This window comes from Polynucleobacter sp. AP-Nickl1-40-C4, from assembly GCF_035012665.1.
Classification (GTDB): domain Bacteria; phylum Pseudomonadota; class Gammaproteobacteria; order Burkholderiales; family Burkholderiaceae; genus Polynucleobacter.
The window spans coordinates 1-57,671 of the sequence record NZ_JAYGQR010000002.1 but is presented as its reverse complement, the minus strand read 5'-3'; the positions used below and the strand labels follow the sequence as shown (position 1 = coordinate 57,671).

The window sequence follows — 57,671 nt, the reverse complement described above, 5'->3', positions numbered from 1 at the left end:
AGAGCTATAGTATTTAGGATACTCGCCGAAGGGGCCTTCCAGCTCACGCACTTTAGGCGGAATATGCCCCTCAATCACAATTTCTGCATTTGCTGGCACCAGAACATCATTGCTTAAGCATTTCACTACATCTAAAGGCTGTCCATGTAGGGCACCGGCAATTTCTAGCTCATCTGAATCAATCGGCGCAATCGCCTGAGAGGCAAGAAGTGTCAATGGATCTACGCCAATAACCACCGCAACAGGCAATGGCTGATTCAACTCTTCAGCAGCCTGTTGAAAGGCATGCAGATGTCTAGGCAAAATTAGCACTGCCATGCGATCTTTTGAATTTACCTGAATACGGTTGATTGAGACATTTTGGACGCCAGTCTTGGGGTTTTTTGCAATTACCAAACCGGCAGTGATGTACGGCCCACTATCATGCTCGCTGTGTGTAGGAACCGGCAATAAAGTTCTCACATCAAAATCACGATGCACAACCTCCTGGCAAGGGCCCTCTTTAACTAAATTACAAGGCAAGGGGTTATCGGCCGCCAAACGATATGCATTTAGCAAATCAGCCTCACTCACACCCATTGCCTCGGCAATCCATGAACGCGAAGACATAAAACCGGAAACTACTGGCATTGAGTGCCCATCTGGGCCCGGGAAAAAAACGCTACTTTTTCCATCTAGCTTTTTAGCAATGGCTGCTAGCTCGTGCTTGAGCAAGACATTCTTCTTGGTAACAACCAAACGATTGGTATCGGCAAGGTGGGATAGCCATGTTCGAAGTTGGGTAAATTTTTTCATCAATGCAACCTATAAGATATAGAGAATAAATATCACTCTGGAATAATTCCTGCCTGGGCAACAACTTTTTTCCAGATTTCCATTTGTTTTCGAATAAACACATCAAATTGGTTGGCTGTTCCACCATCAGGCACTACCCCCTGCTCATTAAACGTCTTTTTAATATCTTCTTGAGTCAAGATACTATTAATCTGCTTATTTAACTTATCAATAATTACAGGTGGAGTACCTGAGGGAACCATAAACCCATGCCATGAAGATACCTCGTACCCCTTTAATCCAGCCTCAGTAACAGTAGGAACCTGAGGTAAAAGCGGAGACCGCATATCCGTGGCAATAGCGATAGGCCTAATTTTTCCAGATTGAATAAATGGACGAACCATTGGAAATACATCGAATGCAACCTCTACTTGACCACCAGCTAAATCCGTTAACAATGGAGTGCTTCCCTTATAAGGAATTTGATTGAGACTAACATTGGCCATATTCTCAAATAGGGCCATTGCTAAATGCTCCGAAGATCCTGACCCCGAGGAACCATAGTCGATCTTGCCAGGACTTTTCTTGGCAGCAGCCAATAAGTCACCAAGCGATTTAATCTTGGAGTTTTCATTCACAACTAAAACCATAGGGGCTCTACCTGCCAGCACAACCGGTGAAAATGCCTTGCTGGTGTCATACGGAAGCGACTTGTATATAAATGGATTGGCAGCAAATGGGAATTGAGCAACTAATATTGTGTAACCATCTGGCGCAGATCTGGCGACAAAGTTAGTACCAATAGTAGTGCCTGCACCCGGCTTATTTTCTATGATTACATTTACGCCCCAAGCATCGCTCAATTTTTTCCCAACAATCCTACCAAGGGTATCGTTAAAACCGCCAGGCGGGTAAGGGACGATGATGGTGATCGGTTTTTCTGGGTACGCGGCAGAGCCTTGCGCAAATAATTGGCTTGAAGTAAACCCAAACATGCCAACTACTAATGCAAGACAATAAGCCACTGTTTTTAATCTCATAAGTATCTCCAATATTGTTTTAAACACTAACGCGCCTAATTAATTCTTTACGCTGATCCAAATCTTGGGAGTTACCCTCAAGCACAACTTGTCCTCGCTCAACTACATAATGTCTATCACACAAATGAATAGCCTTATGAATATTCTGTTCAATTAATAGAATTGATATCCCCTGTGCTTTAAGCTCTTCCATCAAGCGAAAGATATCAGCCACCACCATTGGCGCAAGACCCTCTGTAGGCTCATCAATTAACAGTAACTTTGGATTACCCACCAATACGCGAGCCATTGCTAACATTTGCTGCTCGCCACCAGATAAGGTGATACCCGATTGATTTCGCCTTTCCCGCAAACGTGGAAACCTTTCAAAGACCATCTGTATTCTTTGTTCAGCTTCCTTACGCTCGCCTGCTTGGACTTGCATCAATCCAAGCTTCAGATTTCCTTCAACGCTTAAACCGGGAAATATTCTGCGATCTTCAGGAACTAAGCCCACGCCCAAGCGGGTAATTTCATTTGGAGGTAAAGCTCCAATGGATTGATCTCGGAATAGTATTTCTCCCCGAGAAGGTCTATGCCAGCCGGCAATAGTTTTGACAATGGTCGTTTTCCCAACGCCGTTTCTACCAAACAAGCCCACAGTCTCACCAGGGTGAATGGATAAATTCACACCCTGTAAAACATGAGACAAGCCAAGATTGACATGTACATCATGCATCTCCAATATCATGCCAACTCCTCACCAAAGTATGCTGTTTGAACAAGTGGATTAGCACGAACCTCGCTCGGAATACCTTCCGCTAATTTTTTACCCTGCGCCATGACAATCACTATTTTGGATAAATCCATTACAAGGTCTACATCATGCTCAATCAGTAGCACTGTTATTTTTGATCCAAGGCGCTTAATGAGCTCAGCGGTATCCTGAGTATCGCCCTGAGACATCCCTTGGGTTGGCTCATCTAATAACAAAAGTTTTGGCCGGGTTGCCAATGTCACCGCAATCTCTAGGCGTCTTTGCTGACCATGCGATAGGGCTCCCACAAGCTGATTACGACTCTCAAGCAATCCAAATTCCGTCAATAATTCGTTAGCCCTATCAATTGCGACAGTACTTTTGCTCAAAGGAAAAAACAAATTGGAATGTGGCTCTAATGCCTGGCTTGCAATTCTTAAGTTCTCAATTACTGTTAGATCGAAAAATAAATTAGTAATTTGAAATGATCTAGCCATTCCAGATGACAGACGTCCCTCGGGACTCATGCGCGTAACATTTTGACCGTCAAGCTCAACCAATCCCGAATCAGCCATAAAAGTTCCACTAAGCAAGTTAAATAGCGTACTCTTACCCGCTCCGTTTGGACCAATAATTGAAGTAACGCCTAAACGAGTTACTTCAAAACTAACATCATCGACCGCTTTGAGGCCTCCAAATCGCTTGCTGAGGCTCCTTGCCTTCAGAATGATCTCACTATTGCTCATCATTCCCCTCCCTTACCAGAGTGAGCTTTTCCGAAATATTTAGCCAGTAGTCCCGCTATTCCTTTAGGTGCAGAAACAACTACAACTACAAAGATAAGTCCAATAACAATATGGTGATGAACTGTCCAAGTTCCAATAATGGATTTAAAGGAAGTTAACAGAACGCTTCCTAGTATGGGTCCAATCAAAGTGCCGACACCACCTAAGACAACTGTTACAACAGCATTCCCTGAAACACTAAAAAACATCAGCTCTGGAGAAACAAAACCTCTTAGCATCGGATAGAGAGCGCCAGACACAGCCGCTACTACTGCAGCCAAAATAAATGCCACTTGTTTTGGACCTTTAGACTTATACCCAACATAAGCTAGACGATCCTCATTGGATCGAATTGCATGCCAAATGGAACCCATAGGGGTCGTCAAAAAATATTTTAGGACTGCATATAGTGCACCGATAGTAATCATGGTGATAACAAAAAATATGCCGGGTTGGCCGGCATCCACAATGCCAAATGGAGTCCAGATTTGCAAAATAGGAACGCCCATCATGCCGTCAGACGCTCCGAGACTTCTCGTGTTGTAAACAACCTTAGCAGCTACTTGTGCCAGTCCGAAGGTAATTAACGCAAAGTAGACGCCCTTTGATCTAAGCGCCACAAAACTTGCCACCCACCCTAGTGCGATAGACGACAAAGTTACAACGCCTATTGCCAAGAAAAATGATGGGGAAATTTCTTTTAAAACTAAGGCGGATAAATAAGCACCAAAACCAAAATACAGAGCCTGCCCAAGAGAGAGTAACCCAACTATTCCAAGCAATAAATCAACGGACATCGCTAATCCGCCAAAGATTAATGATTCGGTGGCTAACCTCAGAAAGAAGGTATCGCCCAAAATACTACCAATGACAAATAAGGCTACCGCAGAGACTAATAACAGTATCTCAATTAGTCGGATAGCCTTGGCCTGTGGATTATGCATTTTTCATGCCCCCATACAAACCCGTTGGCTTAAACATCAACACCAAAACCATTACTGTAAATACCAGAGGATCTGACCAAACCGGCGAAATGAATAAAGAGGATATTGACTGTAATTGTGTCAATAAAATTCCGGCAATGACTGCACCCTTAATGCTTCCAAGACCACCAACAATGACAACACTAAAAGCCATCAAAATAAAATCTCGTCCCATCGTGGGGAAAACGGAATAGATTGGAGCAAGCAAGACTCCTGCTATGCCAGCCAAAGCAACGCCGAATGCAAAAGTCAGCGCATAAACTCGCTTCACCGGTATGCCTAGTGAAGAGCTCATATCTTTGTCATATGCTGAAGCCCTCACAATTGCTCCCAGCTGAGTTTTATAAATCAACGCCCATACAGAGAAAATAATTAAGGCACCAAACCCCATCAGAAATAGTCGGTAATTTGGGAACATCACTCCTAATAACTCGCTGGCACCTGAGATTGGGGCGCTAGGCTTAATTGGATTTGCACCCCAAATAATCTTGTATCCATCTTCCAAAACCATCGCAACACCAAAAGTCAGCAGCAGAGTCAAAATATGTCGGTCTTTATAGTGAAATACTTTTTGAATCAAAAGCCTTTCCATTGCAAAACCAATTGGAATCAAGAACAAGGGAACTAACAATAGACATAACCAGAATGAAACGCCCATTGCCATCAGACTCACACTAATGAACGCTCCAGCTGCGTAGAATTCGCCATGCGACATATTAATTACGTCTAGCAAACCAAAAATAATAGTCAACCCCAAAGCCATGAGGACCACAGCAACGCCAATTGAAAGCCCATTGACTATCTGTGGTGCATAAATATATTGCAAGCTCTCTAGCATTGAAAATCCAATCCCTTAGTGAAATTCAAAAGCCAAAAACTCCACACCCGCATAGGGTGGATGTGGAGTAATTTACTAATTAATTAAAAACGAGTACATGTATCAGGGCCAATTGCCTGATCAGAAGGTACTCTTCCAACAATATTGAACTCGCCGTTCTCTACTCGAACTGCAAACATATCTTGCATAGCCTGGTGATCGCCAGCGCGCATCTTCTTAGTGCCCTGAGGGGTTTGCCAGCTTAAATCATTCATGGCATTGCGAACTTTGTCTGTTTCTGTAGACTTCGCTTTTTCAACCGCCGCCTTATAAAAATATAAGAGGCCATAGGAATCAGCACCATAGAGATCTGGAAGCTTGTTGTAGGCCTTTTGGAAATCTGCTACAAACTTTTTATTAGCCGGGTTATCTAATTTAGGGGAGTAACCTACACCCGTAACAAATCCATTTGCAGATTTTCCGATTGCGCCCATATTTTGAGAGGTGACGGTACCAGAGGCCCCAACAATTGTTACGCCTTTATTGACGCCATATTCATCCATTTGAGTAAATAAGCGCACTGTATCGTTACCAGCCACAGAGGTGTAAATAACATTAGGCTTGGCAGCTCTTACTTGGCCAAAATATGGTGAATAATCTTTGTTGTCGAGCGGTGCGAAAACCTCGCCAACATCCTTAGCGCCTTTTTCTGTAGATGCCTTCTTAAAAGCTGAGACCGTACTACGCCCCATCTCATAGTCAGGGCCAATAAAGAAAATATTAGCCTTAGGAATCTCTTTATCTACCCATGCTGCCAATGCAGCAGACTGCATACCAGCGCGAGCATTTACGCGAAATACGTTCGGCGAACATTTATCGGCTGTAATTGAATCGGCGAATGAAACCGTTGTCGCTATTAGCTTATTGTTTCTCTCAGCCAGCTGGCCTACAGCCAAGGTTGAACCTGAATTAACCGTTCCAGTTAAAAAGTCTACCTTTTCTACCTGGAATAACTTCTCAGCCTTTTGGGTAGCAACCGCTGGGTTTGCCTCTTCATCCTCATAAATTAAATCGATTTTTTTTCCATTAATACCGCCTGCTGCATTAATTTCCTTTGCCGCTAGGTCTAAACCCATTTTTACTTGCTCACCAATTGGCGTGTAAGTGCCAGATAAAGGCGTTACCACACCAATCTTAATTGGGCCTGATTGTGCCAAAACCAACGAAGCACCAAAACTTAAAGCAACAGCTAGAGCGATTTTCTTTGTTTGAAATTTCTTTTTCACGATGTACGTCTCCTTTAAAAAAATTAACGACCGACAAAATTGGGTTGCCGCTTTCCATGGAATGCCTCAACCCCTTCTTTAAAATCTTCAGAATTACGCAAACGGCTATAACAGTGACCCTCAACTTCTATTGCTGTAGTTAATAAACAATCCTCCGTTTCATTAAGCATCTTTTTGGCAGTTCTTTGAGCCATTGGTGAGAATGCGCGCAGCTCATCCACTAACTTAGATACAGCACTAGCAAGCTCTGAGTCTGGAACGCATTCAGTTGCAACGCCCCATTCGTATGCTTGCTGACCCTTAATGCGTCGGGAGCGCATCACAATATCCTTAGTTCTGGTGATGCCCACCATTTTTTGCAATCGCGCTGATCCGCCTGAACCAGGAATTTGACCTAACTTTTGCTCTGGCAGGGCATACAAGGTTGATTCAGCGGCAATACGAAAATCGCACGCTAGAGAAATTTCAAAACCCACCCCAAAGCAATAGCCGTGATTTGCAGCAATGACAGGTTTAGTACAACGCGTAGGTGCTGCAATATTCCAAGCAAGCTTGGAGACGTGCTCTGGCGTTGCTTCCAAGAAGCCTTTAATATCTCCTCCGCTGGAAAAATGCTCACCTTCCGCTCTTAATACAATAATGCGGACACGATCGTTAGCATCCAAAGACTCAAATGCAGCTCTTAATTGATCACGCTGAGGCATTTGTATGACATTGAATGGAGGTCTCTTTAAAACAATGTCGGCCCTTTGATGGGCTTCATCAATTTCCACATAGAAACCATCAAGGTTATCGAGGATATTGCTAAAAGGGTGTTTCAAAATAGTAGTCATATGGTCTTCCTAGTAAAAAAATTAAGCTCTTTCGTATTCGCCGGCAACTAACATGCGTCGCAGCACTTTTCCTACTGGCGACTTGGGAATTTCTTTAACAAATACATACTCTCGAGGGCGTTTAAAGTTAATCAAATCGGATCCTCGGCAATATTCATCTAAGACATCAGAATCTACACTCCCCGAAGCTCTAATGAAGGCAACTACTTTTTGCCCAAGGCGATCATCTTTTAATCCTGCAACGGCCACTTCACTCACAGAAGGATGCAAAGACAAAATAGATTCAATTTCAACGGGAGAAATATTTTCTCCCCCAGAAATAATCATGTCATCGACCCTACCAGTAACAAATAAGTCACCAGACTCGTCAAAGTAGCCCGTATCTCCTGTGAAATACCATCCGTCACGAATAGACTTTTGATCAGCATCAGGTCGCTTCCAATAACCCTCAAATGCCTCATCACCCGAGAGATCGCAAATGATCTGCCCCTCTTCATGAGAAGCTGCTACTTGACTTGGTGATGTTTGCACGGAACCTTGATCCAGTTGCACCACTCTAATACGCGCATTGATACCGGCCTTTCCAGCGCAGCCTGGCTTTAATGCCGCCATCTGATTGATGGTGTATGTGTAAATCTCACTTGAACCATAGTGATTTACAAATAATTCAGGAGAAAAGGCTTCGTTTAATTTAAGTAATAAAGCATCATGCATAGGGGCCCCAGCAAACCCAAGCTTCTTAACAGTCTTCACTCGAGCCGAATTAAAATGACTTGACTGAATCATGTCGTGATATAGCGTTGGCACCAAATAAAGGTGAGTTACAGCCTCACTCTCGATTGCCTCTATCGCTTTATTCACATCCCAACGTGGTACTGCAACATAGGTACCATTCACAATACATAAAGACAACAGCGTTCTTACCCCCATAGTGTGATAGAGCGGCATTACCCCTAAAGTCACCTCACCCATTGCATACTGATTTTGTGCAACGTGTGCAATTCCTGCCGCGCGTTCTGCTCGCTGCTTTCTTGGGACCCCTTTTGGTTTCCCTGTAGTGCCAGAAGTAAAAAGCATGACAGATATATCCTCAACATGGCCGCATGCCTCAGGCTCGAATCCATCCTGAATTAACTGATCAAAATAGGTATATCCATCTAAGGCAGCTTTCTCCATACAAAGAATTACAGAGATAGAGTTACTTGTTTCGGATTCAAGGTAATTGTTGAGAGATATCTCCTCAAGAAATGCTAATTTCACATCAGCATTTTGCGCACAATAATCAATTTCATCTGGCTTGGAACGCCAATTTAAAGGAACAATAGCTATGCCTGCCATCTGGCATGCCCAATGAATTGTTGCCGCCTCGTATCGATTTTGCAAAACAGTCAAAATACGATCGCCACGTTTTAGGCCTTGCTTGTAAAAAAACTGTTGAATAGCGCCAATATGAAGTGCCCACTCAGCATATGTATGGCGCCTGTCTCCATCTACAATCGCTAGTCTATTGGGCTCACGCTCAACAGCCTGCAAAAAAGTTCGACCTAAATCAAGCATGCTCTCCTCCATTTTTGTGCGCTCTGGATGCGGCAACCTCTAAAACTGCCTCGACAATTCCAACGTATCCAGTGCAGCGACATAAATTTCCCGATAAACCTTCTCGCACCTCTAGCTCAGTTGGATGGGGATTCTTTTTGAGAAAATCCTCTGCCGATAGTAAAAATCCAGAAGTACAAAATCCACACTGCAATGCATGATGCTTCTTAAAGGCATTTTGCAAATCAGACATCTCCCCTGACTTTGCAAGGCCTTCTACAGTTTTTACTATGGCGCCATCAGCCTGACATGCAAAGATGAGACAAGAACGTACGATCTGCCCATCAACCTCAACCGTACATGCGCCACATACGCCATGCTCACAACCTGCATGAGTACCCGTTGCCCCCAAATCATGGCGAATAAAATCTAGCAATGTTGTGCGTGATTCACAGGAACCTTCACGCTCTACCCCATTTAAATTCAGCTTTATCAAGTGGCTCTTCATTTCATTTCTTCACTTTTAAAATCTATGGCTTGTTGACACGCGCGCATTCCAAGTGAGCGCATCAAATGTCTACGTAATCCTGCGGTGGCCGTGGGATCTTCTCTCGCCTCAGTTTTGGCCGCTAAATCATCAATAAATTGATAGACCCCATCTAATGAACTTGCAATACATTTATAAACCCTCACAACATCATCAATGCCGCCAAATCCTATAGTCCAGCGATCATCTTCCTTAATAACTGCTACGGCAACTACTGCAAAGTCTCCGTGGCGATAACCATATTCAGCAAACCCAAAACCAGCATTTGGCCCACGAATAGGAAACTCGACAAACTCAATGAATTCCGTTGGCTGACGACTGGTTTGAAGGGCTCCCAGGAAAAAGTCTTTGGCATGAACTACTCGCTTCTTCTTCTTACTTACGAGAGAGACCGAACCCTCTAGTACTGACAATCCAAGGACCAGCTCGGCACTAGGATCAGCATGCGCAATCGACCCACATACAGTTCCACGATTTCGAATAGGGGCGTGAGCAATCCAAGGAAACATCATGCTTAATAATGGCTGGGTTTTACCAAGATCACTCCAATGCTCTAATTCAGACTGCCTTACGCCCGCCCCAACCCGAAGCGCATGGCCCAATACACTGAAGGTTTTAAGCTCTTCAACCTTATTAATATCAATTAAGTGATCAGGACTAGCCACCCGCATTGCCAAGACAGGAATAAGGGTTTGCCCTCCGGCAATAATGCGGGCATCTTCGCCATACTTATCCAGCAACTCCAAAACATTTTCTTTAGAGCTGGCTTGGTGCATCACGAAAGGAGCAGATTTCATTTGCTTGCTCCTAATAAAGCAAATAGTCTGCCAATCAGAGCTTTAAATATGCCTTCTTGTTTTGCTCCAGCTTCTTTTGCAAGGGCTCTAAATAGCTGATCCAATACCAATCGAATGGCGCCCTCCAATAACCTACTTCCAATTGCCGCAAGCTTTCCCGATACTTGCGCTTGGTAGTCGTACTTCAGCACAGTCACACTGCCATCTTTTGTAAGGTCAACTTGTCCCATTCCGAGAGCCATACCTAGGGGGCCCCGACCCTCACCGCCTAGGGTGAAACTATTAGGGCTTTGTACATTCGTTAATTCAACCTTAGCCGCAAATCGGGCCTTTGCAATACCAATGCGCACAACTGCAATGCAGTCAAACTGAATACCATTTGCAATTGTTTTTTTATGAATAGACTCACAACCTGGTATGACATTCTTTAATCTTTCTGGATCAAGCAATACAGCAAAAATATCCTCAGGTAGTACTTGCAATCTAACCGCGCCCTGAGCTTTCAAAGGATAGTCGGTATTTATAGCCATTGATGAAACTTGACTAGAAGGTTTATCAAGCTTTAACAAACCTTTCCCCACAAGAAGCGTATGAATTCGACTGGGGGTTGCAGGCAGAACAATTTCTTCAACATCTAAAGCATCTGCAATTGCATTTGCAATACAAACAGGGGTACTCATGCTATTACCCTCGCCAATGCCTTTGGCACCTAATGGTGTAAATGGGCTTGGAGATTCTTGATGATAAATTTTTGGAGTGCCAATATCACTTGCAGTAGGCAAACGATAGTCAGCAAAAGTACCTGAGAGAAAATTGCCATCACTACTATAAACAAACTCTTCAAAAAGGGCTGCGCCCACTGCTTGGGCATACGCGCCATATATCTGCCCATCCGCTAAGGCTGGGTTTAATATCCTGCCTGCATCATGCACGGTAATGTACTGGTCTATCTTTGCAGAACAGGTTTCGGTATCTATTTCTATGCCGCAAGCATCAAGAGCAAATCCATATGCCGCAGAAGTATTAATTCGATCAGCCTCATCGGGAGCCTCTAAAACATCTGCGCTCCAAAACTGTGTTTCCTGTAGCGCAAGAATTGTCTCTCTACCGAGAGCGTCCTGAATTAATCCAGGTGACCAGTGAAAGTTTCCACAAACTCTGGAGAAAGGTATGCCATTGTCCTCAGAACCAATCACGGCTATATTGCCATTTGAAAAAATTAATTGATCCGGCTTGACCTTAAGTAGGTGGGCAGCATAATCCGCAATTCGAGCCTTCAACTTTTCCGCAGCCAAAAATACTGTTCCTGCTACTGCACCAGCAAAACGACTCGAATAATTCCCAGCTGCAATAGACCATGCATCCTTTGCAGTATCAAAATCGACATTGACTTGGATCTGGGATGGCGCGACTCCAAAAACATCTGCCAATAATTGACTAATGACCGTTTGATGACCCTGTCCAGCAGGGGCTGAAGCAATATTTGCGGCAATATTTCCAGAGGGATCCACACTGACTGTCGCAGAGGTAATGGCGCCATTTTTAGGGCCCGCTTTTGCTCTTTGCTCTTTTGTAAGGACGGTAGTGATATAGCCCATATTGGACACTGAAGGCTCAACAATCGACGCAATGCCAATTCCGTAGTGACGCCCTTCTTTCCTTGCCTGATCCCTACGATCTAATAATTTTCTAAATTCTGGTGAGCTCTCCAGTGTTTTTAAGGCTTTTTGATAGTCGCCTGAGTCTAGCAATGCTCCTGCAGCCGCCCGGTAAGGGAACTGCTCTTTTTGAACATAATTTAATGCCGCGATTTCTTGATGCGTTTTACCTAAAGTTTTTGCGATTTTTTGAATTAAACGCTCAAGTGCGTAATAGACCTGAGGACCGCCAAACCCCCTAACCAATCCAGTTGGAGTTTTATTAATTAATACGACACGATTGCGAATTTTTAAATTCTGAATTTGGTAAGGGCCAGTAACACACCCATGCATACGATATAGGGTTGCCGGTTCAGGCGCCCTTAAATAAGCCCCACAATCTTCAATTTGATCGTAGTCTAATGCCAATATTTTTCCATCCCCATCCACAGCTGCACGTAAATGAGTATGGCGGGAGGTCGCAGAAGTGGCTGCTTGAAGATGCTCTAAGCGATCTTCGATAAATTTCACTGGGGCGCCTGCCTTACGCGATGCCAAGCAAGACATGATGACGTATGGCAAGACAGATTGCTTAACTCCGAAGCTACCACCTGAATCAGGGGCAACGTGATGACGCAACTTTGTTCCCGGGACCTTCAAAGCAGCAGCCATCACTACATGCAGTGAAAATGGCCCCATAAAATTTGACGTTACTTCATACGAGGAGTCTGCACCTCGCCATTGAGCAACAACTCCACCAGTCTCTAAAGGTGTGCAGGAGTTACGGGGATAACGAATATCAACTTCAACGACGCTGGCAGCTTTTTTAAATGCCCCCTCAGGGTCGCCGTATTGATGTGATCGATCTAAAACACAGTTACTACCAATGTCTTTATGAAGAATAATCGACGTATCTGATAGTGCAATATCTACATCGACAACCGCAGGAAGTGGCTGAATGTTTAATTCAACCTTCTCAACCCCATCCTCTGCCAAAGCTCTTGATTCAGCGATGACTACTGCTATAGGCTCGCCCACATAGCGCACATACTCATTGGCCAGCACCCACTGACGCATTGGAGTTTTAACGGCAACGACCAATGGATTGGACCAGGCCTGAACATCATCGATTGTCAGGATTGCCCTGACCCCCTTTATCTGCAATGCTGGTTCTATATCTACAGAAATAATTTTTCCATGCGCAATTGGTGAACGAACCACAGCAGCATATAAGGTTCCAACTGGCAACGGAAGATCATCCAGATAGCGACCCCCACCCGTCAGAAGAGCAATATCTTCTACACGCTCACATGCCTTGCCTAAATAGTTTGAACTTGTTTTCAATGCAATCTTTTCAGCTAAATTAAGAATAATTAATGCTGAAAGAAGCTTAATGATCAGACTAAGAGGACGCTTACCTTAAAGTCCGATTACTTACCCTAGAGTCCGATTATGTGTATCAGGGAAACCCTAAGAGTCTAGCTTGGGCGCCTTTTCTACCTGCTGACGATAGAGGCTCGGGGTGACCCCTTGATGCTGCTTAAAGAATCGGGTGAAATGGCTTTGAGCAGAAAAACCGAGCTCATCACCAATATGAATCAGGCTCTCCCCTTTATCGGCGAGCGCATCAAATGCAAACTCCATTCTGAGTACATTCGCAAATACAACGGGTGAAAGTCCAGTGCAGCGCCTAAAGAGCTCAAAAAAGTGAGAGCGCGAAAGATCGACACTTTGAGCAACCATTGAAATATCACTAAACCCTTGAGGAGATGTGCGCATGATATGGATTGCTTTTCGTATTCTTGGATCCATAAATGCCAATGAATTGCCTGAATTACGCAAATCACCTTGGGTTAGAAGGTCGGCATCATCCATAAAACTCAGCACGAGCTCAAGCAAGATGGATTCAAGATAGTCATGGGTAATCTGATCGGCCCACCAAAGCTCCATTGAAATCTTTTCCAATACCTGCTTTTGGTGGGCGCCTAAGCCAGATAGATTATTGATAAAGAAACGAGGATGACTACTTGCTAAGAATTTTTTGCTAAACGATGCCAACCACTTTGGTTCCAGGTACAACGCAAGCAAAATGGGATTTTCACCATTCACTGGTAAATGAAGGTAGGAATGTTCTTCCCAGGCATTGATGAGAACTGCATTGTCATCTGTCAGGGGGCATAGCTGTCCCCTAACCTGAAAAGCAATATCTGGACCCGCCACCTTGCATAAGATGTGGCAGTGATGATGCGCATGGGTGACTAAGGGCGCATCCATCTCAAGAAGCGCCACCCTACCAAAATCGCCGTGAAGAAGTCGTATTACTTTTGACATGCGTTAAATCATCTCATACACAGACCATAGTGATATGCATTTTTATATTGCACTGCAAAAGAAAAAGCCCTAAGTTCTCAGGGCTTTTAATTGCGGGGGTCTATCTGAAATCTATTTTTTCTTGACAGGCGGCAAATCAGTGCAATGGCCGTGAGCTGCTTCAGCCGCAAGTCCTACTGATTCACCTAGCGTTGGATGTGGATGAATCGTTTTACCGATATCCACCGCATCAGCACCCATCTCAATTGCCAAACACACTTCGCCGATTAAATCGCCAGCGTGTGTTCCCACAATGCCGCCACCAATAATGCGATGGGTGGTAGCATCAAAAATCAGTTTTGTGAAACCTTCATCACGTCCATTAGCGATCGCACGTCCACTAGCTGCCCATGGGAACAAACCCTTCTCATAAGCAATGCCTTGAGCTTTACATTGCTCTTCTGTCAAACCAGCCCACGCTACTTCAGGGTCAGTGTAGGCAACCGATGGAATTTGCTTAGCATCAAAGTAGGATTTTTCGCCAGCAGCAGCTTCCGCAGCAACGTGACCTTCATGCACCGCCTTATGTGCCAACATCGGTTGACCAACTAAGTCACCAATTGCAAAAATATTAGAGACGTTGGTCCGCATTTGTTTATCTACAGGAATAAAGCCGCGCTCATCCACCTGCACACCCGCTTTACCGGCATCAATCTTTTTGCCGTTTGGAGTGCGTCCTACTGCAACCAATACCAAGTCATAGGTTTGCGGTTCAGCCGGTGCGTTCTCGCCTTCGAAAGAAACTTGAATTCCGTCAGACTTAACTTCTGCCTTAGAAGCACGAGTCTTAAGCATGATCTTTTCAAAACGTCCGGCATTGAACTTCTCCCAGACCTTTTCTAAATCACGATCGGCACCTGCCATCAAACCATCCATCATCTCGGCGATATCAATGCGTGAACCTAGTGTGCTGTAAACCGTAGCCATCTCTAGGCCAATAATGCCACCGCCAATAACTAGCATCCGCTTTGGAATACTCTTGAGTAATAAAGCACCAGTGCTATCTACAATGCGTGGATCTTCTGGCAAGAATGGCAGCTTCACTGGCTGGCTACCAGCAGCAATAATCGCCTTCTGAAAACGCACTACTTCTTTTTTACCTGTGAGATCCTGACCAGTGCCATCAGTTAATTCAACCTCAACGTGGTTTGGATCCAAGAATTTACCTAGGCCACGCACTACTTTTACTTTGCGAGCCTTTGCCATACCAGCAAGGCCGCCAGTCAACTTCGCGATGACGGATTCTTTGTAACCGCGGAGTTGATCGATCTCAATCTTGGGTGCGCCAAAAGTAATACCGTGCTTAGCCATGGTTTTGACTTCATCCATGACTGAGGTGGTATGCAGCAATGCTTTAGATGGAATACACCCAACGTTTAAGCAAACCCCGCCCAAAGTAGGATAGCGCTCCACTAAAACAGTATTCATACCCAAGTCTGCACTACGAAACGCTGCGCTATAACCACCAGGGCCAGCACCAAGTACCAACACTTCACATTCATGATCAACCTTACCGCTGTACTGACCTGCTACTGGGGCAGGAGCAATAGCAGCAGGTGTGGCTGGTGCTGCAGGTTTTGCTGCTGGAGCTGGTTGAGGCACAGGCACTGCAACACTAGCCTCTATCTCGGCAATCACAGAACCTTTACTCACTTTATCTCCAAGCTTGACTGCAATACTAGTAACAGTACCTGCAGCATCGGCCGGAACTTCCATGGTTGCTTTATCGGATTCAAGAACTAATAGCGGCTGCTCTTTTTCAATCACGTCGCCTACTTTAACCAGCACTTCAATGACCGGTACATCTGCATAGTCACCAATATCCGGCACAAGGATCATTTGCTTAGCCATAGATCCCCCTTACAGACTAGCGCGACGGAAGTCGGCCAAGAGCTGTGCAATGTACACATTGAAGCGGGTAGCTAAAGCACCATCAATCACGCGGTGATCTGCAGAGAGGGACAGTGGGCAAATGAGGCGTGGCACAAACTGCTTACCATCCCACACTGGCTTCATAGCTGCCTTGCTCACGCCCATAATCGCCACTTCAGGAGCATTCACGATTGGGGAGAAATACGTTCCTCCGATACCACCTAGTGATGAGATCGTGAAGCTAGCGCCTTGCATTTGATCTGGCTTTAACTTGCCATCACGAGCGAGTGCCGCCAAGTCAGAAGTTTCTTTCGCCAACTCAAAGATGCCTTTCTTATCGGCATCTTTAATGACCGGTACAACCAGTCCAGTTGGAGTATCTGCGGCAAATCCAATATTGAAGTATTTCTTCAAAATCAGATCATCACCATCCAAAGAGCTATTGAACTCTGGATATTTTTTCAATGCAGCGACTGCAGCCTTCATTAAGAAAGCCAGCATCGTAATCTTGACGCCCTTCTTCTCATTCTCTTTATTGGTGAGAACGCGGAATGCCTCTAAATCAGTGATGTCAGCATCTTCGTGATAAGTCACGGCTGGGATCATCACCCAGTTACGGCCCAAATTGGCTGCAGTAAGTTTCTTAATACGATTGAGTGGTTGACGCTCGATCTCACCAAACTTTGTGAAATCAACCTTCGGCCAAGGAATCAGATTCAAACCACCTAAGCTGCCGCCACTAGAAGCAGCAGCAGGACTACCCGCACCACCGCTCATAGCCGCCTTCACAAATGCTTGGACGTCTTCTTGGGTAATACGGCCTTTAGGGCCCGATCCTTTAACTTGCGTAATAGTGACACCAAGCTCACGCGCAAACTTACGCACGGATGGGCTTGCATGACTTACTGCGGTGTCTGCTGGCGGAGGAGTATTGCTGATAGGAGGTGGTGCGGGTGCGCGCGCAATCGGAGGCTCTACCGCTTTAATTGCTGGCGCGGCAGGTGCAGCTGCAGGAGTAGACACAGGAGTTGATACGCCAGATGCTCCACCTTCTAAGATCACTACAACTGAACCTTCAGAAAGGTTGTCACCCACCTTAACTCTGACTTCTTTGACGATGCCTGAATGTGAAGAAGGAACATCCATGGTGGCTTTATCAGACTCCAACACCACGATGGATTGTTCTTTCTCAATCTTGTCACCGGCTTTAACCAAGACTTCGATCACTGGTACATCTTTATAGTCGCCGATATCCGGGACTTTGATTTCGATGGGGGATCCGCCGCTGGAAGCTGCTACTGGCGCAGGAGCGCTTGCTGCTGCTGTCGCTGGTACAGAAGTTGTTGCTGCCGCGCCCTCTTCTAAGGTAATTACAAGGGATCCCTCAGAAAGGTTATCGCCCACTTTGACTTTGACTTCTTTCACAATGCCAGAGTGTGAAGAAGGAACATCCATGGTGGCTTTATCAGACTCCAGCACAACGATGGATTGTTCTTTCTCAATCTTGTCACCGGCTTTAACCAAGACTTCGATCACTGGTACATCTTTATAGTCGCCGATATCCGGGACTTTGATTTCAATTATTTGACTCATAGTATTTGTCTCTTATCAAACCGTCATTGGGTTTGGTTTAGTAGTATCGATGTTGTACTTCTTGATCGCCTCAGCCAACTTAGAGCGATCAAGCTGACCAGCGTCAACCAAAGATCTCAAGGCAGTGAGAACAACCCAACGACGATCTACTTCAAAGAAGTCACGGAGTTTTTCACGAGTATCAGAACGACCAAAGCCATCAGTACCCAATACTTCATAACGGCGACCCATATGCTGAATTGCTGGACGAATCTGCTCAGCAAATAGACGAACATAGTCGGTAGCAGCAACGATTGGGCCTGTAGTATCTTTCAGGCATTTTTCTACGTGAGATAAGGCTGGTGCAGCACTTGGATTCAATAGATTGCTACGGTGAACTGCAGTCCAATCACGACCTAGTTCAGTAAAGCTTGGGCAACCCCACAAATCTGAAGCAATACCCCAGTCTTTATGCAGAATCTCTGCCGCTTCAATCACTTCACGGAAGATCGTTCCCGAACCTAGGAGTTGTACACGTAGTTTTGCCTTGTCGTCACCAACAGACTTGAGCTTGTACATACCCTTGATGATGTCTTTCTCCGCACCCTTAGGCATTGCTGGGTGTGAATAGTTTTCATTCATCAAAGTAACGTAGTAGTAAACATCTTCCTGAACTTCCAACATTCGACGCATGCCATCCTGAATCACTACAGCCAATTCAAATGAGAAGGTTGGGTCGTAGCTGATGCAGTTGGGAACCGCACCACTCCACAGATGACTATGGCCATCTTCGTGCTGTAAGCCTTCGCCGTTCAAGGTGGTTCTACCGGCCGTACCGCCTAGCAAGAAACCACGACTACGCATATCTCCTGCAGCCCAGGCTAAGTCACCGATACGCTGGAAACCAAACATAGAGTAGAAGATATAGAAAGGCAACATGGGCACACCATGTGTGGAGTACGAAGTTGCGGCAGCGATCCAGTCGCACATACCACCCGCTTCATTGATACCCTCTTGCAGAATTTGACCGGTCTTGTCCTCTTTATAGAACATCAATTGATCATGATCTTCTGGTGTGTAAAGTTGGCCTAATTGATTCCAGATTCCTAATTGGCGGAACATGCCTTCCATACCAAAGGTGCGGGACTCGTCAGGAACAATCGGTACCACCCGTTTACCCAACACCTTATCGCGCACTACTGTATTGAGTATGCGCACAAATGCCATAGTTGTAGAAATCTCACGGCCTTCAGTAGTTGCCTCAAGCAATGGAGCAAATACTTCTAAAGCAGGAACTGGCAAGCTCTCCGCTTTAGTGCGACGTTGCGGCAAGTAACCACCCAACTCTTGACGACGCGCCTTCATGTACTCTAATTCCGGGCTACCTTCGGCAAACTTGACCAAAGGCATTTCGTCCAACTCTTCATCTTTAACGGGAATCTCAAAGCGATCACGGAAGCGACGCACATCGTCATCGTTCATCTTCTTCGCTTGGTGGGCAATATTCATCGCCTCACCTGAGCCGCCCATGCCATAACCTTTAATGGTGTGGGCTAGGATCACTGTAGGTTGATTCTTGTGATTTACTGCCGCATGGAATGCTGCATAAACTTTATGGGGATCATGGCCACCGCGATTCAGTTGCCAAATTTCATCATCACTCCAGTCACTTACTAAAGCCTTTAATTCTGGAGTATTGAAAACGATCTCGCGAACGTAGCTGCCGTTCTTAGACTTCATAGTCTGATACTGGCCGTCAACGATCTCGCCTAAGCGTTGCATCAAAATACCTTTTTTGTCGCGCGCAAAGAGAGCGTCCCACTGACCGCCCCACACTACTTTGATCACATTCCAGCCGGCACCGCGGAACTCGCTCTCAAGCTCTTGAATGATGCTGCCGTTGCCGCGCACTGGTCCGTCTAGACGCTGCAAGTTACAGTTAATTACGAAAATCAGGTTATCGAGTTTTTCACGACCGGCCATACCAATCGCACCCAAGGATTCTGGTTCGTCGGTTTCGCCATCGCCCAAGAATGCCCAAACTTTACGGCCTTGCTCTTGAATGAAGCCGCGGTCTGTTAGGTACTTCATAAAGCGCGCTTGGTAAATCGCCATGATCGGGCCCAAGCCCATCGATACGGTTGGGAACTGCCAGAAGTCTGGCATCAACCAAGGATGTGGATAACTAGAGATGCCTTTACCGCCAACTTCTTGGCGGAAGTTGTTGAGCTGACCTTCTTCGAGACGGCCCAACATATAAGCACGTGCATAGACGCCGGGAGCAGAGTGCCCTTGAACAAATATCAAATCGCCACCATTCTCAGGCGACGGTGCGTGCCAGAAATGATTAAAGCCAACGTCATACAAAGTAGCTGCAGACTGGAACGATGAAATGTGTCCACCAACGTTTGTGTCTTTGTTGGCACGAAGCACCATCGCCATGGCATTCCAGCGAGTGTATGAACGAATACGATGCTCCACATTTTGATCGCCAGGCAAACGCGCTTGATTTTCAACAGGAATAGTATTGATATAAGGAGTCTCAGCATGGAATGGCTGCACCACTCCGTTTACACGAGCATGAGAAATTTGTTGATCGATGAGATAGGCAGCTCTCTCAGGACCTTCGTTACGAATCACGCCATCGAGCGCTTGTAACCATTCCTGTGTCTCACCAGGATCCGCATCCTGAGTGTTCTGTTTACCTAATACTTGGTCTGGAACTGCTGCCATCTTTTGTCTCCATTAAATAGTGCTTAATTTGTCATCAACTTTATAGGCAATATTCTAGGAAGGTATATGGGTGTAAACAAGCAATTTTCCACATAATGATAATATTTCTCATAATGTGGTATTTTATTGCGGTGCAAATAAGAAGCTATAAAACGGTCAGAATTGGCTTTTTGGAAGGGCAAATAAGGCAAAATGCTCTGTATTCATGAGAAAAACAGCATTTTCCAGCCTAGTCCTTAGCCCCCTTAGGTGGCTCCGCAAAATACGTGGATTTAGGATTGTTTACACCCCGCTTTTAGCCATTGTTCTGTTTACAGCAGTCATGGGCATTATTTTGGGAACGCTGCATTTACAAGAAAAGAATCAGCAAGAGGCTGCCCTATTTAGAGAGCTGTCATTTGCCAAACAGCGTATTCAATCTCGTTTCGCCAGCAACCTTGATGCATTAACAACGATTAATCGAGAAATGGCTGCAAGCGAAGATCAATTGAAGCTCAGACAAATTGCGCGCGAGCAAGCAGAAGATCTTGTTTTAAATAACCATGAGATCGTCAAAATCATTTGGCTAAATAATCAAAATCAGCGGCTATGGGCAGCTCCTGCTGAAAGTAACAAATCGGATTGGATTAGCAAAACTCAAAATGATCAGCTCATTAATTCTAGTCTTGCATCAACTATCGAGCTTAGCCGAGTAACTAGTCGAGCAGCTTTTAGCCAGTTTGTTTCCTTAAATTTACCGGGTGATGCACCGATCTCCACGGATAGAAAAATCGTTCTTTGGCAAGTGGTGCCCAATATCGTTGGCGGAGAAGTTGTTGGATTCTTGGCGGCACTCTATACGACTCAAGGAATATTGGATGCTCTACCAAGCGACCTCAAATCCCATTACCGCTTTACCTTGCTCACTGACAATGAAAGAGTTTTAGGCATCTCTTCCGATAGAGATACCCCTAAAAGAGCATTTAGCAATCAGACAAGCTTAGATATTGGGGTCTTAAGCCCCAACATTAATTTACGCATAGATACCTATCCTCCGCCAACCAACCTCACCTTCAGGATGTTAATTGGCGTCGTGATTGGATTAAGCGCATTCGTAGTTTGGAGTTTGTGGTCTGTACTAAAGCAAATGCAAGTACGCCAAGAGGCTGAAGCAAGCCTGCGCAAAGAAACCAGCTTTCGTAATGCAATGGAAGACTCCACCCCTGTGGGTATTCGTGCGCATGATATGCAAAAGCGGATTACATATGTGAATCGAGCATTTTGCGAAATGGCAGGCTGGACATCAGATGAGTTAATAGGTCTCACTCCGCCCTTTCCATTCTGGCCAGATAGCAGAAGAGATGAGCTTGTTGAGAAAATGAATCGGGCAATGAAGTCCGACATCAGCGTTGTCATGAGGGTCGGCATCGAAGGAGTGATCTTAAAGAAAGACGGCTCCTTGATACAGACCCGCACCTTTATTGCCCCGCTGATTAATGAAAAAGGCAAGCAGACTGGTTGGGTTACTTCATTAATTGATATTTCCGAACCTAAAAAGATTCGCGAAGAATTAGCTGCCTCTCAAGATCGCTTCACTACCGTTCTAGAAAGTCTAGATGCCGCTGTGTCGGTGGTCTCGCTAGAGACTAACGCCCTGCTATTTGCCAATCGTTTTTATCGGGAGCGCTTTGGTGACAACTCTAAAGGTCACTTCCAATTAGCGGGCAGCGATACCAGCAACACGACGATGCGAGATATTGCAGAAGATCTTGAGGATTCTCCCCCTGGAATTCCAACGCCATTTTTATATCAAGAGTCAGAGTCAGAAGAAGTTCAGCTAGGCGATGACAATAATCAATGGTTTGAAGTTAGACGTCGTTATATCCCGTGGGTAGATGGACATCTTGCGCAGCTATTGATTGCCACTGACATTACCGCTCGTAAAGAAGCAGATGATTTGGCACTACAACAACAAGAGCGTATGCAGTTCACCAGTCGTCTCACCACAATGGGTGAAATGGCATCCTCTTTAGCTCATGAACTAAACCAACCTCTTTCAGCTATATCAAACTACTGCATGGGTGTTGCTAAGCGTTTAGATGGGCACCTAGATCCTATCCTGACCAAAGAAATTTTGCCAGCTCTAGAAAAAGCTTCTGAGCAAGCCCATCGAGCCGGCACCATCATTCAGCGCATTCGAGGTTTTGTAAAACGCAGTGAGCCTCAACGTAAAGCGGCAAACATCACTGAAATTATTAATGATGCAGTTGGCTTGGTTGAAATTGAAGCCCACCGCCATCGCTTAGTCATTAGCTCGGAAATTGCCGAAAATCTGCCCGTAGTTAACCTGGATCCAGTCCTGATCCTGCAGGTAGTAGTCAATCTTCTTAAAAACGCCTTAGATAGCGTCCGCGAGGCTTACCCCCTTTCCTCCCGTTGGTCAGCCCCGCCAGTTCGGATTAGTGCAGATTTAGACACCAGCATCTTCCCGGCCATGCTCAGAATCCAGGTTACCGATGCTGGGGACGGAATCTCGGAAAACGTCCTGGAACGCATATTTGAGCCGTTTTTCAGCACAAAGTCCGATGGAATGGGTATGGGGCTCAATATTTGCCGCTCCATTATTGAATCTCACCATGGCAGGCTTTGGGCTACCAATGTCCAAGACTCAGAACAGACCAAGCTGGCTGGCTGCACCTTTACAATACTTCTACCACTGGAATCCCCTGGATCCGAGGCTACTGTTTAACTTCGAATTTATAGATTCACCTCACGAGAACTGATATGAACTTAAGCGCTACTGCAAAACCAAACCAAGCTGAAGTTGTCTATGTAGTGGATGATGACGAAGCGGTAAGAGATTCGCTTACGTGGCTCTTAGAAAGCAATGGTTATGTTGTACGGTGCCATGCCAGCGCCGAACGTTTCTTACAGTCTTTGCAAAGCACCGATAAGTCAACCATCTCTTGCGCCATTTTGGATGTGCGCATGCCTGGGATGTCAGGCCTTGAATTGCAAGAGCGCTTAACCAGCGAAAACCTACCAATGCCAGTTGCATTCATTACTGGTCACGGCGATGTATCGATGGCCGTCTCCACGATGAAGCGTGGCGCAGTGGATTTCATTGAAAAACCTTTTAAAGAAAATGATCTTTGTGGTTTAGTGGATCGCATGCTTGCTAAAGCGCGCATCGATTATTCACAAGCCAGCCAACGCAAAATTACCCAGAGCTTACTCAGCAAGTTAACTGGTCGTGAGCGTCAGGTTCTAGAGCGCATTGTTGCAGGCCGTTTGAATAAACAAATTGCTGATGACCTCGGTATTTCTATTAAGACTGTTGAAGCACACCGCGCCAACATCATGGAAAAGCTCAACGTCAACACAGTTGCCGACCTACTCCGCCTGGCTTTGTCTGATCCCCAGCCTAATTAATTACCGGGGTTTTCTATGCCAGCTCAATTATTAGACGGAAACGCCCTTTCTAAAAAACTACGTACGGAAATTGCTGCACGTGGTGCAATCGTCACCGCCAAAGGCACCAGACCTGGTTTAGCAGTCATCGTGGTTGGCGACAACCCTGCCAGCGCGGTATATGTTCGCAACAAAGTAAAAGCCTGTGAAGACGTTGGCTTTCATTCTGTTTTAGAGCGCTATTCTGTAGAACTTGGCGAAGAAGAATTACTCGCGCGTATTGCCACTCTCAATGCGGATCCTGCAATACACGGGATCTTGGTGCAACTCCCGCTACCAGAGCACATTGCCTCTGAGCGCGTACTAGAAGCGATTGCTCCAGAAAAAGATGTGGATGGCTTTCATGTGGCTAATGCTGGCGCCTTGATGGTTGGTCAACCAGAATTCAAGCCTTGCACCCCTTATGGCTGCATGAAGATTCTTGAAAGCATTGATTACCCTATTCGTGGTGCTCGCGCTGTGATTGTTGGTGCCTCCAATATCGTGGGTAAGCCAATGGCGATGCTGCTATTACAAGCCGGAGCAACGGTCACCATTTGCAATAGCAAGACTCGTGACTTGGCACATCACACCAAGGATGCTGACATTTTGGTGGTTGCCACCGGTAAACCCAAAATGATTACCGGCGACATGGTGAAGAATGGTGCAGTTGTCATTGATGTGGGCATTAATCGCCTGCCTGATGGCAAACTCTGTGGCGACGTGGATTTTGATACGGCTAAATACATCGCCGGTTGGATTACCCCGGTTCCAGGTGGTGTTGGCCCGATGACCATCACCATGCTTCTCATGAATACCTTGGAAGCTGCTGAAAAGGCCGCCAAGCTCTGAGGAATTACTGGGACTTTTGGCAAAATTGCTCCCAGTCCATTAAGCTAGAGGGATGACTACATCCACATCTAGCTTCCTGAGCAGCACCCTCCCCGCAGAATTGCAAAATAATCCACTGACTACTTTTGGGCGCGGCATTGCTGCCTACGCCGAAGTCAAGCCTGAGCACATTGCACCAGCGATTGAATATTTACTCAAGCAAGCGCAAGATGCTGTGGATGTAGCAGTCAATCCAAGCACTCCATCTACTTGGGATGCCCTCGCTGAACCACTAGAAGATGCTACTGAATTTTTTGGTAGGTCTTGGGGCGTGATATCCCATCTCAATGGCGTTGCCGATACCCCGGAGTTGCGCGCTGCCTATGGCGAGATGCTACCTAAGGTCACCGCTTTCTTCTCAAGCCTTGGTCAAAATTTAGAGCTCTACAAAAAGTTTAAAGAACTCAGCAAAGCGCCTGACTTTTCAAAACTCAGCGCAGCTCAAAAGAAAGTCATTGAAAACTCCTTGCGAGATTTTCGTCTGGGTGGCGCAGAACTCAGTGATGCAGATAAGCCCCGCTTTTCACAAATTCAGGATGAGCAGGCAACCTTAGGTAAAGCATTTTCAGACCATGTCTTAGATGCTACCGATGGTTTTGTTCATCTAATCACTGATAAAGCTGATTTGGTAGGTTTGCCTGAGGACGCTATTGCAGCTGCTGCAGATACTGCCCAGCAGAAGAGTCTCCAGGGCTGGGCCTTTACTCTGCACTTCCCCTCTTACTACCCAGTCATGCAGTACTCAGAGAATCGGGCGCTGCGTCGCTTGATGTATGAAGCTTATGTCACCCGCGCTTCTGAACTGGCACCCCAATATGCCAAAGGTAAACTGGATTGGGACAATACTCAGAACATGCTCGATCAGTTAAGACTGCGCGATGAGGAAGCTCACATGCTAGGCTTCAACAACTATGCCGCACTGAGTTTGGCACCGAAGATGGCCAGCAGCGTTGATGAAGTTGACTCCTTTCTGACCAACTTCGCCCAGAAAGCAAAACCATTTGCATTAAAAGATTGGCAAGAGCTTTCTCAGTTTGCCAAGACCGAGCTATCTATTGCTGATGGATTGGAGCCATGGGATGTTGCTTTTGCATCCGAAAGATTGAAGCAAGAACGCTATTCCTTTTCGGAGAATGAGCTCAAGCAATACTTTCCTCTCCCTAAGGTGTTAGATGGTCTCTTCCAAGTTATTCAGACTCTGTTTGGCGTCAAGATTGAAGCGGCAGATTTGCCAACTTGGCATGCCGATGTGCAATCCTTTTCAGTGAAAAATGCCAAGGGTAATATCGTGGCCTACTTCTACCTGGATCCCTATGCTCGCCCTGGCAAGCGTGGCGGGGCTTGGATGGATGATGCCCGTGGTCGTAGAGTTTTACCTAATGGCGAAATCCAAGTGCCTGTTGCTTATTTGGTTTGCAACTTTGCGCCGCCAGTCAAGGTCGATGGTGTGTTGCGTCAACCCACCATTACTCATGATGATGTCATCACCCTCTTCCATGAGAGTGGCCATGGTTTACACCACCTTCTCACTCAAGTGAGCGCTTTAGGGGTTTCAGGTATCAATGGTGTTGAATGGGATGCGGTAGAGTTACCAAGTCAGTTTATGGAAAACTTCTGCTGGGAGTGGGAAGTATTGGAAAAGATGACTGCACATGCCGAAACTGGCAAGCCTCTTCCACGTGAATTATTTGACAAGATCCTTGCTGCCAAGAATTTCCAGAATGGTTATATGACTCTGCGTCAGATCGTGATGTCTCTTACCGACTGGCGCTTACATGCGAGCTTTGATGCGAAGAATGCTCAAGGTCACGCAGTATTAGACCTTTCCAGAGCGATTGCTGATCAATTTAACGTTATTCCACAACCAGCCATCTCTCGTTGGATCAATACCTTTAGTCACATCTTTGCTGGTGGTTATGCAGCTGGCTATTACAGCTATAAGTGGGCGGAAGTGTTATCTGCTGATGTCTACTCAGCCTTTGAGGAAGCAGCAAAACTCACTGGCAGCGTCTTAGATGAGAAAACAGGTGCTCGTTATCGTGAAGAGATTTTAGAGGTTGGTGGCAGTCGCCCTGCAGCTGAATCTTTTAAAGCCTTTAGAGGGAGAGAGCCAAGTATCGATGCCCTGCTAAGACATGGTGGACTCGCTTAACAATGAGATTTGCGATTTCAATTCTAAATAACTAATTTATACGCATTCAATGAGCCTCTTCACTACTGAATTACTAATTTTAATTGTTGCAACAACGCTCATAACAGCTGGCGTAGCTTATGCAATTTACTGGGCATTGAATGATTCGCCCATATCACAATGGCTCCATGATTCAGATGCAGTAGTGCCCTCTTTTCTTTCCATTACCTCCTTTATTTTCGGTCTGGCGATCTCCACTCTAGCAGGCTACTCATTTGAGCATCATCAATCAGCCATCTCAAATGTCATCACCGAATCCACTGCAGTCGAGACCATAATTAGTACGGCGACAGTCCTTCCTGCGAAGGATCAGGTAAAAATAATTTCAGGAATGAAAAACTATCTGACCGCAGTCATCGAAAAAGAATGGCCCGCTATGGAAAACAGAGATGCCAGTAAACGTGGAATTTCAACGCCTGAATTTTTAGCTTTAAATAAAATCATTAGTGACATCGCCTATCAGCCCAATCAACGTAGCGGCATTGAAAGCCAGCTCCTGACAGCCATTAGTACTATTCGCCATGACCGGCAAGCTAGGCAATCACTGGCATACGATAACGATAGCCTTAAAAAATGGCCATCCATACCAGTCTTCTCATTCTTGCTGCTGTTATCAGTGGGCATAGTCCATCTGGGAAGCATTAAAGCAATGAAGGTGTCTTTATCTATAGCCTCTTTGTGCATTGTGACTGCAGTGATATTTTTATTTATCGCTGTATCGCCATACCGTGGCTGGAATCGAGTCGAACCCCATAAACTTCAAGAAACATTGCAGATGCTTGATAACCTGAAGACGAATTAAGCAATTTACCTTGAGGTGCCATTTGCATGACGGCAACATCAAATGGCTTTGAAGGACAAATAAAAAGCCACTCAATAAGTGGCTTTTAACTTCAGCAATGCAGACCTAACTAGTCTTTTTGGAGAAATACATTCACAGTTTCAGAAAGCTTCTTATAGCTTTGAAATAAGAATGCATGGCCACCCTCATAAAAAGCCAACCAGGCAAAAGGAATTTGATTGGCAATCACAACTGAGTTTTTTGGATTGTCGATGATGTCCTCACGACCGTCAGCCACTAGAACGGGAACTTTAATCTTCTTTAAATCCTGGTAATTCTGATTATCAGCATTCCAGAGAGTGATACGAGCACGAACCTGGCGTTCCTTAGCTTCTTTAGAAATTACGAAATCATCAGGGATGGTTCCCGCAGCTTTTGCTGCCATAAATCTCCCGTATACAACCTTAGCGGCCGCTTTACCTTCAGGCGTAATTGGGAACAACAACTCGAAATTCTCCATAGGAGAAAGACTCGGATTATTCAACTCCTCCCCAACCTTCTTATCAATAGCAATCTGATATTTTCCGCCGGGATTTGGGGCGCACAGAATGACTTTATTGACTAGCTCTGGGTGTTTGATAACAAGCTGCTGACCAATTCGTGCACCCATTGACCACGAGAATACGTTTACCTTTTTAAAACCCAGGGCCTTCACCAAGCCTGCGGCATCATCTGCCATTTGCGGAATGGTTGTGTAGTTTTCTTTAGTGTCGGTAGAAAGTCCAGCGCCGCGGTTATCAAAAATGATCAGCTGGTTATTCTTTGACAACTCACCGAGCAGGGCTGGATCCCAAGCGCTCATGGTGGCGGCATAGCCCATGATGAGGATCATGGGATCACCTTTGCCTTTTAGGTAGTAGGCTAATTTCACATCTCCTACTTGGGCATACTTAACCTCAGGTTTTTCTTGGGCTTGCACTGGAATGCTGAGGCTTAAAAAAATAAAAAGTATGGCAACCGTTAAATAAATGCCTCGCATTAAAGCGGTAGTCAAAACGCTTAGGGAGCTATTAAGAGCTGTCATAAGGTCCTAGGTTGGATTGGTTTTAAAGAGTCATACTAGCATTTCAATATAGCGCTAATCGAGAATGTCTCATTACTCGACCTTGGTCAAGTATCACATTGGCGCATTATTTGACAGTCAAAGAAAAACCACCCGAAGGTGGTTTTTTATATCGCCAAGAATCTTTTAACTTGCTAACTGAGCTGCCTGTGCGCAATTATTTATAGCAGGCTTGCCGGCCAAGCGATCTTTAATCCAGGGTAGGTAGAACTGCTTGGAAGATCCGGGGGTTGTGAAGTGAGTGTTGTCGCCTGGCAACTCAACCCTATTAACATTGCCCCCTAATTTACACATTTGCTCCTGATAGAGCTTACCCATGATTGGGGGATTCGTGGTGTCCTTATTACCCCAATAGATCACTACCGGTGCAATAGGTTTTTCAGGATTCACGCTGCCCTTGACCATGGCTTTTGTCCAGTCAAGAGAATTGGTGAATTGATCTTTTAATAATGTTTTGTATTGGCTGCTGTAATTGAAATTCAGTGTATCTGCCACAGCATGCATACATTTGTTTCGGATAACCTCATCCAGCACTTTAGCGCCGTCAGTTGTAAAGATATCGGTGAGTTTTAGATTTGGATTACCAGCCCTCACACCCCACATACTCATTGCCATATGTGAAAAATCAAAAACATTGTCAGTGAACATCTTAACGATTCCACTTAATGATTTTTGTGCGTTCACTTCATCTACTGTTGAATTGGGCATCATGATGGCAATATCATCTGGAGCCAAGGCAACCACGCCAACGAGCTCAATGCCATCGGCAATTGTTCCCTTTTTGGAGATGTATTCTGGCATGCTTGCTGCAGCAACTACAGCGCCACCACCCTGCGACCAACCATAGATAATCGTCTTCTTACCGGCGCCAGCCTCCTTTAAGGCACTAGCAGCTCTAGCCGAATCAATCATATCCATGGCATTGGTTGCCGCTAAAGCATATTGATGCTCGCCTCCACTACCCAGGCCTTGGTAATCCGTTGCAACTACTACATATCCGTATTTGATAAATTCTTCAATACTAGGGATGCCGTAATCCGTCCAAGAATTTCCGCCAACTAAAAAGTATTCATTGAGGGGTGCTGTTGGATTAAGAACTTGTGAAGGGCCGCAATTTTGTGCGGCGCCAGTAGTCCCATGCCCCCAAGCCATGATAGGCCTACCCTCTTTCGGTGGAGTGCCAATCGGGGCTACTACCAAGCCAGTAGCAAGATGCTTACGCCCGCCAACATCAGATGTGACGTAGGCAATCTTCCAAGCTTGAGCACCCTTAACAGACGTCTTAATTTTTTCCTTTTTCAGAATTTGTCCGAGCTTACCATCGGGACTCATTTTGATAACCTCATCATAAAAAGGAGGAACAGGCGGATCAGCATATACGGCAGTAGAAAGAATACTTAAAGCAGTGCCGAGCATTAAAATCAAAGTGGAAATAGGAGTCATTTTTTTCATAGCTTAAATGGGTAAGTTAGGATCCAAAAATATCATTAAGTAAGATCGAGTGGGCAGCAATACATCCTATTTGCTTCGTTTATATTACTGACCCTTGGTCGCTTTCTTGTTCGCGCGGCGCTCAAAGAAGGTTTCGATTTCAACGTAGAAGACTGGCACTAATGCCACTGCAAGGCAGGTAGAGGCAATCATGCCGCTAAATACGGTAATGCCTAAGGAGATACGCGCTGCTGCACCCGCACCGGTAGATAGAAGCAAGGGCATGACACCCAAAATAAAGGCAATCGATGTCATCACAATTGGCCTAAAACGTTCTCTTGAAGCCTCTAAAGCAGCATCAACAAAACTCATGCCCTTATGTCTGCACTCAATAGCCACCTCAACAATCAAAATAGAGTTTTTACATGAGAGCGCAATCATTAACACCAGGCCAATCTGCACATAAATGTTATTTGATAGGCCCGTAAGCAATAAGGCCAATACCGTACCCGATAAAGAAAGTGGCACTGCAGTCAAAACAGCTAGCGGCGCTATCCAAGTTTCATATTGCGCTGCGAGCACTAAGTACACCAACAAGATCGATAGCGCAAAGATTAAGATTACGGTGTTTCCTACCAAATCTTCTTGATAAGACATGCCAGCCCACTGGTACGCGACCCCATCTGGCAAAGTCTTGGCGGCTACCTGCGCTAGCACCTTCATCGCCTGTCCAGAGCTATAGCCATCATTGGCAGCACCTAGAACGGCAGCAGAAGGATAAAGCTGGAACTGTGAAGCAAACGCAGGTCCAGTAGTGTCTTTGACATCAATGAAGGATCCAAGCGGAACCATATTGCCACTCTTATTCTTGACATAGAGTCGATTCACCTGCTCTACAGCATTGCGGTATTTACCATCAGCTTGAACATACACTTGGTAGGTTTGGCCATATTTGAAGAATTGATTGACGTAAGAGGACCCAAGATAGGATTGCAATACATCGTAAGCATCCCCAATATCAACCCCAAAAGTTTCGGCCCTGCCTACATTGAAGCTCAGTTGCAACTGCGGCACATTGTTTTGAAATGGCGTAAAGATCGCCATGATCTCTGGATGCTTTTGCGCCTCAGCAATAAAGGTCTTAGCAGCGGCATCTAACTTAGCAAAATTATTGCTACCATCCGTCAACATCAGTCTCATCTCAAAACCACCCGATAGACCCAAACCTGGAATGGCTGGCGGTAAGAGCACGAAGGATTTTAGCTCTTGAACCTGCTTAAGCCCTTCGTTCATATTCATATAAATTTCTTTGAGGCTCTGGCCCTTGCCTCGCTCTTCCCACTTCTTCATAATGACGTATAAGCCACCCGCATTGGATTGGGAACTACTGTTGTTCAGCAAATTAATGCCACCGATCACCACAACCGTATCAACACCAGGAACCTTCTTAATGACATCAACTGCTTTTTTCATCCCATCCTCAGTCCGCTGCAAAGAAGCTGCATCAGGCAAGGTAGTTGAAACCACCAAGTAGCCTTGGTCTTCGTTTGGAATAAAGCCAGATGGCACAAACATCAAGCCGATGAGAGAGGCGGCAATAATCGCAATGCCCACCGTCGATGCTTTAGCTCGATTCTTCATCAAGCCTTCAATCTTGTGTCCATACCAAGTTGCTAGGCGGTTGAAATACAAATCAAATTTTTGATAGAGCTTATTTTTAACCTTGTTAGGGTCAATCGGCTTGAGATACTGCGCTGACTGGGTTGGCTTCAGAGTAATCGCATTAATGCCGCTAATCAAAGCAGTTGCTGCAATCACCAAAGCAAACTGCCGATACATTTGTCCAGTAATACCAGCAATAAACGAGGCTGGAATAAACACGGCCATTAATACTAAGGTAATACCAATAATTGGACCCATCAAAGCAGTCATAGCATCAATTGCACCCTGCTTGGGGTCTTCACCCTCTTCTACCTTCTTAGAAACCGCTTCAACCACCACAATCGCATCATCTACAACAATACCGATACATAAAACGATCGCGAACAAGGTCAGCAAGTTGATAGAGAAGCCCAGTGCGGCCATACAAGCAAACGCACCAATAATCGTGACAGGCACCGTTGTTGCAGGCACCAATGTGGCGCGCCAGTTCTGCAAGAAAATCATGATTACGAGAAGAACTAAGATGCCCGCCTCGTAAAGCGTTTTATAAACCTCATGAATAGAGGCCTTCACAAACATCGTGGTGTCAAACGGAATAGCCCAAGTAACTTCCTTTGGAAGTATCTTGGCAATACTCTTCATCTCATCCTGAACCGCTTGTGCAGTAGCAATCGCATTGGCACCCGGCATTTGGTAAATGGCTATGCCACCTGCAGGCCTGTCATCAATCTTGAAGAATTGACTGTAGTTCTGACTACCCATTTCTATTCTAGCGATATCACGCAAGTACGTGATTTCAGCCTTGTTACCAGCCTTGACAACAATTCTGCCGAACTGCTCAGGGGTTGTCATGGCGCTGGTAACATTAAGCGTTAACTGAAAATCTTGACCCATCGGTGTGGGCGGGGCGCCAATTTGACCTGCTGTTAGCAAGACGTTTTGCTTATTAATAACGGCAATGACATCGTTTGGCGTCAGATTGCGCATCTTGAGTTGGGCAGGATCAAGCCAAACTCGCATACTGTAATTACCCACACCAAATACATTGGCAGCCGCTACACCTGGTAATCGCGCTAAACGTTGCTGCAACTTGAGGTTTGCCAAGTTACTTAAAAATAGGCCGTCATGATCTGGATTGGATGAAGTGAGGGTAACGAACTGCAGAATGGCAGTCGATTGCGTCTTAGTAGTGACGCCCTGCTTTTGAACTGCCTGCGGCAAGGAGGGGAGTGCAATAGCCACTCGGTTTTGTACATTGACCTGAGCTAAATCAGGGTTCGTACCAACCTTAAAAGTCACGGTGAGGGTATAGTTTCCGTCATTGGTGGATGCAGACTCCATGTAGAGCATGCCATCAACACCATTCACTTGAGTTTCAATATTACTCGCTACTAATTGCTGTACAAGCGTGGCGCTTGCACCTGGATATCGTGCTGTTACCTGAATCGTGGGTGGAACGATATTTGGGTACTGAGCGATCGGCAAACTATTAATGGACACTGCTCCAATCAATAGCATGACTAGAGCAATCACATTGGCCAGTACCGGCCGTTCGATAAAAAATTTAGAGAGCATGATTATCGAGCCGGCATTGCCTCAAGTGTGACCTGTGTTGGGTTAGCAATTTGATTCATGCTCAGATTAATAAAACCATTAATGACCACCTTACTGTCGGGAGTCAAGCCTTTGCTAATCTCGACATACTTCTCAAAGCGCTGACCCAAGCTAATGTCTTGACGTTGTGCGCGCATGGCATTATCCAAAACAAAAACATAGTCACTCACTTGATCTGTCATTACAGCAGTCTTGGGTAGCAGCAAAGCCTGTCTTGGCGCGCCATACTGAGCCATAACTCGAGCATATAAACCAGGGATTAACTCGTACTTCTCATTTTTGAAGATTGCCCGCAATTGCAAGGACCCAGTCTCTGTGGAAATCAAATTAGCGGCGTAATCCAAGACGCCCTCAAAAGGATATCCAACTTCACCTTGAAGACCAGCATAGATAGGCAAGGTATTTACTTCAGACTTGCGTTCTGCGTTTACATCTTGACCCTTTTGAAACTTTAAGTAATCCCTCTCATTAATAGAGAAGTACACATAAATGGGTGAGATCTGCTGAATAGTAGAGAGTTGTACACCCTTTGTAGTGGAATCTAAATAGGTACCAACATCCAATAAGTGTCTTCCCATCAGTCCATCAAAAGGCGCCCTGATTTCGGTATAGCCCAAATTAATCTTTGCGAGCGTTAAATTAGCCTCCGATTGCTGGTATTGCGATAAGGCCTTATCAACGGCTGCTTGAGAGGTTGCATTCTCTTTGAGTAAAGATTTCTGACGACCATACTCAAGCTTCGCTTCGGTATAAATTGCCTGCTTTAATTTCACCTCTTGTATGTATTGGTCCTGCTCAATGACAAACAGAAGATCGCCCTTCTTCACCATCGCTCCGTCAGCAAAACCAATCTTAGTAAGGTAGCCCTTAACGCGTGCATCCAAGTTCACCGTGAGGTATGGGTCCACCAGACCATCAAAGGTCGCAAAACTGCGGATCTCCTGAGACAGTGGTTGAGCGGTTGTCACTGGAATTGGGGTCTGCTTAATTTCTTTGCCACAAGACTTCAAACAAATCAGCGCAATCAAAGCAACGAGCACTAATAAAGAAACCCCAATTGTTCGTGGTGAAAGTTTCTTCTTGAGAATAGGAATCTCAACCGTGCTTAGCTTTACTAGGAATGCATTCCATTTTCCCAAGAGTGAGCCCCATAGAGTCACAAGCTTGCCCCACAAGGGCATCAGCAAAAGTTTGGCTTTTATTAATAGATCTTTCATGGCGCAGCACTTCCCTGGGTCGGCGGAGTCGTTGTATTTGAAGGTGTATTTAAAGTCGCCGGCACTGTAGTTTGTGTGGGCTTTAATGGATCAGGAGCATCTACCAAAAACTTGCTAGCCTTCACCGTTAGTGGATCACCTGTCCTAGTGAGGACAGAACCCCAATCTGTTCGGTCGGTCATATCGGCAACCATCTGATCTGGCAACTTAGGAGGACTCATGTCCGCAGTCCAGCCGCCGCCAAGTGCTTTAAATGCGCCTACATATCCGATGAGCTCGTTTGATGAAGTTTGGACTAGGGAGTTTTGGATATTTAATAGATTCTGCTGTGCAGTGATCACCGTGGTGTAATCATTCTGACCCGCCTTATAACGCTCAAGAGCTAAATCTGCGGCACTTTGCGCCGCAACGACACCGCGAGTTAAATCTTCTTTTGAACTTTTAGTGGTCGAGATAGTAATGAGCGAATCTTCAACTTCCTTCTGGGCATTCAAGACTTGGTTTTGATAGGCCAACAGACTCTGCTGGAAAATAGCATCCTGCACGCGGACTTGATCCACAATTGCGCCTCTATAAAACAGCGGCAAGGAAATTCCAGCGTTTACCCCAGAAGAGTTATTGCCCCAACTAAATAAATTAGCGGAGGATAAGGTTCCGTAATTTGAGGTGGCATAACCAAAGAGGCCGCCCAAGGTAAATGTCGGGAACAGTTGCGCCTTGCTTACGCCAATTAAGGCGGACTTAGAAGCAGCATCAAATTCGGCCTGCAGAACATCTGGGCGGCGACGTAATAAATCCCTTGGCATACCAACGCCAAGCTCAGATGGAGGCTTCAGACTTCCCTTAGTGTTGCCGTAAGTCTTTTCATAGTACTCAGGAGGCTCACCCAGCAAAATACTCATGGCATGCTGGTTTTTCTTTAAATTCGCGATCAAAGCCGGAATCTGGGCCTTCGTCTGCTCATACTGGGCTTGCGCCTGACTCAGATCCAACATCGAGGTGGCACCGTATTTAAAGCGCGCACCTGCAATACGCAAACTTTCTTTTTGCAAAGCTAGATTGGTTTTAGCAACCATGATCAGCTCTTCATAGTTGCGGATATTGATGTAAGTATTCGCAACATCCGCAGTTAAAGATACGTCTGCCGAGTAGAAGGCTGCAACCCCAGATAAATAGGAGCTTAATGAGCTCTGAATTCCACGGCGATTCTTCCCCCAAAAATCTAACTCCCAACTCACCTGCACCAAAGCATTTTTAGAGACCAAATTATTAGAATCATTAATCGCTTCTTGAATTGCACTATTGCGGGTATTGGAATACGAAGCACTTAAATTGGCGGATGGCAATAATGCGGCATCGCTCACGCCAAGTTGGGCCTGCAGTTGGTATATCCGCAGCGCAGTTTGTTGCAAAGTAAGGTTTTGCGCAGTAGCTTGCTTTAGCAAGGCATTGAGCGTCGGGTCATTAAAGCTTTTCCACCACTCTACTGGGTCCAGAATCTTGTTTGAGTTTTCACCCAAAGATTCGGTAAATTCAGTTTGTGCTGTTGATTTATATTGATCCACTGCCTTAACAGGGGGTCTTGCAAAATCTGGGCCAACCATCATGCAACCGGCAAGCATCAAAGTGCCGGAAATAATGAGAGCATGAGTAATCGTGTTTCTAGGTAACGGCATTCAAGTGCTTAATTTTTAAACTGATTGCCTTGTCTAAGGGTGGAAATTATCGATACTAATCATAAGGATAAAGCAAGATTCAGAATGCTGGGCTAGTGTAAGCCCTAGGCTTATACGGATTAAGACTTTTGGATCTGCGCGATCACTGGAGCATGGTCCGACGGCTGTTCCCAGGCTCTAGGCACTTTATCCACCGTGCTAGTACTACATCTTCCCTTGAGCGCCTCACTCAACAAAATGTGATCAATGCGCATGCCGGCATTTCTTCTGAAACCCATCATGCGGTAATCCCACCAACTAAAGGTTTTCGGTGCCTGCTCAAACATTCTGAATGAATCATGGAGCCCAAGCTTGATCAGATCTTGAAATGCATCACGCTCTGGTGGTGAAACCAGGTTCTGCCCTTCCCATGCCTTAGGGTCATGAACATCATCATCTGCCGGAGCAATATTGAAGTCACCCAAGAGTGCTAAGCGTTCGTTCTGTTGGAGCTCTTCTGTTAACCAAGTTTGTAATGCCTTCAACCAGCCTAGTTTGTATTGGAACTTGTCGCTATCGGGCGATTGCCCATTTGGAAAATAGGCTGATACCAGTCTCATCGGTTTCGTACCAGCAAAGCAAACTGTCGCCGCGAGAATGCGCTGCTGCTCATCTTCGTAGTTGGGTATGTTTCTAGTGGGCTTCAGAAAGGCTGTTTCCATATCTGAAGCGATAGGTGCGAGTGCCGCTTTACGCAAGATGATCGCAACGCCGTTATAAGTCTTTTGACCAGCAGCCAAACTGAGGTAACCCGCATCTTCAAGCTCTTTATGGGGGTACTTATCATCCGTGAGCTTAAGCTCTTGCAAGCAGAGCGCATCAATCGGTTGTTTCTTGCTTTCTTGATCTTGCAACCAACGAAGCACTTGTGGAAGGCGAACCTTTAAGGAGTTCACATTCCACGCAGCTATTCGAACTGAATCAGTCATCAATACCGAGCTCTTGCAACTTACGGGTAATCGTATTTCGGCCAATACCTAGACGCTGGGCAGCCTCTACTCTTCTGCCACGAGTAACTTCTAAAGCTGCCTGCAATACTGCCCTTTCAAAACGTGCGGTCAAGGCATCAAAAACTTCTTTATCGCCATCTTGCAACATCTTGACAGCTAGACGTCCTAAACCATTCTCCCAGTCACCTACAGCAACCTTGGCAGCAACGGGATTGCTTGGCGAAGACTCGCCGTGAATAACGATGGGTTGTTCACTCGTTTCTGAAACAATATCAGCCGGGAGATCGCTTACGCCGATTACGTTTGCAGACGTCATCACCGTTAACCAGTGGCATAAGTTCTCTAATTGACGTACATTTCCCGGAAATGGCATTGCGCTCATTTCTTTTAAGACTTCATCGGACAATTTTTTAGGTTCAACGCCCAAAGACTTCGCGCAGCTCAACATGAAATGTCTAGCTAACATTGGAATGTCTTCACTACGCTCATGTAATGAAGGCATGCGCAAACGAATCACATTCAACCGATGCAACAAGTCTTCACGGAAGAAACCAGCGGTGACTCTTGCATCTAGATTTTGATGTGTCGAAGCAATGATCCGAACATTTGCCTTAATCGGGTCTTGTCCACCGATGCGATAAAAATGTCCGTCAGTCAGAACGCGCAGTAAACGGGTTTGTAGATCAAAAGGTAAGTCACCTACCTCACCTAAAAATAGAGTACCGCCGTCAGCCTGCTCAAAACGACCTCGACGCAAAGTCTGCGCGCCTGGGAAAGCACCGCGCTCATGACCAAATAACTCCGACTCCAATAAATCCTTTGGCACAGCCGAAGTACTTAATGAGACAAATGGCCCTTTGGCGCATGGACTGTGCTTATGCAGGGCGTGGGCAACCAACTCTTTACCAGTGCCGGACTCTCCAGTAATCAGGACTGTGGCGTTAGATTGCGCTAAGCGCCCAATGGCACGAAAAATTTCCTGCATTGCTGGTGCTTGACCAATAATCTCAGTGGCGTCTTGTCTCCACGCAGTTAACTCTTTCGCACCAGAGTCATTGCGGATGCCCTGCTCTACCGCACGATGAATTAATTCAATCGCCTTTTCGACATCAAAAGGTTTGGTGAGATATTCAAATGCACCACCTTGAAATGAAGAGACAGCGGAGTCCAAATCAGAATACGCCGTCATGATGATGATTGGTAAATTCGGATGACTTGCCTTCACGTGCTGCAATAAATCCAAGCCGTTGCCACGCGGCATACGAATATCGGAGATCAGCACCTGTGGAGCTTCTTTTTCTAGGGCATTCAGAACGTCATTTGGATTAGAGAAACTCTTGTGCGGAATATTTTCACGCGCTAGAGCTTTTTCTAAGACCCAACGAATAGATTGATCATCGTCAACGATCCAAATTGGTTTCATGATGCTTTCTCCTGCCTACGATATGGAATTTGAATATGAAAATCGGTGCGTCCTGGACGACTATTGCAAGCAATAGACCCCTGGTGTTGCTGAACAAAGGTTTGCGCTAGGGTAAGACCAAGCCCACTGCCACCCTCTCTTCCCGAAACTAATGGGAAGAAGATGCGCTCAATAATTTCTTCTGGAATGCCAGGGCCGTTGTCAATCACATGCAGATCCATCGCTAATTTGTAGCGATGCTTTGCAATCGTGACCGAACGTGCCACGCGGGTCTTCAGCTCAATTTGTGCAATGCCACTGCTAATCTCTTCAGAAAGCGCTTGTGCAGCGTTATGCACAATATTTAAGGTTGCCTGAATCAATTGCTCTCGGTCGCCTAAGACATCGGGCAGACTTGTATCGTAGTTACGAATAATTCGTAAACCCTTTGGAAACTCTGCTAAGACTAGACTACGCACGCGCTCTAATGCTTCGTGCACATTGAAGGATTCCATCACATGCGCCTTGCGATGCGGCGCTAAGAGACGATCAACCAAAGTCTGCAGGCGATCTGACTCTTTAATAATGACTTGCGTGTACTCGCGCAAGTCATTGTCTGGTAACTCAAACTCTAATAGCTGCGCTGCCCCACGAATACCGCCCAATGGGTTTTTAATCTCATGCGCCAAATTACGCATCAATTGTTTATTTGCTTCAACTTGCTGTGTCACACGTTCATCGCGCTCACTCCGCAACTGTTGATCGATCGGAAACCACTCCATCATGATCAGCGCGGGATCCTCTAAAGCTGCAACCACTACATGCGCTGGAGTGGAATCTTGATGAATGCTACCCGGCAATGAATGCAAAACCATTTCTTGGCGTTGGGCTAATATATGACCCTGTTTCACCTCAGAAATCATGTCACTTAATGCTACGTTGTCACCAAATAAGTTGTGCACAGATTGACCCTCAAGTGATTTACGCGAGAGGTCCAAGGCTGACTCGGCAGCCGGGTTCACGTACACCAATTGTTGGTTCTCAGCCTCAAATACCACGATGGCATTGGGCATCTGATCAAGCAATGTCGGAAAAAAAGGAGCAGCCGTAGCTGCTCCCTTGAACGAATTGCGCAACAGACCTGCGCTCAAGTTCTCTCCTTCGCTTACAGGGAGTAGTACATATCAAATTCGATTGGATGAGTAGTCATACGGAAACGTGTGACGTCTTCCATCTTCAAATTGATATATGCATCAATCATAGATTCAGTAAATACTCCACCGCGAGTTAAGAACTCGTGATCTTTCTTCAATGCGTCCAATGCCTCTTCCAAGCTTGCGCAAACGGTTGGGATCTTTGCATCTTCTTCTGGTGGCAAGTCATATAAGTTCTTGTCCGCAGCTTCGCCTGGATGAATCTTGTTCTGTACGCCATCCAAACCAGCCATCAGCAATGCTGAGAAGCAGAGGTATGGGTTAGCCAATGGATCTGGGAAACGAGTCTCAATACGACGGCCCTTAGGATTTGGAACGTGTGGAATACGGATTGAAGCAGAACGGTTACGTGCTGAGTAAGCCAATTTCACTGGAGCCTCAAAGCCTGGAACCAAACGCTTGTATGAGTTTGTACCTGGGTTGGTAATTGCATTCAATGCTTTAGCGTGCTTGATAATGCCGCCAATGTAGAACAATGCAAACTCTGACAAACCTGCATAACCGTTACCAGCAAACAAGTTCTCCCCGTTCTTCCAAACGGATTGGTGTACGTGCATACCAGAACCGTTATCGCCAACTACTGGCTTAGGCATGAAAGTTGCTGTCTTGCCATAAGCATGCGCGACGTTTTGAACAACGTACTTCTGCCAGATAGTCCAGTCAGCGCGTTGAGTCAATGTGCTGAACTTAGTGCCCAATTCGTTTTGGCCTTGGCCAGCAACTTCATGGTGATGAACTTCAACTGGAATGCCCAATGACTCAAGAATCAAGCACATTTCAGAACGCATATCTTGGAATGTATCTACAGGAGCAACTGGGAAGTAACCGCCTTTTTTACCTGGACGGTGACCAGTGTTACCACCTTCGATTTCTGCACCAGATGACCATGGAGCTTCTTCGGAATCAATCTTCACGAAGCAACCCTGCATATCGGCACCCCAACGCACGCCATCAAAAATGAAGAACTCTGGCTCTGGACCAAAGTAAGCGGCATCACCTAAGCCGGTGCTCTTCAAATACGCTTCAGCGCGCTTAGCGATAGAACGTGGGTCACGGTCGTAACCTTTGCCATCAGCTGGCTCAATAACGTCACATGTGAGAACCAAAGTTGGCTCTTCATAGAATGGATCGATGTATGCAGCTGTTGGATCTGGCTTGAGCAACATATCTGAAGCTTCAATACCTTTCCAACCCGCGATAGAGGAACCGTCAAATGCATGGCCGCTCTCAAATTTATCTTCGTCAAAAGCAGAGATGGGCACTGTCGTGTGTTGTTCTTTACCCTTTGTATCCACAAAGCGGAAATCAACGAAAGTACATTCTTTCTCTTTAACCAACTTCATCACATCAGCGACGGTCTTCGTCATGCAAATCTCCTCTATTAACTAAATTCAGAATCAAAACTTAAGGCATACACCCTTATTCATTCCAGGCACCAAACACGCCTACTGGATGTATCTAATTTACTGAAGCAAACAAATGGGAACTCTCATTATTGCACTGTTTAAGTGCTGAAATACCCCTCATACAAGCCTAAATACCCCTATTTGCACCTTTTTAGTGCAACTAAGACTGGCCGATGTCGTGGATTTCGTAACCCAGCTCTTGGGTGCCTGTTCTCAAGGCAATCCAAGCGCTTTCTAGAAGGTTGGCATTGCCCTTAATCCCCAGCTCAATATGACGCTGGGCATAAACACCCCCCTTAGAGGCGTCACCGACAGAAGGGAGACTAAAGACCTTCACCCCCGGAAAATTAGCCTCTATGCGCTCCATTAAGGGGGTTAAGGTAGATTCAACTCCCTTAGGAACAATGAAGCTTTGCTCTGCCAAATTTTCTTGATGGAATAGATCCTTGTAGTAAGTATCCAAACACCAAGCCATCATCGGCGCAGCCATTACCGGAAAGCCCGGCACAAAGTGATGCTCTTGAATCCGAAAGCCCGGAATCTGGTTATAGGGGTTGGGAATAATTTCGCTGCCAATCGGAAACTCCCCCATCTTGAAGCGATGCTGATTTTCTGGAGTGCTTAAATCTGACTTGAATGGATCACCTTCTGCCATCGACTGAATGCGACCAGCAATTAATTCTTGCGCAGTTGGATGTAACTCAGTTTTTGTACCCAGAGCAAGTGCCGCGCATTGACGGGTGTGATCATCTGGCGTGGCGCCAATGCCGCCAGTACTAAACACAACATCACCACTTGCAAAACTGTCTTTGAGTGTTGCAGTAATTTGCTCGGGATCATCAGCAACGTATTTAGCCCATGCAAGACTGAGGCCGCGCTCATTGAGCAGCTCGATAAGCTTACTCATGTGCTTATCTTGACGACGACCAGATAAGATCTCATCACCAATCACGATTAACCCAAAGCGACGTTGGGCTTTGCTCGGCACTTCTATTTCAACTCTTTTAATTGCATCAACCATGGTAGGGCAGTTCCATATCAACAACGCGAGATTGCACTGTGAGCGCTTGATCCAACTCTTCTTCTCTCAATTGCTTGAGTGCATCTAATAAGAAATAGCTAAACCATAAAGCAGCAAACACAAAAATCAGAGAATAAATCCAAAGAGCTATAAAACTCACTATTGGAAATAACACCAAAGCCAATGCGGAGGTAGCCCAGAAGAAGGTTGGCACTGCGCCCAACATCCCTGATGCGATACCCATACAGAGCAATGGCCAGCGATACTTTTGAAGCAGAAGATCGCGCTCTTCCGAGCTGGCATGCTTTGCCAGAACGTCATACGACATCAGGCGCATCGTTAACCAGCCCCATAGTAATGGAGGCAAGACGGCCACCAACGGAGGAACCCACCACACAGGCAAGGTGAGCATCACCAATGCAAGACAAATGAGGGCTGACCATAGGCTGTAAATCAAACTGCCAAAGAAGCCGCCGCCCTTCTTGCACTCTAGATCCTGAAATTGTGACTGCCTAGAGGCAATCTTCACAATCGAGGGTACCGTTGAAAACGCAATAAAGACTAACAAGCTAATCGTAATCAAAGGGATGATTAGCATGACAAAAAATAATGGCGCAATCCATGCCCTGGCATTTTCAAAGCCCGCCCACACTAAACCCTCTTGTATCCAACTAGTAAAGACAGAAGTTGTTAGAAAGATGCTTAATGTTTCTAATGCTGGAGTCCATGTGAGCCAAATGAGGCAACCCCATAAAACTGAGACGATCAAAAATGGCCTGAAGCTCAGCCATAACATTCGCGGATGCATGGTTCCAACTAAAGCCATTCCAAAAGACTTAAATATTTGCGGTAATCCAACCATACAACTCCTATTGCCTGCAGACGTGCAGTCTACTTAGGCTTAAATTCTTTAATGGCACGAACCAAGCTTTGCCATTGTTGAGTGAGGATATTTTCTGAAACAGTTAAATTTCTGACTCCCGTAGGATAGACCTCTTTAGTGAAGATGGCCGTTCCAAATAACATATCCCACCACGGAAACAAAATACCAAAATTACAACCGCCTAATACGCCGGGCTTACCGATAGCCTCATGCCCATAGCCCACAGCGTGATGCATGCGGTGAAACATTGGGGAAACCAATAAGTATTTAACGGACCCTAAGTGAACCTTAATATTGGCATGCTGCCAACTTTGAATAAATTGGCTTAGCGCAATCAACATGATGAATTGTCCCGGGGAAACGCCAAACAATAGCGCGAAGAAAGCCATGAAGGTTGCACGCATGATGTCGTCGAGAATGTTATTGCGATTATCGGACCAGGCAGTCATCACTGTTTGACTATGATGCAAGGCATGTAACTGCCACCACCAATTAAATGCATGTGATGCGCGATGGTAAAGATAATCTACAAAGTCCAGAATGATGAGATAGATCAAAAAGCTAACAACGGGGACTGAGGTCACGCCTGGCCACCAGGACTCTACATTCAGGCGATCAAAACGAAAATCATGCAGGATGGAATCAATCTCAAAAAAGAATCCAGATAGGCATATAAAAATCAAGCCATGAAATATTCCCAGACGATGAAATAAGGTGTACAGAACGTCCGCCCTACTCGACTTTGAAAAACGCTCTTGCTTTTCTGCTGGGGCTAGGCGCTCCCACGTTCTTAATACAACCAGAATTAAGAAGAGCTGAACACAACCAAACAAGAACCAATCGATCCCATCAAACACATCCTCAGCCCAAGACATTAAGTCGAATTGGTACAGAATCGGACCCACTACATTAGCGAATAGAAACTCCTGAACGCTGGCATAAGCATTCGCAATCATGGAGGTGACGGTAGTGAGGTCCATGCTTTATTTTGACTGATTTGCAGAATCTTTGGGCAGTAGCCCAAAACAGAAACCACGGCCCTTCAGGTTAACAATCAACTGCTCCAAAACCGCGGGTGCCCATGGATCTTTTCTGGACCAAATACCCAAGTGAGCCATCGTGATATCGCCATCCCTGAGGTCTCTGCTCGCCCTTTCTAACAGAGCGCTGTTTGGATGCTTTTCTGAGTTCAGCTCATCCCCCAAGAAACCTGCGGGAGCCCAGCCAATGTGTTGATAGCCACACATATCCCCTATTCGAATCAAGGTAGGGGAAGTTTTACCACCTGGCGCACGCCAAATTTTCTGTAATGGCTGGCTCGTCATTTCTTGAAAGCGCTGATCAACCCGACGAATCTGTTTACACATTGCTGCCTCGTTATATAGAACAGTTTCTCCTGCCTTTGGACCAAATTGCTGTTTCTCAAAAACCTGCCCCTTAGGGCCATCCTTTACAAAGTAATCATGGTCGTAAGTATGGCTACCAAAATGATTGCCTTCCTTTGCCAATTGCTGCCAAAAGGGTTTCCAAGAGTCATCTAAGGCAAAGTCACCACGGTAAGTTTTTTCATTAGCCAAGAAAAAAGTAGCCTTTACGTTTTGCCGCTTGAGAATCTCAGCCACTTTTTCAGCAACTGACATATTGCCGGTATCGAAGGTGAGGTAGACCTTCTTGCTACATTCTGCGACTTGAGCATTGGCGCCCAATGAAAAACAGCCGAGCATCAGCACGGCTGCGATACGAATGAATGCGTTAGGACTTAGGCGCTTCATGATATTAATTATTCCCATCCAGCCCTTGGAGTGAAAAACACACCATGTGGTGACTTACCAACTGGAATCACTGTTACCAACTTCATTGTTGGAATATCTATTACCCCAACCTTTTTGGAAAAGCGGAAAGTAACCCACATTGTTTTACCATCTGGAGTAATTTCCATATCGTCTGGACCGGCCGGCAGTCCAGTGATATCGCCCACCTTCTCCAAGGTTTGCATATTGATCAAGCTGATCGTAGAAGCAATACGGTTGCTTACAAATACATGCTTCTTATCCCCTAAAGGGCGAAAGTTATGAGCACCCTTACCTGTAGGGATGCGCTTCACTTCTTTGCGATTTTTCCAGTCGATCACCTGAACATAGTCTTCACCAGTAATGCCAACTAAAAGGTATTGATCTCCAGGCGTCATCCACAAACCAGCAGGCACTTTACCCGTAGGAATCACCCACAATACATTTTGTGTTTCAAGATCTATTGCAGCAAGTTCACTAGAGTCTTGCAAAGTAATAAATGCAATTTTGCTATCCGATGTAAAAGCAATATGACTGGGTGTCTTACCTAGCTTTACGGTCTTAGCTAATTTGAGATTTGCACTGTCGGCAGCATAAATATCCACTCGATCCAAGCGATTGCCATTGGCTATAAACCATTTGTGGTTTGGGGAATAACCGATTTGGTATGGATCAATAATGTTCGGAATCTTGCCAGTCAGCTCACCCGTAGTTGGATTCATCAATACAACATCATTACCTGCAGCATTGGCAATCAATAATGATTTTTGATCAGGGGTCATCATGAGGTGATGAGGCTCTTTACCAACCGGGATTGTTTTAACAACCTCACGTGTGTTCATATCGATCAAACTGACAGATGCAGAACCAGAATTCAGAATCACCGCCAACTTGGGTTGATTTGCAGGAGTTGCTGAGGCTACGGGGCTAGTGGTTTGCCCAGAAGCAGTTTGATTGGCCAACAAAAGCGCCAATAATGCAGAGGTCGCGATTGTGCGAAAACCTCTAATCTTGATAAATTTGTACATCCCTCCATTGTAAGCAATTGGGGAGACTGAATAGGCCTCAAAATCCAGTGGATATGCTTTGGATTTGACCTAGCGCAAGCTTGCTAAAACCTTTTCGAGCCGCTTTAAGGACATTGGGGTTGGGGTTTTAAGCTCTTGAGCATACAAAGCCACTCTCAACTCTTCCAGCTGCCAACGAAAATCCGTTAAAGCCTGATCCTCAGCCATCGCATAAGAGGCAGACCCCTTGTTACCTTGCATCAGCTTTTGCCACGGACGAGCAACCGATTCCCAATCCTTTTGGCATTGGGCATCACGACTAGGGTTTGATCGCAATTTATCAATTCGCATCGCAATTGCTTTTAAGTAGCGTGGCACATGCACCAATTGCGAATACGGTATCTCAGCCACGAACTTAGGGAAGATCAATCCCTGCATCTGCGCTTGTATATCTGTGTAGGCGCTAGGCGAAGCCGCTTTTGCACTAGCAATCTTTTTCTGTAAATCTGCATGGGCTTGCAATGCATTTAATGCATGGCGAGAAATCTCTTGGGCAATGAGTGCCAATCTTGGTTTTCCGGCTTGAAGGCGCTCGGCGAATTGTTCTGCATTCACTGGAAGTTGCTCAGTCATAAAAGCACGCTCAAGGGCAATATTCAGAATCTGATCAATCAAGCCCTCTACCGATCCCACATTGATAAATAGCAAACCCAATTCACGTATACCAGGCAATTGTTTTTGTAGGGCTTTGAGCGTGTCTTTATTACTCAGCGCAAATAAGCGACGTAGTCCTAAAGCATGCTGTTTGCGAGCCTCCTCTAAATCATCAAATACCTCGAGATCACAAAAGTCAACACGATCTACTAAGGCTGGGTAGCCAAACAGAGTTTTATTCCCCTTTTGGATCTCTAAAGTTTCTGGCAACTCACCAAACTCCCAAGCGCGGTAGCCACCCTGTTCGATCTTACGAGTCGCATCAGGGTTGGTTGCGTGAGATTTAGATTTTTCGCCTCTTGGTGGCTCCACTCCCAATTCGACCTGAGCAGTCTCTTGAGCAATGGCCTGGAAGGCATTACGGGCAGTCTGCCCATACTCTGAACGTAAGCGAGCCAAGTTGCGCTCTACCTCGAGCTGGCGTCCATGTTCGTCAATCAGACGGAAATTCATCGAGGAATGTAGTGGCAATGCCTCTGGCCTAAAGTCTGTGCGTTTAATTTCTAGGCCACGCTCTTTGCGAATATCGCCAATCAAACTATCTAGAAAGTCACCAACGCCGAACTGCTTCTCCTCTAACTTGCGCTCAAGGAAGGACTTTGCGTAATCAGGCAATGGCACACAATGGCGTCTTAATTTCTGCGGCAATGATTTAAGAAGCAGCAACACCTTCTCTTCACACATGCCAGGAACAAGCCATTCGCAACGACGGCCATCCACTTGATTAAGTTGCGTCAAAGGAACGACCAGGGTTACACCATCCTTCGGGCTGCCAGGCTCGAAGTGATAGGTGAGACTCAGCTGTGCACCACCGACTAACATCGTCTTTGGATAGCGATCTACGGTGATACCAGCCGCCTCATGGCGCATCAAGTCCGCTTTTTCTAGGCGAAGTTGAGTATCAAGACCTTTTTCGGTATTTCTATCTTTCGTTAACCACGCCTTAAGACTCTCACGACTACGCACTTCTTTAGGTATTCGAGACTCATAAAAAGCGAATAGCAAATCATCATCTACCAATACATCTGGTCGACGAGAGCGATGTTCTAAGGCTTCGATTTCTTTAATCAAGCGTCGGTTATGCCAAAAGAATCCAAACACATTAGGATATTTTTTCTTGGCATCGGTTTCTGTTTCACGCTGGAGTGCAGGCGTATCCATGCGCCCAAACATTTCTTCCTGTACCAGGGCTTGGCCAATAAATAACTCCCTAGTTTCCTCGGGATTGTGTGGTTCATATCGAACCCTACGGCCATGATAAATCGGCAAGCCATACAAAGTGCCCCGCTCAAACGCCATCACCTCGCCCTGACGGTTATCCCAGAAAGGATCACTAAGGGATTTGATTAGGCGATGCGCAGCAACACGCTCCACCCATTGCGGCTCAATCTTCGCAATTGTTCTGGCATACATGCGATTCGTTTCTTGCAACTCTCCAGCCAAAATCCAGGCGCCTGCCTTTTTGCCAATAGTAGAACCAGGCCAAATGAATGGACGAATACCCCGCGCCCCTACGTAACCACCTGTTTTGCTATTGCGATCTTGAGATTTCTCGTCCTCTTCTTTTTTGGCTACATATCCGAGCAGGCCAGTTAATAAAGAAAGGTGTACCTGTTCATACGTTGCGGCCAAAGCATTTTCTTTCCAACCCTTTTCACCAAGCATCGTATGCAACTGGCCATGTACATCGCGCCATTCACGTAAGCGACGAGGTGACAGAAATTTACTCTTGCATAGATTCTCAAGCTGTCGATTGCTATGTTTGTGTTGTAGAGCGTCTTGATACCAATTCCAGAGTTTGACGAAACTCAGAAATTCAGAGCGTTCATCAGCAAACTGAAGGTGAGCTTGATCCGCTGCTGCAGCCTGCTCCATGGGGCGATCGCGCGGGTCTTGAGTTGCCAAAGCAGATGCGATGATGGTGACTTCCTTTAAGGCATTCTGCTCTTTAGCAGCTAAGAGCATTCTGCCAATGCGCGGATCAAGTGGTAGGTCTGCTAATTGCTTACCAATTGCGGTGAGTTTGAAGCTGTTATTAATATCCTTGCCATCTGCTGGCTCTGATTCATCAAATTCAATTGCACCTAATTCATCCAAAAGCTGCACACCATCCGCAATTGCTCTACCCAAGGGTTTATCAATAAACGGGAAATGCTGGATCTTGGGTAAGCGTAAGGAGCTCATGCGCAACAGCACTGCAGCTAACGAGCTACGCAATATCTCTGGATCAGTAAATTTAGGCCGCCCTAGATAATCTTGCTCGCTATATAAACGAACACAGATACCATCGGATACACGACCGCAACGCCCTGCTCTTTGATTGGCAGCAGCTTGCGAGATGGGTTCAATTTGTAGCTGCTCTACCTTATTGCGATAGGAGTAGCGTTTGACCCTCGCCAGGCCGCTATCGATCACATACCGAATGTTCGGCACTGTTAACGAGGTTTCTGCAACGTTGGTTGTCAGAATGATGCGCCGCCCATTACCTGGGCTAAAGACCCTCTCTTGCTCAGCCACCGATTGACGAGCAAATAAACTCAGAATTTCGGGATGAAAGCGTTGCTGCAAGACATGATCTTTACGTAAGGCTTCTGCGCAATCGCGTATCTCACGCTCGCCTGGCAAGAAGACCAATACGTCTCCTGCGCCCGCTGCTCCTTCTCGCCATAAACTGGCGATCTCTTCCGTCACCGCATCTGGGATTTCCTTGGCAGTTTTGGATTCTTTTTTGCCATCTGGCTTGGCATCCGGCTCTAGCGGTGCATAACGTTGCTCTACCGGAAACAATCTACCGCTGACTTCGATAACGGGCGCTACCTTGCCATTCATGGCAAAGTGTTCAGCAAAACGCTGGGCATCAATCGTTGCCGAGGTGATGATCAGCTTGAGATCTGGCCGCTTTGGGAGTAGCTGGCGCAGATATCCCAATAAGAAATCAATGTTCAGACTTCGTTCATGCGCTTCGTCAATGATGAGCGTGTCATAAGCACGTAACTGAGGGTCTCGCTGAGTCTCTGCTAGCAAGATACCGTCGGTCATCAGTTTGATAGAGGCGGTATGGCTAGTCTTATCAGCAAAGCGAACTTGGTAGCCCACATCTTGGCCAATGGGCGAAGCAAGCTCCTGGGCGATACGCTTAGCCGTTGCGGTGGCTGCAATCCGGCGAGGTTGAGTATGGCCAATGAGCTTGCCGCCATTAATCGTGCCTCGCCCCAGATCCAAACAGATCTTCGGAAGCTGGGTGGTCTTGCCCGAGCCAGTCTCACCGCACACAATCACCACCTGGTGGCTCTGCAGGGCATCCTTGATCAGCTGACGCTGACCAGAGACCGGCAATTCCTCTGGAAAGCGAATTTCTAGCTTACGTGAGGTGTTGGAAGCAGGCACAGGCTGTGGCATTGCTTTGGGTTTTTGTTGGTTTATGGGCTCTTGCACCCTATAATTTTCTCACTATGCCAACAAATGCACCGAACCAGGCCTTAATGGCCGAAGAAACTACCTCCAACTTCCCTTTCGTAGGGTGGTTGCGCGATGTTGCGCCCTACATTCATAGCTTTCGCGAGAAGACCTTTGTGATTGCCTTTGCAGGTGAACTCGTCCAAGAAATCGGCCTTGAGAATCTGATTGAAGATATCGCCATGCTCCATGCTATGGGTATGCGTATTGTTTTGGTTCACGGCATCCGCCCACAGATTGAAGAGCAGCTCATGCTCCGAAATATTAAAAGCAAGTTTGGCAAGAGCGCCTTGCACAGCTATCGGATTACTGATGCAGCCGCACTAGAGTGCGTTAAAGAAGCTGCCGGTGAATTGCGCCTGGATATTGAGGCGGCATTTAGCCGTGGTTTGCCAAACACTCCAATGGCTGGCTCACGTATCTCTGTGATCTCTGGCAACTTTATTACCGCAATGCCTGTGGGTGTTGTTGAAGGCACTGATTACATCCATACCGGTTTAGTGCGCAAAGTTGACTCTAGCTCGATTAGACAGTCCTTGGACAGCAACAAAATTGTTTTGCTTTCACCTTTAGGTTTTTCACCAACGGGCCAAGCATTTAATCTGGCATACGAAGATGTAGCTGCATCCACTGCCGCAGCTCTTAAAGCGGATAAGTTAATCTTCTTGAGTCCATATGCAGGTTTAAAAGATGCAGAAGGTGATTTCATTACCGAACTGTCTATGCCGCAACTGCAAGAATATATTGCGCAGAATAAAGACATGGATCTCGGCATGAAGAGTTTGCTCAATATCTCTGGCAGAGCAATACGGGCCGGCGTTAGCCGGGTTCACTTTTTGCCCTGTAATCAGGATGGAGCGCTCCTCGAAGAGCTCTTTACCCATGATGGTATTGGCATGATGCTAGCCTCATCTGATATCGAGAACTTACGCGAAGCCAATCAAGATGACGTAGGTGGCATATTGCAATTAACGATGCCCCTGGAAGATGAAGGCATCTTGGCGGCTCGCGGACAAGATGTAATTGAACGTGATATTCAGCGCTTCTCAGTGATAGAGCATGACCGCGTTCTCTTTGGTTGCGCCGCCCTCTTCCCATTTCCCAATGGTGTTGGTGAGTTAGCTTGTCTTGCAGTAGATCCTGATGTTCAAGGGTCGGGTGACGGCGAGCGTCTACTCAAGCGTGTTGAAATGCGCGCCAAGCAAGAAGGCATTAAAAAATTATTTGTTCTCACTACTAGAACTGAGCACTGGTTCTTAAAGCGTGGCTTTAAAAGGGCAACGGTCGATGATCTGCCAGAAGAAAGAAAACAAATTTATAACTGGGACCGCAAGTCCATGGTTTTAACTAAAGATCTATAAGTAATTTAAGAAACTGAAGAAATACTAGAAAGGTATTACAGATGGCACGCATGGTTCAATGTATCAAACTCAATAAAGAAGCTGAGGGAATGGATTTTGCCCCGCTTCCAGGCGAGCTAGGCAAAAAGGTTTGGAATCAAGTCTCCAAAGAGGCTTGGGCTGCTTGGTTAAAGCACCAAACAATGCTGATTAATGAAAACCGCCTCAATATGGCTGACCCACGTGCACGCCAATACCTCTTAAAGCAGGTAGAAAAGTACTTCTTTGAAGGTGGTGCTGATATGGCTCAAGGTTACGTACCGCCTGCAGACTAAGTAAATATAGTTTGCAAATAAAGTTTGCCGTGTTGCAGCATGTAATTTATTGAAAAATATATTCTGAATTGCTGTTGACACTGCCAACGATAAGCGTAGGATCAAGTTGTGGTGAGACAGAATTAGTGTCCCACTCACATTGGCGAAAGCCACTTAAGATGAGTGCATCTGTGCACTCATAGATGTCGGAACTAATTACCTTCCGATTATCTGCGCCATGCATACCATGGCAGACAAACCCGATGGGCATACCCCGTCGGGTTTTTTAATTTCTACAGCGCAATTCTTTCAACGCCAGCAGCGTTGCTGACCAACAGAATATTGGCTTTTTCTTTAGCAAATAGACCAACAGTGATCACACCAGCGATCTGATTGATTTGCACCTCCATCTGCAGTGGATTGGAGATCTTCAGGCCCGCTACATCTAGAATCCAACCACCGTTATCACTTACAAAAGGCTCGCTCGGAGTTTGATTGAGATCAGCTCTAGTGCTCTTTGCCAGACGTAGGCTGACTTTACCGCCTAATTTTTCCAACTCACGACTCACAACGCCTTTTGCAAGAGGAATGATTTCTACTGGTAATGCAAAGTTGCCTAGCACCGGTACTTGTTTTGATGAATCGCAAATGCAAATGAATTGCTTTGCCATGGAGGCAATAATTTTTTCTCTGGTAAGCGCTCCGCCGCCGCCCTTAATCATATGTCCCAAAGGATCGATTTCATCTGCACCATCCACATAAGCAGGCAGACCTTGCACATCATTTGGATCAAGAACCTTAAAGCCATGCTTAAGTAAGCGCTCAGTGGTGGCATTAGAGCTTGATACCGTACCTGCAAAATGATCCTTGTGTGGGGCTAGCGCATCAATAAAACAGTTTGCGGTCGAGCCTGTTCCTACGCCCAAGACCTGTCCTGCAGGAAGCTTAAGCACTTCGTCTCTAGCCGCCTCGCCTACCATTTGCTTTAGTTGATCTTGAGTCATATAGCTATCAAATGCCTTTACTGGAACTGAGTAATTAATCCATCTATCATATGATATCTATCAGAAAACCATCCTAGAGCAGCGAGTAAGCCCATGAATAGCACCCCTTCTTCACTAAGCCAACTTGAGCAACTCAAGAAACTGACCACGGTTGTGGCTGATACAGGCGATTTTGAGCGCATGCAGGCTTTTCAGCCGCAAGATGCGACTACCAACCCTTCGCTGATCCTGAAGGCTGCTCAACAAAGCAATTACCAAGATTTGGTGCAGTCGGTCAAAGCAACGCATCCAGGCATGAGCCCGACCGATTTGGTGGATTACATCTTGGTTGCGTTTGGTTTAGAGATTCTGAAGATTGTTCCAGGACGCGTTTCTACAGAAGTAGATGCCAGACTCTCATTCGACACCAAGAGCACTGTAGCTAAGGCCAAGCATTTAATTACCCTTTACGAATCTCATGGAATTGATCGTAAACGCATTCTGATTAAATTAGCGGGCACATGGGAAGGCATTGCCGCCGCCAAAGAATTAGAGACGCAAGGCATCCATTGCAATATGACTCTGCTCTTCTCACTCGTGCAAGCGGCTGCATGTGGTGCCGCCAATGCCAAACTCATTTCTCCATTTGTGGGTCGTATCACTGATTGGAATAAAGCGAAGTTAGGCAGCAACTGGAGTGATAGTGCCAATGGCGGTGCAAATGATCCAGGCGTCACTTCCGTTAAGAGGATCTTTCACTATTACAAACACTTTGGCATCCCTACTGAAATCATGGGGGCCAGCTTCAGAAATACCAGTCAGATACTAGAGTTAGCTGGTTGTGATCTTTTGACTATTAGCCCAGAGCTATTGGCTGAACTTCAAAGCAGAAATGCATCAGTTGAGATAAAGCTAATTCCCGCTAATGCCCAAGCCGCGCTTCAGACAGAGGGTATAACACCCTTAAAGCTTGATGAATCTAGTTTCCGCCTGCAGCTCAACAATGATGCAATGGCTACCGAGAAACTGGCTGAAGGGATTCGGAACTTCTGCGTGGATACCGAGAAGTTGGAATCACTACTAGCCAAGTAATTACTTCTTGGCGGTATTGATGCCTAGTATTGAGTAAGCTGGGCAGTTGCCAATCATTCCTGTGATGAGGGGAATGACGCCAATCCAAGCCCATGGACCAGTAATACCAAAACCAGCCAAGCCCATCAGCGTGATGCCGACAGTCATTCGTAGAACGCGATCAGTATGTCCGATATTGCATTTCATATGAAGCTCCTTGTTTTACTTGGCAGCTTTGTCGTTTGTTTTGGCTAGGCGCTGTCGTAATGCCTCATACAAGCATACGCCACTTGCAACGGATACATTCAAACTTGAGACTGCACCTTGCATAGGAATACGCACTAGCTCATCGCAAGTTTCTTTGGTGAGGCGGCGCATACCCTCGCCTTCACCCCCCATCACGATGGCAATAGGCCCTGTGAGCTCGATGTCATAAATCGATTTTGTAGCTTCATCATCGGTGCCGATTAGCCAAACACCCGCTTCCTGCATCTCTCTCATACTTCGAACAAGGTTGGTAACCGTAATCACGGGTATCACTTCCGATGCCCCACTAGATACCTTACTTACAGTGGCATTAATTGATGCAGAGCGATCTTTAGGGACTACAACAGCATCTACGCCAGCGCCATCTGCTACGCGCAGGCAAGCGCCAAAGTTATGGGGATCAGTAATGCCATCTAAAACCAGGAACAATGGCTTTTTCTGAGCACTCTCAGCATCTTCAACAACCTCAGTAACAGTGCGTGCCACAGTCATTTTTTCAGCCAAAGCAACAACACCTTGGTGGCGATCATGGCCTGTCAGCTTATGTAGGCGCTCAGCGTCAGCGGCATGCAAACGTTCACCTAAAGTCTCTTCTGCCTGCTTTAAAAAATCCCCCATGCGTCTATCGCGACGGCCGGAGTCAAAGTACACAGACTTCAAGCTATCTGGATCCACCCTTAAGCGCGCTTGTACCGCATGAAAACCTACTAATATTTGTTTCATCTTATTTTTCTAATCGATCTTTATTTACGGCGCGCTTTAGTACTGCGAACTGGGGGCTTAGTGCCCGCTGGTTTACCAACAGATCTACCCGGCTTAGCGGATTTACCATTTTTTCGGGTAGCTTTACTCTTAGACTGATTAGCCCCTAAAGTTCCAGCAGATTTAGCTGCATTGACATTGATGCCACTTGGCTTTTGTGGAGTCCTGTTGTCAGAACGACCTCTTTGAGGGGCTGCTTTTTTATTGGGTCTGCCTGTATCCGTTGCCAAAAGTAATTGACGGCGATTGGAAGATCCGCCAGGCTCAGCACCAACAGATTTAACAAGACTAAATTCAATCTTGCGCGCATCTAAGTCAACGCGACTGACCAATACATGTAAACGATCGCCCAAGCGATAACGAATACCAGTACGTTCTCCACGCAATTCTTGGCGCGCTTCGTCATATTGGAAGTAATCTCCGCCAAGCTCGGTGACGTGCACCATACCCTCGACAAAGAGATTCTCTAACTGAATAAATAAACCAAAGTTCGCAACTCCGGTGACGGTGCCAGCATATTCTTGACCTAAATGGTCACGCATGTAGTAACACTTGAGCCAAGCTTCTACATCACGTGAAGCTTCATCAGCACGACGCTCATTAGATGAGCAATGAACGCCTAATTGACCCCAGATTGGCAATGCGGCATTGGCACCCTTAGGTGGCTTAGTGCCTTTGGCTGCCCCTGCTTTGGCATCGCTTTGCGATTTCTTGGCATTGACTGCATTCTCACGACCTTTACCTTTACGTGGCAGGGTGAGATTGAGTGGAACCTTCGGGGGCAATACCGGTACGTATGGTTTTTTCTGAAGAATCGATTTGATCACGCGATGCGTTAGCAAATCAGGATAACGGCGGATCGGGCTTGTGAAATGTGAGTAAGCTGGGTAAGCCAAGCCAAAGTGGCCCTCATTGTCGGGCTGGTACATCGCTTGTTGCATGGAGCGCAATACTACTGACTGCAGCATATTGGCATCGGGGCGCTCTTTAATTTCACGCATTAATTTAGCGTAGTCACGTGGCTTAGGTTTATCGCCACCGCCTAATGACAGACCTGAAGTTCTCAGAACTTGGCGCAAAGTAACCAACTTCTCTTCTGATGGCTCGCCATGCACGCGATAGAGACTGAGGTGCTTATTTTTTTCAATAAAGTCCGCTGCACAAACGTTTGCAGTCAACATACACTCTTCAATTAAGCGGTGGGCATCATTGCGAAGGCGTGGCTCAATGCGAAGTATCTTGCCAAGCTCATTGCTAATGATTTGTGTTTCGGTTGTTTCAAATTCAATCGCACCCCGTTTCTCACGAGCAGACAACAGAATCTTATAAAGAGAATACAAATTGCCCAGTAATGGGCGGAACTGCCCAAAGCGTGTTGCCTCAGGACCTTTGCTATTGGAGAGAATTTCCCAAACAGTATCGTAAGTAAAGCGTTGCGCTGAATGCATTACCGCTGGATAAAACTGGTAAGCCAACACAATACCGTTGTTATCTACAACAGAGTCGCACACCATACACAGACGGTCTACACCCGGATTCAGTGAGCAAAGACCATTGGAGATCTTCTCAGGAAGCATGGGGATTACGCGTCTTGGGAAGTAGACTGAAGTAGCGCGCAATAAGCCCTCGTCATCCAATGGCTGACCTGGTTTGACGTAATGAGATACATCAGCAATCGCCACGATCAGGCGCCAGGCTTTGGTCTGGCCATACATGACCGGCTCACAATAGACAGCATCATCAAAGTCACGTGCATCAGCACCGTCAATGGTGACCAAAGGCACATCACGTAAATCAATGCGGCCTTCTAGATCGGATTGCTGGACCGTATCTGGCAATGCCGCAGCCTCTTTCATAGCGGCGGCAGAAAATTCGTGGGGCACGCCGTACTTACGGACTGCAATTTCGATTTCCATGCCAGGATCATCAATCTCACCCAACACTTCAACTACACGACCAACTGCTTGGCGATAGCTATCTGGGTAGTCAATAATTTCAACACTTACAACCTGGCCTAACTTGGCCTGACCTTGACCCTTGGGCGGAATCAGAATGTCATGACCAATGCGCTTATCTTCTGGCGCAACAATCAGAACGCCATTTTCATTTAAGAGACGCCCGATTACTACTTTATTAGCGTGTAGAACTACTTCAACAATCTGCCCTTCTGGGCGACCACGTCGATCCGTTCCTAGCACCCTGACATTGACTCTGTCGCCGTGCATGACCCGTGACATTTCTCTTTCAGATAGAAAGATATCTTCGCCACCATCATCGGGAATGACAAATCCAAATCCATCTCGATGCCCTTGAACTGTTCCTAAGCGGTCAGCCTCACGTGGCATCAAGTCTTTTGCTTTACGCATTTAATTCCTTCGGCAATACATGCCCTGTATATATCTACTGATATCTATTTTTGTTATGAATAAGGCTACTGTATCAAACCACCAAGTCTGAAGGGAAAAAGCCGAAATGGGGTGAAAAAAGCCTAAAAACGCCCATCCCCCTATAATAGAGGCATGCCCAGGTGGCGAAATTGGTAGACGCACCAGCTTCAGGTGCTGGCGATCGAAAGGTTGTGGAGGTTCGAGTCCTCTTCTGGGCACCAAACAAGGTTTAACGGCTCTCTACGCCCGTTATTACATGGTCAGTATAAAGAAAACTGGCCGATTCTACATAAAACTACATAAAGTCTATATGGGGGTGCTTTCTTAGAATG

General features: G+C 46.0%; 43 protein-coding genes and 1 tRNA gene (1 of these 44 running past the window's edge). 9 read left to right on the top strand and 35 right to left on the bottom strand.

The features are described 5' to 3' along the window. The 16 genes from VC182_RS02585 to aceE all read right to left on the bottom strand — a co-directional run. On the bottom strand, positions 1-795 hold the 5' portion of the coding sequence (locus tag VC182_RS02585; RefSeq protein ID WP_323484400.1) for a UbiD family decarboxylase. Its footprint begins 630 nt before the window's first position; the window shows 795 of its 1,425 coding nt (coding positions 1-795); its start codon is at positions 793-795; the stop codon falls past the left edge of the window. 32 nt (positions 796-827) lie between these two features. Beyond that, positions 828-1,814 (bottom strand): tripartite tricarboxylate transporter substrate binding protein, encoded by a 987-nt coding sequence (locus VC182_RS02580; RefSeq protein WP_255538507.1) that lies wholly within the window; start codon positions 1,812-1,814, stop codon positions 828-830. Positions 1,815-1,833: 19 nt separating this feature from the next. Further along, positions 1,834-2,544 (bottom strand): ABC transporter ATP-binding protein, encoded by a 711-nt coding sequence (locus tag VC182_RS02575; RefSeq protein WP_216860464.1) that lies wholly within the window; start codon positions 2,542-2,544, stop codon positions 1,834-1,836. Continuing rightward, on the bottom strand, positions 2,541-3,299 hold the full coding sequence (locus VC182_RS02570; protein WP_323484399.1) for an ABC transporter ATP-binding protein: 759 nt from the start codon (positions 3,297-3,299) through the stop codon (positions 2,541-2,543). The genes VC182_RS02575 and VC182_RS02570 overlap by 4 nt, the downstream gene beginning before the upstream one ends. Next, positions 3,296-4,279, bottom strand: a complete 984-nt coding sequence (locus VC182_RS02565) for a branched-chain amino acid ABC transporter permease (RefSeq protein ID WP_323484398.1) — start codon at positions 4,277-4,279, stop codon at positions 3,296-3,298. Before VC182_RS02565 ends, VC182_RS02570 begins: the two co-directional genes overlap by 4 nt. Beyond that, positions 4,272-5,156 carry a branched-chain amino acid ABC transporter permease gene (locus VC182_RS02560; RefSeq protein ID WP_216156893.1) on the bottom strand — a complete coding sequence of 295 codons (885 nt, stop codon included), beginning with the start codon at positions 5,154-5,156 and terminating at the stop codon, positions 4,272-4,274. Before VC182_RS02560 ends, VC182_RS02565 begins: the two co-directional genes overlap by 8 nt. 83 nt (positions 5,157-5,239) lie before the next feature. Further along, positions 5,240-6,421 (bottom strand): ABC transporter substrate-binding protein, encoded by a 1,182-nt coding sequence (locus VC182_RS02555; protein ID WP_216263007.1) that lies wholly within the window; start codon positions 6,419-6,421, stop codon positions 5,240-5,242. 23 nt (positions 6,422-6,444) lie between these two features. Further along, a complete protein-coding gene (locus VC182_RS02550; protein ID WP_323484397.1) occupies positions 6,445-7,254 on the bottom strand; it encodes an enoyl-CoA hydratase/isomerase family protein in 810 nt (269 codons plus the stop codon). Positions 7,255-7,275: 21 nt separating this feature from the next. After that, a complete protein-coding gene (locus VC182_RS02545; protein ID WP_323484396.1) occupies positions 7,276-8,811 on the bottom strand; it encodes an AMP-binding protein in 1,536 nt (511 codons plus the stop codon). Continuing rightward, positions 8,804-9,298: a (2Fe-2S)-binding protein gene (locus tag VC182_RS02540; protein ID WP_216263004.1), complete on the bottom strand. Its 495-nt coding sequence runs from the start codon at positions 9,296-9,298 to the stop codon at positions 8,804-8,806. Before VC182_RS02540 ends, VC182_RS02545 begins: the two co-directional genes overlap by 8 nt. Beyond that, positions 9,295-10,134, bottom strand: coding sequence for an FAD binding domain-containing protein (locus VC182_RS02535; protein ID WP_323484395.1), 840 nt, complete (start codon positions 10,132-10,134; stop codon positions 9,295-9,297). The genes VC182_RS02540 and VC182_RS02535 overlap by 4 nt, the downstream gene beginning before the upstream one ends. After that, a complete protein-coding gene (locus tag VC182_RS02530) occupies positions 10,131-13,115 on the bottom strand; it encodes a xanthine dehydrogenase family protein molybdopterin-binding subunit (protein WP_323484394.1) in 2,985 nt (994 codons plus the stop codon). Before VC182_RS02530 ends, VC182_RS02535 begins: the two co-directional genes overlap by 4 nt. 126 nt (positions 13,116-13,241) lie before the next feature. Beyond that, the gene (locus VC182_RS02525; RefSeq protein ID WP_323484393.1) at positions 13,242-14,102 is read right to left on the bottom strand and encodes an AraC family transcriptional regulator; all 861 of its coding nucleotides are present in this window, start codon (positions 14,100-14,102) and stop codon (positions 13,242-13,244) included. Positions 14,103-14,213: 111 nt separating this feature from the next. Continuing rightward, positions 14,214-15,992, bottom strand: a complete 1,779-nt coding sequence (gene lpdA, locus VC182_RS02520; protein WP_323484392.1) for a dihydrolipoyl dehydrogenase — start codon at positions 15,990-15,992, stop codon at positions 14,214-14,216. Positions 15,993-16,001: 9 nt separating this feature from the next. Further along, a complete protein-coding gene (gene aceF, locus VC182_RS02515; protein ID WP_323484391.1) occupies positions 16,002-17,606 on the bottom strand; it encodes a dihydrolipoyllysine-residue acetyltransferase in 1,605 nt (534 codons plus the stop codon). A 15-nt stretch (positions 17,607-17,621) separates the two neighbouring features. Then, positions 17,622-20,318 (bottom strand): pyruvate dehydrogenase (acetyl-transferring), homodimeric type, encoded by a 2,697-nt coding sequence (gene aceE / locus VC182_RS02510; RefSeq protein ID WP_323484390.1) that lies wholly within the window; start codon positions 20,316-20,318, stop codon positions 17,622-17,624. A 205-nt stretch (positions 20,319-20,523) separates the two neighbouring features. On the opposite strand from aceE, the gene VC182_RS02505 reads away from it, so the two are divergent. The 5 genes from VC182_RS02505 to VC182_RS02485 are packed head-to-tail and all read left to right on the top strand — an operon-like array spanning position 20,524 to position 27,631. After that, positions 20,524-23,046, top strand: coding sequence for a PAS domain S-box protein (locus VC182_RS02505; RefSeq protein WP_323484389.1), 2,523 nt, complete (start codon positions 20,524-20,526; stop codon positions 23,044-23,046). 35 nt (positions 23,047-23,081) lie between these two features. Beyond that, a complete protein-coding gene (locus VC182_RS02500; protein WP_072582210.1) occupies positions 23,082-23,729 on the top strand; it encodes a response regulator transcription factor in 648 nt (215 codons plus the stop codon). A 15-nt stretch (positions 23,730-23,744) separates the two neighbouring features. Further along, complete coding sequence (folD, locus tag VC182_RS02495) at positions 23,745-24,599, top strand: bifunctional methylenetetrahydrofolate dehydrogenase/methenyltetrahydrofolate cyclohydrolase FolD (RefSeq protein ID WP_072582209.1); 855 nt, start codon at positions 23,745-23,747, stop codon at positions 24,597-24,599. A 52-nt stretch (positions 24,600-24,651) separates the two neighbouring features. After that, positions 24,652-26,790 (top strand): M3 family metallopeptidase, encoded by a 2,139-nt coding sequence (locus tag VC182_RS02490; RefSeq protein ID WP_323484388.1) that lies wholly within the window; start codon positions 24,652-24,654, stop codon positions 26,788-26,790. A gap of 49 nt (positions 26,791-26,839) precedes the next feature. After that, positions 26,840-27,631 (top strand): hypothetical protein, encoded by a 792-nt coding sequence (locus VC182_RS02485; RefSeq protein ID WP_216156931.1) that lies wholly within the window; start codon positions 26,840-26,842, stop codon positions 27,629-27,631. Between the two features lie 109 nt (positions 27,632-27,740). Here the strand turns inward: VC182_RS02485 and VC182_RS02480 are convergent, their stop codons facing one another. The 15 genes from VC182_RS02480 to hrpA form a co-directional block, all read right to left on the bottom strand. Beyond that, the gene (locus tag VC182_RS02480) at positions 27,741-28,694 is read right to left on the bottom strand and encodes an alpha/beta fold hydrolase (RefSeq protein ID WP_216156934.1); all 954 of its coding nucleotides are present in this window, start codon (positions 28,692-28,694) and stop codon (positions 27,741-27,743) included. A 165-nt stretch (positions 28,695-28,859) separates the two neighbouring features. Beyond that, on the bottom strand, positions 28,860-30,176 hold the full coding sequence (locus tag VC182_RS02475; protein ID WP_323484387.1) for a lipase family protein: 1,317 nt from the start codon (positions 30,174-30,176) through the stop codon (positions 28,860-28,862). 93 nt (positions 30,177-30,269) lie between these two features. Further along, positions 30,270-33,401: an efflux RND transporter permease subunit gene (locus VC182_RS02470; protein ID WP_323484386.1), complete on the bottom strand. Its 3,132-nt coding sequence runs from the start codon at positions 33,399-33,401 to the stop codon at positions 30,270-30,272. A gap of 2 nt (positions 33,402-33,403) precedes the next feature. Continuing rightward, entirely contained in the window at positions 33,404-34,657 is a 1,254-nt protein-coding gene (locus tag VC182_RS02465; RefSeq protein ID WP_323484385.1) for an efflux RND transporter periplasmic adaptor subunit, read from the bottom strand. Further along, a complete protein-coding gene (locus tag VC182_RS02460; protein ID WP_323484384.1) occupies positions 34,654-36,333 on the bottom strand; it encodes an efflux transporter outer membrane subunit in 1,680 nt (559 codons plus the stop codon). Before VC182_RS02460 ends, VC182_RS02465 begins: the two co-directional genes overlap by 4 nt. A 119-nt stretch (positions 36,334-36,452) precedes the next feature. Beyond that, positions 36,453-37,301 carry an exodeoxyribonuclease III gene (gene xth / locus VC182_RS02455; RefSeq protein WP_323484383.1) on the bottom strand — a complete coding sequence of 283 codons (849 nt, stop codon included), beginning with the start codon at positions 37,299-37,301 and terminating at the stop codon, positions 36,453-36,455. Beyond that, a complete protein-coding gene (gene ntrC, locus VC182_RS02450) occupies positions 37,294-38,745 on the bottom strand; it encodes a nitrogen regulation protein NR(I) (protein WP_323484382.1) in 1,452 nt (483 codons plus the stop codon). Before ntrC ends, xth begins: the two co-directional genes overlap by 8 nt. Next, a complete protein-coding gene (gene glnL, locus VC182_RS02445) occupies positions 38,742-39,863 on the bottom strand; it encodes a nitrogen regulation protein NR(II) (RefSeq protein ID WP_416350569.1) in 1,122 nt (373 codons plus the stop codon). The genes ntrC and glnL overlap by 4 nt, the downstream gene beginning before the upstream one ends. A gap of 26 nt (positions 39,864-39,889) precedes the next feature. Continuing rightward, positions 39,890-41,305 (bottom strand): type I glutamate--ammonia ligase, encoded by a 1,416-nt coding sequence (gene glnA / locus VC182_RS02440; RefSeq protein ID WP_072582200.1) that lies wholly within the window; start codon positions 41,303-41,305, stop codon positions 39,890-39,892. Between the two features lie 199 nt (positions 41,306-41,504). Then, a complete protein-coding gene (locus tag VC182_RS02435) occupies positions 41,505-42,365 on the bottom strand; it encodes a competence/damage-inducible protein A (protein WP_323484381.1) in 861 nt (286 codons plus the stop codon). After that, positions 42,358-43,227, bottom strand: coding sequence for an EI24 domain-containing protein (locus VC182_RS02430; RefSeq protein WP_323484380.1), 870 nt, complete (start codon positions 43,225-43,227; stop codon positions 42,358-42,360). The genes VC182_RS02435 and VC182_RS02430 overlap by 8 nt, the downstream gene beginning before the upstream one ends. Positions 43,228-43,256: 29 nt before the next feature. Further along, entirely contained in the window at positions 43,257-44,228 is a 972-nt protein-coding gene (locus VC182_RS02425) for a sterol desaturase family protein (RefSeq protein WP_216243568.1), read from the bottom strand. Positions 44,229-44,231: 3 nt separating this feature from the next. After that, entirely contained in the window at positions 44,232-45,020 is a 789-nt protein-coding gene (locus tag VC182_RS02420; RefSeq protein WP_216243566.1) for a polysaccharide deacetylase family protein, read from the bottom strand. A gap of 8 nt (positions 45,021-45,028) precedes the next feature. After that, positions 45,029-46,066 carry a cytochrome D1 domain-containing protein gene (locus VC182_RS02415; protein WP_072582196.1) on the bottom strand — a complete coding sequence of 346 codons (1,038 nt, stop codon included), beginning with the start codon at positions 46,064-46,066 and terminating at the stop codon, positions 45,029-45,031. 69 nt (positions 46,067-46,135) lie between these two features. Next, positions 46,136-50,158, bottom strand: coding sequence for an ATP-dependent RNA helicase HrpA (hrpA, locus tag VC182_RS02410; protein ID WP_323484379.1), 4,023 nt, complete (start codon positions 50,156-50,158; stop codon positions 46,136-46,138). Positions 50,159-50,211: 53 nt separating this feature from the next. On the opposite strand from hrpA, the gene argA reads away from it, so the two are divergent. Then, positions 50,212-51,576 (top strand): amino-acid N-acetyltransferase, encoded by a 1,365-nt coding sequence (gene argA / locus VC182_RS02405; RefSeq protein WP_323484378.1) that lies wholly within the window; start codon positions 50,212-50,214, stop codon positions 51,574-51,576. Between the two features lie 41 nt (positions 51,577-51,617). Then, positions 51,618-51,890 (top strand): oxidative damage protection protein, encoded by a 273-nt coding sequence (locus tag VC182_RS02400; protein WP_215359870.1) that lies wholly within the window; start codon positions 51,618-51,620, stop codon positions 51,888-51,890. 272 nt (positions 51,891-52,162) lie between these two features. Here VC182_RS02400 and rpiA read toward each other — a convergent pair whose 3' ends face one another. Next, positions 52,163-52,873, bottom strand: a complete 711-nt coding sequence (rpiA, locus tag VC182_RS02395; protein WP_323484377.1) for a ribose-5-phosphate isomerase RpiA — start codon at positions 52,871-52,873, stop codon at positions 52,163-52,165. A gap of 93 nt (positions 52,874-52,966) precedes the next feature. On the opposite strand from rpiA, the gene tal reads away from it, so the two are divergent. Next, positions 52,967-53,944 carry a transaldolase gene (gene tal / locus VC182_RS02390; RefSeq protein WP_323484376.1) on the top strand — a complete coding sequence of 326 codons (978 nt, stop codon included), beginning with the start codon at positions 52,967-52,969 and terminating at the stop codon, positions 53,942-53,944. Here tal and VC182_RS02385 read toward each other — a convergent pair whose 3' ends face one another. From VC182_RS02385 to rnr, 3 genes are read right to left on the bottom strand one after another with little or no spacing between them, the layout of a single operon-like run. Further along, positions 53,945-54,130: a DUF2892 domain-containing protein gene (locus VC182_RS02385; protein WP_072582189.1), complete on the bottom strand. Its 186-nt coding sequence runs from the start codon at positions 54,128-54,130 to the stop codon at positions 53,945-53,947. 15 nt (positions 54,131-54,145) lie between these two features. Next, the gene (rlmB, locus tag VC182_RS02380; RefSeq protein WP_323484375.1) at positions 54,146-54,913 is read right to left on the bottom strand and encodes a 23S rRNA (guanosine(2251)-2'-O)-methyltransferase RlmB; all 768 of its coding nucleotides are present in this window, start codon (positions 54,911-54,913) and stop codon (positions 54,146-54,148) included. Between the two features lie 20 nt (positions 54,914-54,933). Further along, a complete protein-coding gene (gene rnr, locus VC182_RS02375; RefSeq protein ID WP_323484374.1) occupies positions 54,934-57,318 on the bottom strand; it encodes a ribonuclease R in 2,385 nt (794 codons plus the stop codon). A gap of 155 nt (positions 57,319-57,473) precedes the next feature. On the opposite strand from rnr, the gene VC182_RS02370 reads away from it, so the two are divergent. Further along, positions 57,474-57,560, top strand: a tRNA-Leu gene (locus VC182_RS02370). Positions 57,561-57,671 lie beyond the last annotated feature (111 nt).

Bases quoted from the DNA above. Each gene is read 5' to 3' on its own strand.
- folD (WP_072582209.1), top strand. From the start codon at position 23,745: ATGCCAGCTCAATTATTAGACGGAAACGCCCTTTCTAAAAAACTACGT.
- VC182_RS02470 (WP_323484386.1), bottom strand. From the start codon at position 33,401: ATGCTCTCTAAATTTTTTATCGAACGGCCGGTACTGGCCAATGTGATT.
- VC182_RS02480 (WP_216156934.1), bottom strand. From the start codon at position 28,694: ATGACAGCTCTTAATAGCTCCCTAAGCGTTTTGACTACCGCTTTAATG.
- rnr (WP_323484374.1), bottom strand. From the start codon at position 57,318: ATGCGTAAAGCAAAAGACTTGATGCCACGTGAGGCTGACCGCTTAGGA.
- lpdA (WP_323484392.1), bottom strand. From the start codon at position 15,992: ATGGCTAAGCAAATGATCCTTGTGCCGGATATTGGTGACTATGCAGAT.
- VC182_RS02385 (WP_072582189.1), bottom strand. From the start codon at position 54,130: ATGAAATGCAATATCGGACATACTGATCGCGTTCTACGAATGACTGTC.
- VC182_RS02550 (WP_323484397.1), bottom strand. From the start codon at position 7,254: ATGACTACTATTTTGAAACACCCTTTTAGCAATATCCTCGATAACCTT.
- VC182_RS02430 (WP_323484380.1), bottom strand. From the start codon at position 43,227: ATGGTTGGATTACCGCAAATATTTAAGTCTTTTGGAATGGCTTTAGTT.
- VC182_RS02425 (WP_216243568.1), bottom strand. From the start codon at position 44,228: ATGGACCTCACTACCGTCACCTCCATGATTGCGAATGCTTATGCCAGC.
- aceF (WP_323484391.1), bottom strand. From the start codon at position 17,606: ATGAGTCAAATAATTGAAATCAAAGTCCCGGATATCGGCGACTATAAA.
- VC182_RS02465 (WP_323484385.1), bottom strand. From the start codon at position 34,657: ATGAAAGATCTATTAATAAAAGCCAAACTTTTGCTGATGCCCTTGTGG.
- VC182_RS02435 (WP_323484381.1), bottom strand. From the start codon at position 42,365: ATGGTTGATGCAATTAAAAGAGTTGAAATAGAAGTGCCGAGCAAAGCC.
- VC182_RS02400 (WP_215359870.1), top strand. From the start codon at position 51,618: ATGGCACGCATGGTTCAATGTATCAAACTCAATAAAGAAGCTGAGGGA.
- VC182_RS02575 (WP_216860464.1), bottom strand. From the start codon at position 2,544: ATGATATTGGAGATGCATGATGTACATGTCAATCTTGGCTTGTCTCAT.
- rpiA (WP_323484377.1), bottom strand. From the start codon at position 52,873: ATGACTCAAGATCAACTAAAGCAAATGGTAGGCGAGGCGGCTAGAGAC.
- VC182_RS02545 (WP_323484396.1), bottom strand. From the start codon at position 8,811: ATGCTTGATTTAGGTCGAACTTTTTTGCAGGCTGTTGAGCGTGAGCCC.
- VC182_RS02490 (WP_323484388.1), top strand. From the start codon at position 24,652: ATGACTACATCCACATCTAGCTTCCTGAGCAGCACCCTCCCCGCAGAA.
- VC182_RS02535 (WP_323484395.1), bottom strand. From the start codon at position 10,134: ATGAAATCTGCTCCTTTCGTGATGCACCAAGCCAGCTCTAAAGAAAAT.
- glnA (WP_072582200.1), bottom strand. From the start codon at position 41,305: ATGACGAAGACCGTCGCTGATGTGATGAAGTTGGTTAAAGAGAAAGAA.
- VC182_RS02540 (WP_216263004.1), bottom strand. From the start codon at position 9,298: ATGAAGAGCCACTTGATAAAGCTGAATTTAAATGGGGTAGAGCGTGAA.
- argA (WP_323484378.1), top strand. From the start codon at position 50,212: ATGCCAACAAATGCACCGAACCAGGCCTTAATGGCCGAAGAAACTACC.
- VC182_RS02415 (WP_072582196.1), bottom strand. From the start codon at position 46,066: ATGTACAAATTTATCAAGATTAGAGGTTTTCGCACAATCGCGACCTCT.
- VC182_RS02475 (WP_323484387.1), bottom strand. From the start codon at position 30,176: ATGACTCCTATTTCCACTTTGATTTTAATGCTCGGCACTGCTTTAAGT.
- VC182_RS02420 (WP_216243566.1), bottom strand. From the start codon at position 45,020: ATGAAGCGCCTAAGTCCTAACGCATTCATTCGTATCGCAGCCGTGCTG.
- VC182_RS02570 (WP_323484399.1), bottom strand. From the start codon at position 3,299: ATGATGAGCAATAGTGAGATCATTCTGAAGGCAAGGAGCCTCAGCAAG.
- VC182_RS02460 (WP_323484384.1), bottom strand. From the start codon at position 36,333: ATGCCGTTACCTAGAAACACGATTACTCATGCTCTCATTATTTCCGGC.
- VC182_RS02565 (WP_323484398.1), bottom strand. From the start codon at position 4,279: ATGCATAATCCACAGGCCAAGGCTATCCGACTAATTGAGATACTGTTA.
- hrpA (WP_323484379.1), bottom strand. From the start codon at position 50,158: ATGCCACAGCCTGTGCCTGCTTCCAACACCTCACGTAAGCTAGAAATT.
- VC182_RS02525 (WP_323484393.1), bottom strand. From the start codon at position 14,102: ATGTCAAAAGTAATACGACTTCTTCACGGCGATTTTGGTAGGGTGGCG.
- rlmB (WP_323484375.1), bottom strand. From the start codon at position 54,913: ATGAAACAAATATTAGTAGGTTTTCATGCGGTACAAGCGCGCTTAAGG.
- xth (WP_323484383.1), bottom strand. From the start codon at position 37,301: ATGACTGATTCAGTTCGAATAGCTGCGTGGAATGTGAACTCCTTAAAG.
- VC182_RS02500 (WP_072582210.1), top strand. From the start codon at position 23,082: ATGAACTTAAGCGCTACTGCAAAACCAAACCAAGCTGAAGTTGTCTAT.
- VC182_RS02580 (WP_255538507.1), bottom strand. From the start codon at position 1,814: ATGAGATTAAAAACAGTGGCTTATTGTCTTGCATTAGTAGTTGGCATG.
- VC182_RS02505 (WP_323484389.1), top strand. From the start codon at position 20,524: ATGAGAAAAACAGCATTTTCCAGCCTAGTCCTTAGCCCCCTTAGGTGG.
- VC182_RS02485 (WP_216156931.1), top strand. From the start codon at position 26,840: ATGAGCCTCTTCACTACTGAATTACTAATTTTAATTGTTGCAACAACG.
- aceE (WP_323484390.1), bottom strand. From the start codon at position 20,318: ATGGCAGCAGTTCCAGACCAAGTATTAGGTAAACAGAACACTCAGGAT.
- VC182_RS02560 (WP_216156893.1), bottom strand. From the start codon at position 5,156: ATGCTAGAGAGCTTGCAATATATTTATGCACCACAGATAGTCAATGGG.
- ntrC (WP_323484382.1), bottom strand. From the start codon at position 38,745: ATGAAACCAATTTGGATCGTTGACGATGATCAATCTATTCGTTGGGTC.
- tal (WP_323484376.1), top strand. From the start codon at position 52,967: ATGAATAGCACCCCTTCTTCACTAAGCCAACTTGAGCAACTCAAGAAA.